52 protein-coding genes are annotated in these 54841 nt (G+C 63.7%); 22 read left to right on the forward strand and 30 right to left on the reverse strand.

Annotation, left to right across the window (positions count from 1 at the left end; genetic code table 11):
- Positions 1–162: 162 nt before the first annotated feature.
- From V6590_RS19110 to V6590_RS19130, 5 genes are read right to left on the reverse strand one after another with little or no spacing between them, the layout of a single operon-like run.
- Positions 163–2319: a hypothetical protein gene (locus V6590_RS19110; protein WP_335425301.1), complete on the reverse strand. Its 2157-nt coding sequence runs from the start codon at positions 2317–2319 to the stop codon at positions 163–165.
- Entirely contained in the window at positions 2319–3188 is an 870-nt protein-coding gene (motA, locus tag V6590_RS19115; RefSeq protein WP_335425302.1) for a flagellar motor stator protein MotA, read from the reverse strand. The genes V6590_RS19110 and motA overlap by 1 nt, the downstream gene beginning before the upstream one ends.
- A 56-nt stretch (positions 3189–3244) precedes the next feature.
- The gene (locus V6590_RS19120) at positions 3245–3820 is read right to left on the reverse strand and encodes a MotE family protein (protein WP_335425303.1); all 576 of its coding nucleotides are present in this window, start codon (positions 3818–3820) and stop codon (positions 3245–3247) included.
- Positions 3817–4200 (reverse strand): hypothetical protein, encoded by a 384-nt coding sequence (locus V6590_RS19125; RefSeq protein WP_335425304.1) that lies wholly within the window; start codon positions 4198–4200, stop codon positions 3817–3819. Before V6590_RS19125 ends, V6590_RS19120 begins: the two co-directional genes overlap by 4 nt.
- 11 nt (positions 4201–4211) lie before the next feature.
- Complete coding sequence (locus V6590_RS19130; protein ID WP_335425305.1) at positions 4212–4694, reverse strand: flagellar basal body-associated FliL family protein; 483 nt, start codon at positions 4692–4694, stop codon at positions 4212–4214.
- A 129-nt stretch (positions 4695–4823) separates the two neighbouring features.
- Between V6590_RS19130 and fliF the strand changes: the two genes are divergently transcribed.
- The 4 genes from fliF to fliP are packed head-to-tail and all read left to right on the forward strand — an operon-like array spanning position 4824 to position 8001.
- Positions 4824–6422: a flagellar basal-body MS-ring/collar protein FliF gene (gene fliF / locus V6590_RS19135; RefSeq protein ID WP_335425306.1), complete on the forward strand. Its 1599-nt coding sequence runs from the start codon at positions 4824–4826 to the stop codon at positions 6420–6422.
- Positions 6422–7012, forward strand: a complete 591-nt coding sequence (locus tag V6590_RS19140; RefSeq protein WP_335425307.1) for a FliH/SctL family protein — start codon at positions 6422–6424, stop codon at positions 7010–7012. Before fliF ends, V6590_RS19140 begins: the two co-directional genes overlap by 1 nt.
- 3 nt (positions 7013–7015) lie before the next feature.
- Positions 7016–7285, forward strand: a complete 270-nt coding sequence (locus V6590_RS19145) for a FliM/FliN family flagellar motor switch protein (protein WP_335425308.1) — start codon at positions 7016–7018, stop codon at positions 7283–7285.
- Complete coding sequence (gene fliP / locus V6590_RS19150) at positions 7285–8001, forward strand: flagellar type III secretion system pore protein FliP (RefSeq protein WP_335425309.1); 717 nt, start codon at positions 7285–7287, stop codon at positions 7999–8001. The genes V6590_RS19145 and fliP overlap by 1 nt, the downstream gene beginning before the upstream one ends.
- On the opposite strand, the gene V6590_RS19155 is transcribed toward fliP, so the two are convergent.
- Genes V6590_RS19155 through hutI form a run of 4 tightly spaced genes read right to left on the reverse strand, consistent with a single transcriptional unit; the run spans position 7992 to position 12999 of the window.
- On the reverse strand, positions 7992–8525 hold the full coding sequence (locus V6590_RS19155) for a HutD/Ves family protein (protein WP_335425310.1): 534 nt from the start codon (positions 8523–8525) through the stop codon (positions 7992–7994). The two genes, fliP and V6590_RS19155, sit on opposite strands and share 10 nt — an antisense overlap.
- A gap of 4 nt (positions 8526–8529) precedes the next feature.
- Complete coding sequence (hutU, locus tag V6590_RS19160; protein ID WP_335425311.1) at positions 8530–10227, reverse strand: urocanate hydratase; 1698 nt, start codon at positions 10225–10227, stop codon at positions 8530–8532.
- 32 nt (positions 10228–10259) lie between these two features.
- Positions 10260–11795, reverse strand: a complete 1536-nt coding sequence (hutH, locus tag V6590_RS19165; protein ID WP_335425312.1) for a histidine ammonia-lyase — start codon at positions 11793–11795, stop codon at positions 10260–10262.
- Between the two features lies 1 nt (position 11796).
- Positions 11797–12999 carry an imidazolonepropionase gene (hutI, locus tag V6590_RS19170; RefSeq protein WP_434063293.1) on the reverse strand — a complete coding sequence of 401 codons (1203 nt, stop codon included), beginning with the start codon at positions 12997–12999 and terminating at the stop codon, positions 11797–11799.
- A gap of 87 nt (positions 13000–13086) precedes the next feature.
- Between hutI and V6590_RS19175 the strand changes: the two genes are divergently transcribed.
- Positions 13087–14427: a formimidoylglutamate deiminase gene (locus tag V6590_RS19175; protein WP_335425315.1), complete on the forward strand. Its 1341-nt coding sequence runs from the start codon at positions 13087–13089 to the stop codon at positions 14425–14427.
- A 1-nt stretch (position 14428) separates the two neighbouring features.
- Here the strand turns inward: V6590_RS19175 and V6590_RS19180 are convergent, their stop codons facing one another.
- The 8 genes from V6590_RS19180 to V6590_RS19215 form a co-directional block, all read right to left on the reverse strand.
- Positions 14429–15565, reverse strand: a complete 1137-nt coding sequence (locus tag V6590_RS19180) for a DNA recombination protein RmuC (protein WP_335425316.1) — start codon at positions 15563–15565, stop codon at positions 14429–14431.
- Complete coding sequence (gene mutL, locus V6590_RS19185; protein ID WP_434063290.1) at positions 15562–17394, reverse strand: DNA mismatch repair endonuclease MutL; 1833 nt, start codon at positions 17392–17394, stop codon at positions 15562–15564. The genes V6590_RS19180 and mutL overlap by 4 nt, the downstream gene beginning before the upstream one ends.
- Before the next feature lie 40 nt (positions 17395–17434).
- Positions 17435–18739 carry a M16 family metallopeptidase gene (locus V6590_RS19190; protein WP_335425318.1) on the reverse strand — a complete coding sequence of 435 codons (1305 nt, stop codon included), beginning with the start codon at positions 18737–18739 and terminating at the stop codon, positions 17435–17437.
- Positions 18736–20070: a M16 family metallopeptidase gene (locus V6590_RS19195; protein WP_335425319.1), complete on the reverse strand. Its 1335-nt coding sequence runs from the start codon at positions 20068–20070 to the stop codon at positions 18736–18738. Before V6590_RS19195 ends, V6590_RS19190 begins: the two co-directional genes overlap by 4 nt.
- A gap of 71 nt (positions 20071–20141) precedes the next feature.
- Positions 20142–20669, reverse strand: coding sequence for a DUF3035 domain-containing protein (locus V6590_RS19200; RefSeq protein ID WP_335425320.1), 528 nt, complete (start codon positions 20667–20669; stop codon positions 20142–20144).
- Between the two features lie 54 nt (positions 20670–20723).
- A complete protein-coding gene (gene lspA / locus V6590_RS19205) occupies positions 20724–21218 on the reverse strand; it encodes a signal peptidase II (protein ID WP_335425321.1) in 495 nt (164 codons plus the stop codon).
- Between the two features lie 5 nt (positions 21219–21223).
- Positions 21224–22831, reverse strand: coding sequence for a bifunctional phosphoribosylaminoimidazolecarboxamide formyltransferase/IMP cyclohydrolase (gene purH / locus V6590_RS19210; RefSeq protein ID WP_335425322.1), 1608 nt, complete (start codon positions 22829–22831; stop codon positions 21224–21226).
- A gap of 14 nt (positions 22832–22845) precedes the next feature.
- A complete protein-coding gene (locus V6590_RS19215) occupies positions 22846–24582 on the reverse strand; it encodes a heparinase II/III family protein (RefSeq protein ID WP_335425323.1) in 1737 nt (578 codons plus the stop codon).
- A gap of 183 nt (positions 24583–24765) precedes the next feature.
- Here V6590_RS19215 and gph point away from each other — a divergent pair, with 183 nt between their 5' ends.
- A complete protein-coding gene (gene gph, locus V6590_RS19220; RefSeq protein WP_335425324.1) occupies positions 24766–25431 on the forward strand; it encodes a phosphoglycolate phosphatase in 666 nt (221 codons plus the stop codon).
- Here the strand turns inward: gph and V6590_RS19225 are convergent.
- The gene (locus tag V6590_RS19225; RefSeq protein WP_434063291.1) at positions 25400–26671 is read right to left on the reverse strand and encodes an RsmB/NOP family class I SAM-dependent RNA methyltransferase; all 1272 of its coding nucleotides are present in this window, start codon (positions 26669–26671) and stop codon (positions 25400–25402) included. The two genes, gph and V6590_RS19225, sit on opposite strands and share 32 nt — an antisense overlap.
- A 63-nt stretch (positions 26672–26734) precedes the next feature.
- On the opposite strand from V6590_RS19225, the gene V6590_RS19230 reads away from it, so the two are divergent.
- On the forward strand, positions 26735–26923 hold the full coding sequence (locus tag V6590_RS19230) for a DUF1674 domain-containing protein (RefSeq protein ID WP_335425326.1): 189 nt from the start codon (positions 26735–26737) through the stop codon (positions 26921–26923).
- 22 nt (positions 26924–26945) lie between these two features.
- On the opposite strand, the gene V6590_RS19235 is transcribed toward V6590_RS19230, so the two are convergent.
- The 5 genes from V6590_RS19235 to rbfA all read right to left on the reverse strand — a co-directional run bounded on the left by V6590_RS19235 (position 26946) and on the right by rbfA (position 30379).
- A complete protein-coding gene (locus V6590_RS19235; protein ID WP_335425327.1) occupies positions 26946–27299 on the reverse strand; it encodes a dihydrodipicolinate reductase in 354 nt (117 codons plus the stop codon).
- Between the two features lie 62 nt (positions 27300–27361).
- Positions 27362–28183, reverse strand: coding sequence for a PaaX family transcriptional regulator C-terminal domain-containing protein (locus V6590_RS19240; protein WP_335425328.1), 822 nt, complete (start codon positions 28181–28183; stop codon positions 27362–27364).
- Positions 28184–28227: 44 nt separating this feature from the next.
- Positions 28228–29133: a tRNA pseudouridine(55) synthase TruB gene (gene truB, locus V6590_RS19245; protein WP_335425329.1), complete on the reverse strand. Its 906-nt coding sequence runs from the start codon at positions 29131–29133 to the stop codon at positions 28228–28230.
- An 81-nt stretch (positions 29134–29214) separates the two neighbouring features.
- Complete coding sequence (locus V6590_RS19250; protein WP_335425330.1) at positions 29215–29961, reverse strand: phosphodiester glycosidase family protein; 747 nt, start codon at positions 29959–29961, stop codon at positions 29215–29217.
- Entirely contained in the window at positions 29951–30379 is a 429-nt protein-coding gene (rbfA, locus tag V6590_RS19255; RefSeq protein ID WP_434063292.1) for a 30S ribosome-binding factor RbfA, read from the reverse strand. The genes V6590_RS19250 and rbfA overlap by 11 nt, the downstream gene beginning before the upstream one ends.
- A gap of 96 nt (positions 30380–30475) precedes the next feature.
- On the opposite strand from rbfA, the gene dapB reads away from it, so the two are divergent.
- From dapB to V6590_RS19305, 10 genes are all read left to right on the forward strand, one after another.
- Entirely contained in the window at positions 30476–31285 is an 810-nt protein-coding gene (dapB, locus tag V6590_RS19260) for a 4-hydroxy-tetrahydrodipicolinate reductase (protein WP_335425332.1), read from the forward strand.
- Positions 31286–31479: 194 nt separating this feature from the next.
- Positions 31480–32685: a 3-oxoadipyl-CoA thiolase gene (gene pcaF, locus V6590_RS19265; RefSeq protein WP_335425333.1), complete on the forward strand. Its 1206-nt coding sequence runs from the start codon at positions 31480–31482 to the stop codon at positions 32683–32685.
- A gap of 17 nt (positions 32686–32702) precedes the next feature.
- Complete coding sequence (gene paaA, locus V6590_RS19270) at positions 32703–33704, forward strand: 1,2-phenylacetyl-CoA epoxidase subunit PaaA (protein WP_335425334.1); 1002 nt, start codon at positions 32703–32705, stop codon at positions 33702–33704.
- A gap of 55 nt (positions 33705–33759) precedes the next feature.
- Positions 33760–34044 carry a 1,2-phenylacetyl-CoA epoxidase subunit PaaB gene (paaB, locus tag V6590_RS19275; RefSeq protein ID WP_335425335.1) on the forward strand — a complete coding sequence of 95 codons (285 nt, stop codon included), beginning with the start codon at positions 33760–33762 and terminating at the stop codon, positions 34042–34044.
- On the forward strand, positions 34044–34811 hold the full coding sequence (gene paaC, locus V6590_RS19280) for a 1,2-phenylacetyl-CoA epoxidase subunit PaaC (protein ID WP_335425336.1): 768 nt from the start codon (positions 34044–34046) through the stop codon (positions 34809–34811). Before paaB ends, paaC begins: the two co-directional genes overlap by 1 nt.
- Before the next feature lie 4 nt (positions 34812–34815).
- The gene (gene paaD / locus V6590_RS19285; RefSeq protein ID WP_335425337.1) at positions 34816–35340 is read left to right on the forward strand and encodes a 1,2-phenylacetyl-CoA epoxidase subunit PaaD; all 525 of its coding nucleotides are present in this window, start codon (positions 34816–34818) and stop codon (positions 35338–35340) included.
- A 28-nt stretch (positions 35341–35368) separates the two neighbouring features.
- On the forward strand, positions 35369–36445 hold the full coding sequence (gene paaE / locus V6590_RS19290; RefSeq protein WP_335425338.1) for a 1,2-phenylacetyl-CoA epoxidase subunit PaaE: 1077 nt from the start codon (positions 35369–35371) through the stop codon (positions 36443–36445).
- A gap of 7 nt (positions 36446–36452) precedes the next feature.
- Positions 36453–37205, forward strand: coding sequence for a Phenylacetic acid catabolic protein (locus V6590_RS19295; RefSeq protein ID WP_335425339.1), 753 nt, complete (start codon positions 36453–36455; stop codon positions 37203–37205).
- 56 nt (positions 37206–37261) lie between these two features.
- Positions 37262–39328 (forward strand): phenylacetic acid degradation bifunctional protein PaaZ, encoded by a 2067-nt coding sequence (gene paaZ, locus V6590_RS19300; RefSeq protein ID WP_335425340.1) that lies wholly within the window; start codon positions 37262–37264, stop codon positions 39326–39328.
- 3 nt (positions 39329–39331) lie between these two features.
- Positions 39332–39946 carry an acyltransferase gene (locus V6590_RS19305; RefSeq protein WP_335425341.1) on the forward strand — a complete coding sequence of 205 codons (615 nt, stop codon included), beginning with the start codon at positions 39332–39334 and terminating at the stop codon, positions 39944–39946.
- A gap of 12 nt (positions 39947–39958) precedes the next feature.
- On the opposite strand, the gene V6590_RS19310 is transcribed toward V6590_RS19305, so the two are convergent.
- Positions 39959–40336, reverse strand: a complete 378-nt coding sequence (locus tag V6590_RS19310) for a winged helix-turn-helix transcriptional regulator (protein WP_335425342.1) — start codon at positions 40334–40336, stop codon at positions 39959–39961.
- Positions 40337–40433: 97 nt separating this feature from the next.
- Here V6590_RS19310 and V6590_RS19315 point away from each other — a divergent pair, with 97 nt between their 5' ends.
- From V6590_RS19315 to V6590_RS19325, 3 genes are all read left to right on the forward strand, one after another.
- Positions 40434–41537: an NADH:flavin oxidoreductase gene (locus tag V6590_RS19315; protein ID WP_335425343.1), complete on the forward strand. Its 1104-nt coding sequence runs from the start codon at positions 40434–40436 to the stop codon at positions 41535–41537.
- 120 nt (positions 41538–41657) lie between these two features.
- Positions 41658–42818, forward strand: a complete 1161-nt coding sequence (gene rnd, locus V6590_RS19320; RefSeq protein WP_335425344.1) for a ribonuclease D — start codon at positions 41658–41660, stop codon at positions 42816–42818.
- Between the two features lie 138 nt (positions 42819–42956).
- Positions 42957–43946 carry a YeiH family protein gene (locus V6590_RS19325; protein WP_335425345.1) on the forward strand — a complete coding sequence of 330 codons (990 nt, stop codon included), beginning with the start codon at positions 42957–42959 and terminating at the stop codon, positions 43944–43946.
- Here V6590_RS19325 and V6590_RS19330 read toward each other — a convergent pair whose 3' ends face one another.
- Positions 43947–44645 (reverse strand): response regulator, encoded by a 699-nt coding sequence (locus V6590_RS19330; protein ID WP_335425346.1) that lies wholly within the window; start codon positions 44643–44645, stop codon positions 43947–43949.
- Between the two features lie 36 nt (positions 44646–44681).
- A complete protein-coding gene (locus V6590_RS19335) occupies positions 44682–46946 on the reverse strand; it encodes a sensor histidine kinase (protein WP_335425347.1) in 2265 nt (754 codons plus the stop codon).
- Positions 46947–47116: 170 nt separating this feature from the next.
- On the opposite strand from V6590_RS19335, the gene V6590_RS19340 reads away from it, so the two are divergent.
- Complete coding sequence (locus V6590_RS19340) at positions 47117–50209, forward strand: M10 family metallopeptidase C-terminal domain-containing protein (RefSeq protein ID WP_335425348.1); 3093 nt, start codon at positions 47117–47119, stop codon at positions 50207–50209.
- Between the two features lie 129 nt (positions 50210–50338).
- Here the strand turns inward: V6590_RS19340 and V6590_RS19345 are convergent, their stop codons facing one another.
- The 4 genes from V6590_RS19345 to V6590_RS19360 are packed head-to-tail and all read right to left on the reverse strand — an operon-like array spanning position 50339 to position 53855.
- Positions 50339–51163: a metal ABC transporter permease gene (locus V6590_RS19345; RefSeq protein WP_335425349.1), complete on the reverse strand. Its 825-nt coding sequence runs from the start codon at positions 51161–51163 to the stop codon at positions 50339–50341.
- Complete coding sequence (locus tag V6590_RS19350) at positions 51160–52038, reverse strand: metal ABC transporter permease (RefSeq protein WP_335425350.1); 879 nt, start codon at positions 52036–52038, stop codon at positions 51160–51162. Before V6590_RS19350 ends, V6590_RS19345 begins: the two co-directional genes overlap by 4 nt.
- Complete coding sequence (locus tag V6590_RS19355) at positions 52035–52928, reverse strand: manganese/iron ABC transporter ATP-binding protein (RefSeq protein WP_434063294.1); 894 nt, start codon at positions 52926–52928, stop codon at positions 52035–52037. The genes V6590_RS19350 and V6590_RS19355 overlap by 4 nt, the downstream gene beginning before the upstream one ends.
- A 30-nt stretch (positions 52929–52958) precedes the next feature.
- A complete protein-coding gene (locus V6590_RS19360; protein WP_434063295.1) occupies positions 52959–53855 on the reverse strand; it encodes a metal ABC transporter substrate-binding protein in 897 nt (298 codons plus the stop codon).
- A 669-nt stretch (positions 53856–54524) separates the two neighbouring features.
- On the opposite strand from V6590_RS19360, the gene V6590_RS19365 reads away from it, so the two are divergent.
- A partial coding sequence (locus V6590_RS19365; RefSeq protein WP_335425352.1) for a major capsid protein occupies positions 54525–54841 on the forward strand: 317 nt, incomplete at its 3' end.

Raw genomic sequence — 54841 nt, forward strand, 5'->3', positions numbered from 1 at the left:
CTCATCGTCGAAAGAGGGAAATCCATCACCCCAGGCGGATGGGGTGGCTGGACACTGGCCGTGATGCCAAGCGCCCCGAGTAAGGCGCAACCTTCGATCGGAGACAGCAGCGAGAAAGGACATCAACCCAGTCAGTTCAAAGCCCGAATGGTGTAGAGATTGTCAGGGCGAAGGCAGTGGCAAAGCAACCTCGCCTAACAGGCTGTCCACCGCATTGCGGGCCGAAATACTATCCTTGAGGAGCGCCTCACTGAGCGCGAGAGCCTTATCCGGGGGCGCCGCATTGAGCGGAGGTCCCTCGCCAGCCATAATTGCTGCCTGTCCCCACACCCCCTGGGTTTGAGAAACAGAGGTCCAGTCCCGCGATATGCGGCGCATTTGCTGCACTGCGTCGTCATCGCCATTGTCATTGAACGCCAAAGCAGCCTGGGTAGTATCGCCCAGTTGGGAGAATGCGCGGGCTTCGATTTCACGCGCCTCATTTCCCTGGAGGCCCGCAACTTCACGAAGTGCTGCGCGCGCATCCCGCAGCGCAAGTAATGCCTTCGCTCTGACAAGTCGTTGTTCATCTGGCAAGTCGATGCCATCCGGCACCCAATGGGGAACCTGACCTGGCAGGCCGAGATCAATAAACCGCTCTGCAATCCTGATTGCAGTTTCTGCCGCGACCTTTGGTGCCGGATCGCCGGAACGCAGTGTTGCGTGTTCGAGAAGCGCAGAGTCAGGGCCTTGCTCGGCCAGCATTGTCCAAAGCTGGGCCTCAACTTCCGGCACAGCATCAAGATCAACGAAAGCGCCCTGGAAATCTGACAGCAGCGCCTTTGCCAAGAGAATCGCGCGACGCAGATCTTGGTAAATTGGCTGATCCGCGTTCTCATGCGCCAGAACTTCCAGAGCTTCCAATGTCAGGGCATCAATGCTGGCTTGATCCCGAACCGCGAGATCAACCAGTTTGACCAAGGCCTCCGCAGACTTGGGTCCACCTTCGTCAGCCACGTCCTGCAACAGAACAACAGCTTCATCAGGTGCCCCTGAGGCAAGCTTGCGCTGTCCGGACAAAAGCTTCAGGGATGCGTCCGGCTCCTGCACCGCCCGCCCAACAGCCGATTCCACAATGCGCGCGGCTTCAAGGTCGCCTTGCTGGATAAGCCTTTCCCCCAGGCCTTGCGCCAAGGCCTGGCGCAAGCTCAGTGGCAGGGCAGAAAAAGCACGGGTGATCGCACCACTGTTGATCTTTTCTGCCTTGCGCAAGGAGGGGCGCGCCAAAACGGACCAAAGCGCAGCCGGAGAATTGCAGTTTTCCATTCCGGCAAACACGCTTGGTTGAGTGGTGCCGCCATCTATGATCACGGCAAGGTCTTTCAGCATGTCCTGTGCGGGGACACCTTGTCCCATGGCATCCAGAAGCTGCAATGCCTCCTGCCCGAATCCGATGTGAATCAGGGACCGCGCTGCCGCTGCGACTGCGGCTGGATCCGGGCGGTCGGTTCCATCGAGGATGCTGGACCTTGTTGTCGCCAGTACTTCAAGTGGCGACAACCCACCGCCCCATTCATGCAAGGCGAGTTCCGCTTCTGGAATGCATGTTTCCGCAATACGCGGTTCTGCTTCATCCAACTGCCCACCCAGACGCGCCTGCACACCCGGCTCATCCAGAATGCGCAGATTCGGCAACGCTTCGTTAGGCACTACCGGTTCCGATTTTGGCGGCGGCGCGGGGACGGCAAGCTCGATCACCCCGGCAGATGCCGCTGCGCCAAGTTCTCTGGCAAGGTTGTCAGCAAGGATCGCAGTATCCAACCCGCTGGACAGTGATACCGCAGCAGGGGGTTGAGGCTTTGGCGATTCCGGACGCGTCCAATCATAGATTCCAATCGTGGTAGGCTGCATTGTTGTGTTTGGCTTTGGGGCTGGTTTGAGGGGTTCCAGCATCGCCTCGTAAACGGAACCCGCAGGAGGAGGGCCATCACGAAGATCAACCACCACAATGTTATCGCGGAATTCAAAGGGGCGCGCATGACATGCGCAGGTCAGGGCAAATCGCAGGGTCGCGCCATCCCTGTCCGCCGAAACGTCCCCCAACCGGCTTTTGGGAATCCGCGCGAAGGCCCGAGAAAGATCAAAGTCTATGGCGCCACCTTCAAACCTCAACTCGTAACCATCGGTCGTACGACCCAGAGTCCAGGCGCGCGGGGCATCAAGCGTGATCGCCAGACGCGAAAATCCGTCATGTTCACCGGATGTCACAAGTGCCTGACCGGCTGCACCAATTCCGGGAAAGAACAGCAGTACCAGCACCAGCAAGAGCCGCCAGCACATCAGGCCGCCTCCTGCTTCAGCGCGCGCAGAGCTGCTTCAAGATCCGAGAAGCTTGGGCGTACAGCATGGGGCGTATTCTGTCGGCCCACCTCGATACAGATATTGGCCGGATGGTTGTGAAGATTGGCGACCAGAACCTCACGGATCAGCTGATAGAAATGCGCATCCTCTTCGACCACGGCCTTCACCCGTGCGGCAAAGGGGCCGACGATGCCATAGGCCAGAAACACCCCGAGAAAGGTGCCGACAAGTGCGCCACCGATCATCTTGCCAAGCACTTCAGGCGGTTGATCGATCGAACCCATGGTCTTGATCACCCCAAGAACCGCCGCAACAATCCCCAGGGCGGGCAGGCCGTCAGCAATGTTCTGCAAGGCATGGCTGGAATGTAGCGCATGGTGCTGTGCCGTCTCCATGCGCTTGTCCAGAACCTCTTCAACCTGATGCGGATCGTCATAGTTCATGGATGCGGCGCGCAGGGTGTCGCAGATCAGCTCAACTGCGTCATGATCGTGCTGAATGCGGGGATAACGCCCGAAAATGGATGATTCTTCAGGTTTCTCGATATGCTCTTCCAGAGCAACAGGGTTGGACCGCGCGATCTTGATCAGTTCGAACAGCAGGCACAACAAATCCCTGTAATCATCCGGCTTCCAGCGCGGCCCCTTGAACACCTTGCCGACATCCTTGGCCGTGTGCTTGACCGATGCGAGATCATTCGAAAGCAAGAACGCCCCGAGGGCAGCGCCACCGATCATGATCATCTCGAAGGGCAGGGATTTGAGGATGATTCCCAGTTTTCCGCCCGCCAGCATATAGCCGCCGAACACCATCACGAAAATCACGACAATACCGATGATACCGAACATGCTGTCCTCTGCTCTGCGACTCGGGCCCAGACTCTCAGGCGCGCGTTAAGAAAAGCTCACTCTCGGGGAACATTGGCGTTACGCCCCGCAAGAATTGCGCTGACGGAATAGGCACGCTCGGATGACATGCCGCTCAGGACGGCAGCCGCTGCTTCGGGCCGCATGCGGCCCAGGAAGCCAGCGGCAAATTCGGGGTCCATGCCGTCGAAAAGGGCAGCTGCATCCTTGGGTTTCATGGCCTGATAGACTTCGGTCAACCTGGCCAGATCGCCCTCTGCCGCACCGTCGGCCAAAGCGATGGTGGCACGCAGTTTTTCCTCGGCCTCGACCAATGCGGCCAATCTGGTCTCGATCACCGATTCCGCAAGATCAAGGGCTGCAAGACGCTCTTCCAACGCGGTTTCCCGTATTGAAACCTGTTGCTCGCGTTCCTTCAGTGCTTCCGCCAAAGCCAAGGGCGGAGCAGGACAATTCAGCGCCGGGGTCGCCTCTGGCTCCGCGGTCGCCTGATCGCCTTGTGATGCCAGGGCCTGACCAACATTGGTGCCAATCCGAAGCGAGCCGCTGGCCATCAGAAGCAAGGCCAGAATGAACAGCGCGCCGCGCCCTGCCCTTTTGCGTGCGCGACTCATTCTGCTGCCTCCATGTCGTCACGGCTGTGGCGTCGGCGCACGAACCTAAGCCTCCGGTCTGCAGGGTTTTCGGTCGGCTGCGTGGCAGGGGCTTTGTCGGGTAGATCATGCATCGTCGCCAACAAGACCTCGATCCGGGCGGCCGCGACTTCGGCACGCCCTGTCAAGGCTTCCAGAGTTGCGGCCGATCCGTTGGCGGCCTGTCGCGCCTTTTCAAGCGCCTTGTTCATGTCATCGACCTGCACCGAGAGGACCGCAATCGCCCCTCCCATCCCCGATTCGAGCGTTGAGAGCTTTCGAAGCCGTGCTGCCAGCACATAGCAATAGACCGCCACACCGAAGGTACCCGCGATCATCAGGATGTCTGCCACAAGTTCCATCGTTGCCTCCGTCAGTTCAGCATGAATTCGGTGATCAACAGGTCGCGCACCCGCCCATCACCGGTCACGATCTGGATTCTGCGCAGCATCTGTGCCCGCAGCCGCACCAATGCCGCCGGGTCTTGCAGTTGCGTGACCTCAACTGCCCGTAGATAGGAATTCACCACATCCAGAATGCGCGGCATCAGCATCGAAACTTCGGGGGCATGTGCCTTGGAAACCTCCAGCTGGGCAACAAGACGAAGCTGTTGATTCGCCCCCGCCTGCCCCAAAGAAATCACCACCGGGTCCACCGGCACAAAGGCAATATCCGGCAAGGCCTCGGTCGTCGGCTCGGCGGCGTGTTCTTCTGTTTTTTCGCCCAGGATCAGGCCTGAATAGGTGGCAAAGAACCCACCACCGCCCAGAATCAGCGCCCCGAGTACCCCTAAGATAATCGGCAATTTCGATCGTTTCTTGGGTGCCGCGTCCTGCGGCTCTTCGGCCTCTGCCATTGCATCCTCCGGCTTGCGTCTGGCATCAGCTATAACCCCTAGGTCACTAACCGATTGTTAAGCCAGATGTTCCAAGGTTCCGACAGACGGGGAGAATCCCTGACGTGGAGAGAAGCCTTGCAGAACCTGATGTCGCTTTGGGCCCGGCTGGACATGCGCCGCAAAATGGTGGTGATCGTGGCAACGCTTGCCATGTTCGCCGCCGTCCTCGGAATGTCTCGCCTCGCGGGGGGGCGAGACATGGCGTTGCTGTATGCAGGCCTTGACGGGGCGGCGGCGGGTGAGGTCATTGCGGCGCTCGATCAGCGCGGGATCGCCTATGAAGTGCGCGGCGAATCCATCCATGTCGACGCTGCACAGCGTGACGCGATCAGGATGTCCCTCGCTGGCGAAGGTTTGCCGTCGATGGCGGCGGGCGGATACGAACTGCTCGATGGTCTGTCGGGCTTTGGCACGACGTCGCAGATGTTCGACGCAGCCTATTGGCGCGCGAAGGAAGGTGAGCTGGCGCGCACAATCCTTGCCACGCCCGGCGTAAAGGCCGCACGCGTTCACATCGCTCAGGCCCCTGCGCAACCGTTTCGGGCAGACAAGCCCGCCACTGCCTCTGTCACCGTGACCACCGCAGCCGGCTCCATGTCCGAGGCGCAGGCACGCGCCCTGAAACATCTGGTTGCAGCCGCTGTCAGCGGGATGCGCCCCGAAGACGTGTCAATCATTGATACGGTCGGTGGCCTCATCATGACCAAGGACAATGCCGAACTGGAAAACCCTTCGGGTGGCGACCGCGCTGCGGAATTGCGCCGCAATGTCGAACGGTTGCTTTTCGCGCGGGTCGGTCATGGCAAGGCTGTGGTCGAGGTCAGCCTGGATGTTGTAACGGACCGCGAACAGATCACCGAACGCAAGTTCGATCCGCAGGGCCGTGTCGCCATCTCTACCGACACAGAAGAACGGACCGACAGTTCGCGTGGCAGTGCGGGCGATGTGACCGTGGCATCGAACCTGCCGGAAGGCGATGCTGCAAATGCCGGTGGCGATCAAAGCCAGAGCAGTGAAACGCGCGAAAGGGTGAATTTCGAAGTATCCGAGACCCAGCGTGAACTTGTCCGCGCGCCAGGCGCGATCCGCCGGATCAGTGTCGCAGTCCTGGTGGATGGCATCCAGACCACCGCAGAAGATGGCACAGTTTCCTGGGCACCCCGTCCGGATGAAGAGCTTGCCGTGTTGCGGGAGCTTGTGGCCTCGGCAGTGGGGCTTGATGAGTCACGCGGCGACGTCCTGACCCTGAAATCCCTCGCCTTCGAACCCCTGCCGGGCGAGGGCACCTTGGCCGAGGCTGGTCTGCTTTCCGCCTTCGGCCCGATCGATCTGATGACGCTTATCCAGATTGCCGTTCTGGCCCTGGTTTCGCTGGTGCTGGGCCTGTTTGTCTTGCGCCCGATCCTCACGGCACCCGACCGCGCACCCGCATTGCCCGGGCCGACAGACGACATGCCATTGGCCCTTCCCGGGGGTGACATGATCGATTTCGGTGACGGCCCCCGTGTCGTGATGGGTGAGATCGACGATCTGGGCATGCCAAGCGGGATGAATTTCGTAACCGCAGACGCCACCGACGAACCAACAGATCCAGTGGACCGGCTGCGCCGCCTGATTGAGGAACGGCAGGCGGAATCGGTCGAGGTGCTGCGCAACTGGCTGGAACCGGAAGAGGAACGCAGCTGATGCCCGGGTTGAAACTGGAGGTTTTCGAAGATTTCCAACCCACTCCCGGCTCCGATTTTGGCGGGCTTCAGGGGCAGGGTTTCTCCGAAGAGGCGCGGCTGGCAGCCTATGAACAGGGTTATTCGGCAGGCTGGGAAGATGCGGCCAACGCCCAGTCCGAAGAACAGGGACGGCTCAGGGCCGATCTGGCCCACAACATTCAGGCCCTTGGCTTTACCTTTCAGGAAGCGCGCGGTCATGTCCTGCGCGCGCTGGCACCACTGCTGCAGGATATGGTCGGCCGACTTTTGCCCGAAATGGCGCGCGAGGCGCTGGCCCCCACGGTGCTGGAAATCCTGATGCCGCTGGCGGAACAGATGGCCGATGCCCCGGTGACCATCGTGCTGAATCCCGCATCGCGCGCCCCGGTCGAGGCTTTGCTGGAACAGGCCACCGGTCTGCCGGTGACCATCGTCGAAGAACCCAGCCTTGCCGAAGGTCAGGTCTTCCTGCGGCTGGGCGAAACCGAAACCCGGGTCGATCTGGACCGGGCCACAAACCAACTTGCCGCCGCCGTGCGCGGCTTTTTCGGGCTTTCCGAACAGGAGTGAGACATGGATGATCTGACCGAAGGCAATCCGTTCAGCCAAGTGCCGATCGAGGTGATCATCTCGGTCGGGAAGGCCCGTCCCCAGGTGCGTGAACTGCTGAAACTTCAGCGCGATGCCATCCTGCCACTGGATCGCAGGGTGGATGACCCGGTGGAGCTTTATGTTGGCGACCGGCTTATTGCGCGCGGGGAATTGCAGGAAATGGAAGGAGATCAGGCCGGAAAGCTTGCCGTCCGGCTGACCGAGGTGGCCAATCTGCGCGGGGGGCTTTGATGCGGCTATGGCAGGCCGCCCTGATCGGCGGTCTCTTCCTGGCGGGGCCAGTCCTTGCGCAGACCCTGCCGGCGAACCTGGGCGAAATCACCCTTGGCGGGCGATCGATCCAGCTAATCGCACTGATCACCGTGCTCAGCCTTGCGCCCGGCATTGCGGTGATGGTGACCTGCTTCCCCTTCATCGTGACCGTATTGTCCATCCTGCGGCAGGCCATCGGTCTTCAGCAGGCCCCGCCAAACATGATGATCGTCAGCATGGCGTTGTTTCTGACATGGTTTGTGATGGACCCGGTCCTGACCGAAGCCTGGAATCGTGGCGCGGGGCCCCTGTCGCGCAACGAAATCGAACTGGCCGAGGCCATCCCGCTCACGCTGGAACCTTTTCGTGGCTTCATGGCTGCGCGGCTGGACGGCGACACCTTCGCGGCCATGCAGGCATTGCGACCGGGGGAAAGCAGCGCCCCCATCGATGCACCGCTATCTCTGCTCATCCCATCGTTCATGCTGTCCGAAATTCAGCGGGCGTTTGAAATTGGCTTCCTGATCTTCCTGCCCTTTCTCATCATCGATCTGGTCGTTGCCGCTGTGCTGATGTCTATGGGGATGATGATGGTGCCGCCTGCGGTTGTAGCCCTTCCGTTCAAGCTGGCCTTTTTCGTGGTGGCAGACGGCTGGGCATTGCTGACAGGCGCTCTGGTCAGAAGCTATTTGTGACGCAATTCCATCCGCACCAGCGGCACCTGGCGGTCAAGGATCGGGGCCTTGGCACCCGGCAGGATCAGGTCACCACGCTCCACAGGGATACCGGGCAGCACTAGCTGCGCCGAAGCCAGCATCAGGAAGGCAGTAGCCCCGGGATCAAGCGCCTCACCGGCAACCGAAGTCTCCAGCTCCATCCTTGGCACGAAACGGTCACGCCGGACCATCAGGTTCAGATCATGGGCGACGCCTGATCCTGAAAGATGGCAGGAAACCTGCGCCTCGCCCGGAAAGGCGAAGGGGGTCGCAATATGGTGATCCTTGCCCGCAAGGGAAAGAACCATTGCAGGTCCATCCAGTTGCAGGATGATCCGGTCAATGCCCGGAAAGCTGGAAAAGGGCTGATTGCCGGTGATTTCGGCCACGGAAATGCGGGCCAGCATCCCGTCAGCATCTTCCAGCCGCCACAATTCGCGTGTTGACCCCGCGCCGTTTTTCCACGGCGCGGGCGGACAGTCGGCAAAGCGGATAATCCGCATTGGGTCAGTTCCCCAGGATCGAGGGCAGGCGCAGACCCATGGCGCGGGCGTGATCCACGGCAAGATCATAGCCCGCATCGGCATGACGATAAACGCCCGAAGCCGGATCGTTCCACAGCACCCGCTCCAGCCGTTTTGCCGCCTCGGGCGTGCCATCGGCGCAGATCACCACACCCGAATGCTGCGAAAAGCCCATGCCCACACCGCCACCATGATGCAGGCTGACCCAGGTCGCGCCGCTGGCCGTATTGACCAGCGCATTCAGCAGCGGCCAATCCGACACGGCATCCGATCCGTCCTTCATCGCTTCGGTTTCGCGGTTGGGTGACGCGACCGAACCGCTGTCCAGATGATCGCGCCCGATCACGACCGGCGCCTTCAACTCGCCACTGGCCACCATCTCGTTGAACATCAGCCCGGCGCGGTGCCGGTCGCCCAGCCCGATCCAGCAGATACGGGCGGGCAGGCCCTGAAAGGCGATCCGTTCGCGCGCCATGTCCAGCCAGTTGTGCAGATGGGTGTTCTCGGGGAACAGCTTCTTCATCGCCGCGTCGGTCTTGTAGATATCCTCGGGGTCTCCCGACAGCGCACACCAGCGGAACGGGCCGATCCCCTTGCAGAACAGCGGGCGGATATAGGCCGGAACGAAGCCGGGAAAGGCAAAGGCATTTTCCAGCCCTTCATCCTTGGCGACCTGCCGGATGTTGTTCCCGTAATCCAGCGTCGGCACACCGGCATTCCAGAAATCGACCATGGCCGCCACATGCTGCTTCATGCTGGCGCGCGCGGCGGCTTCTACCGCCTTGGGATCGCTTTCCTGTTTCGCGCGCCATTCGCCCACCGTCCAGCCAATCGGCAGATAGCCATGCACCGGATCATGCGCCGATGTCTGGTCGGTCACGATGTCGGGGCGCATTCCGCCCGCTTTCATCCGCGCATAGATTTCCGGGAAGATTTCGGCGGCATTGCCGATCAGCGCCACCGATTTCGCCTCGCCCGCACGGGTCCAGCGGTCGATCATGGCCAGCGCTTCGTCCAGCGAATGGGTCTTTTCATCGCAATAGCGGGTGCGGATACGGAAATCGGCGCGGGTTTCATCACATTCCACCGCCAGACAGCAGGCCCCCGCCATCACCGCAGCAAGCGGTTGCGCGCCGCCCATGCCGCCCAAGCCCCCGGTCAGGATCCATTTGCCCTTCAGGCTGCCGCCGTAATGCTGGCGGCCGGCCTCGGCAAAGGTTTCATAGGTGCCCTGAACAATGCCCTGCGTACCGATATAGATCCAGGACCCGGCGGTCATCTGGCCATACATCATCAGGCCCTTGCGATCCAATTCGTTGAAATGGTCCCAGTTCGCCCAATGCGGCACAAGGTTGGAATTGGCAATCAGCACACGCGGCGCGTCTGCATGCGTCTTCACCACCGCCACCGGACGGCCCGATTGCACCACGAGCGTTTCGTCCGCTTCAAGGTCTTTCAGCGTGGCGACGATACGGTCGAAATCTTCCCAGGTACGGGCTGCGCGGCCAATGCCGCCATAGACCACCAGCTCATGCGGGTTTTCCGCCACATCGGGGTGCAGGTTGTTCATCAGCATCCGCAAAGGCGCCTCGGTTAGCCAGCTCTTCGCGTTCAGCGTCGTGCCGGTCGGCGGATAGATGTCGCGGGCATTGTGGCGGGGATTTCTGGTCGGATCGGTCATCGGGCACCTCTTCGGGGCAAAAGGGTTCGGGGTCAGGCCACAAGGCCGGGCAGGATTTCGGCACCCGCCGCTGCGATCAGGGCACCACCGGCAACAATGTCTCCGCCCGCGGCCATGTCGTCGCCCATGAAGCGATCTTCGGCCAAGGGTGCGATACGGGCGCGAATGGCCGCCTTCACCGCCAGCAGCCGGGGCGAGGTTTCATGCGGCGCGCGCAGTTCCACGCCCTGTGCGCCCATCATCGCTTCGACCCCAAGAATCCAGAACAGGTTCTGGGTCATCGGCAGCAAGCGGCGGGCACCATGGCAGGCCATGGAGACATGGTCTTCCTGATTGGCACTCGTCGGCGTGGAGTCGATCGAGGCCGGATGCGCCATCTGCTTGTTTTCGCTCATCAGCGCCGCCGTCGTGACTTCGGCGATCATCAGACCGGAATTCAGGCCCGGCTTCGGCGTCAGGAAACCCGGCAAGCCGTAGCTGAGCGCCGGATCGACCAGCAGCGCAATGCGCCGCTGCGCAATTGCGCCAATCTCGGCGACGGCCAGCGCGATCATGTCCGCAGCAAGTGCTACCGGCTCGGCATGGAAGTTGCCGCCTGACACAACCTGCCCATCGCTCAGCACCAGCGGGTTGTCGGTTGCGGCATTGGCCTCGATTTCCAAGGTCCGGGCCGCCTGACGCAGCACATCCAGACAGGCACCATCGACCTGCGGCTGGCAGCGCAGGCAATAGGGGTCTTGCACCCGTTCGTCGTTTTCGGAATGCGACGCACGGATGCCCGATCCGTCCATCAACGCCCGCAACGCCGCAGCCACCTCGATCTGGCCCGCATGGCCGCGCAAGGTGTGGATTTCGGCAAGGAAGGGGGCCGTCGATCCCATGGCCGCATCAGTGGACAGCGCCCCGGTCACGATGGCAGTTTTCAACGCACGCACCGCGCGGAACAGCCCCACCAGCGCCAGCGCGGTCGAGACCTGCGTGCCGTTGATCAGCGCCAACCCCTCTTTGGCCTGCAAAGCCATGGGCTCCAATCCGACCGACCGCAGCGCCTCAGCCCCTGGCAGGCGCCGGCCATGCACCATCGCCTCGCCATGGCCCAGCATTACGGCCGTCATATGCGCCAGCGGCGCAAGATCGCCCGATGCCCCGACCGATCCCTTCTCCGGGATCACCGGCAACACGCCCTTCTGCAGCATCCCTTCGATCAGGTCCACCAGTGACCGCCGCACCCCCGAAGCCCCGCGCCCCAGCGACAACAGCTTCAGCGTCAGGATCAACCGCACCACCGCCTCGGGCAGCGGATCGCCCACACCGCAGCAATGCGACAGGATCAGGTTGCGCTGCAGGGTCGCCACATCAGCCCGGTCGATCCGGATCGAGGCCAGTTTGCCAAATCCGGTGTTCACACCATAAACCGGCGCATCCCCCGCCGCGACCTCGGCAATCCGTGCGGCAGAACGGTCAATCCCGGCATGGGCCGACGGGTCCAGCCGCACGGGCGTGCCGTCCCAATAGATCGCTTCCAGATCGGCCAGAGTTACCTGACCCGGGGTAAGAATACGCGTCATGTCAGACCTTCCGTCCTTTGAAATAGCGGGAATGCAGCGGTTTGAAGCCGATGGGGTTTACCAGTTCGGCCGGGCTGGCTGCGTTCCAGATGGCCAGATCGGCCGAAAGCCCGGGCCGCAGAACGCCGGTCTCCTGCTGTAATCCCAAGGCTTTGGCCGCAGCGCCGGTGGTGCCGTGCAGGGTTTCGGCGACAGTCAGCCCGAACAGCACTGCCGCCATGTTCATGGCCATCAGCAGCGATGTCATGGGCGACGTGCCCGGATTGGCATCGGTGGAAACCGCCATCGTGCATCCCGCCGCACGCAGGGCCGCCACCGGGGGGGCCTGCGTTTCGCGCAGCATGTAGAATGCCCCGGGCAACAGCACAGCCACCGTTCCCGCCGCCGCCATGGCACGGGCATCGGCATCGGTCAGATATTCCACATGATCCGCCGAAAGCCCGTGCCGCGCCGCCACCAGGGCCGCCCCGCCCTGATGCGACAACTGTTCCGCATGCAGCTTGACCGGCAGGCCAAGCGCCTGCGCCCGGTCAAACACAAGGGCAATCTCGGCAGGGGTGAAGGCCAGATGTTCGCAGAACCCGTCCACCGCATCGACAAGACCTTCGGCATGGGCGGCCTCCAGACCGGCCAGAACCACCTGATCCATATAGCCCGCGCGATCATCCCGATATTCGGGCGGCAGGGCATGGGCGGCCAGCCATGTCGTTTTCACCCGCACCGGGCGCAGGCTTTCCAACCGCCGCGCCGCGCGCAGCATGTTCATCTCGGCCTCGACCGACAGGCCATAGCCCGACTTGATTTCTACAGTACCGACGCCTTCGGCCAGCAGCGCATCCAGCCGGGGCAAGCTGGCGGCGACAAGATCATCAACCGATGCTTCGCGCGTGGCGCGCATGGTGGAAACGATCCCACCGCCCGCCGCCGCGATCTCGGCATAGCTGGCACCTTCCAGCCGCATTTCGAATTCGCGCGCCCGGTTCCCGGCATAGACCAGATGGGTGTGGCAATCGATCAGTGCCGGCGTCACCAGCCGCCCGCCGCAATCCACTAATTCCGCGCCGTCCTCATCCACCTGCCCGATCGCGACGATGCGCCCGGCCTCGGCCCGAATCGCACCCATCTGCAGCAAGGCCTGCGGGCTTTCGCCCGTGAAAATCAGCGCATTCTTCCATACGGTCGCAGGTTTTTCGGCCCCCGGCATCTGCATCGCCCCTTCCCTCTGGATGCAAATAAGTATATACATAAAACGACCAAAGGGAAGCCCTTTTCGGGCCAGAGGGAGGATGCGATGACAGCAATCTTTGCGCAGACGGCCTTGTTGCCCGATGGTTGGGGCAGCGATGTGCGGCTGGTGCTGGATGGCGACCGGATTGCCTCGGTCACACCGGACAGCCAGCCCGGAAATGAGGATTGCAAGGTCGCGGCACTGGTCCCGGGTCTGCCCAACCTGCATTCCCACGCCTTTCAACGCGGCATGTCGGCGCTGGCCGAATCCCGCGGCCCTTCAGCCGACAGTTTCTGGACATGGCGCGACATGATGTATCGTTTCGCGCTTGGGGTTTCGCCGGAGGGCATGCAGGCGATTGCCGAAATGGCCTATGTCGAAATGCTGGAGGCGGGTTTCACCCGAGTGGGTGAATTCCATTACCTGCATCACGACCGCGATGGCCGGGCCTATGCCGATCCCGCCGAAATGTCGCGCCGCATCCTGGCTGCGGCGACGGAAACCGGCATCAACCTGACGCATCTTCCGGTGTTTTACGCCCATTCCGATTTTGGCGGGACTGCCCCGAATGAAGGACAGCGCCGGTTCATCCATGATCTGGACACCTTTGCACGGCTGACCGAAACGCTGCACGGCGCGATCACCCGCCCGCTCGACCGGCTGGGCATCGCGCCCCATTCGCTGCGCGCCGCCACGGGGCCGGAACTGGATGCGCTGCTGCGAGCGCATCCCGAAGGGCCAGTCCACATTCACATCTCAGAACAGCAGCGCGAGGTGGCCGACAGTCTCCGCCATTCGGGCCAGCGCCCGGTGGAATGGCTGCTGGCGCATCAACCAGTCGATGCCCGCTGGTGCCTGATCCATGCCACCCACCTGACCGATGCCGAGCGCAAGGGCATCGCCACCTCGGGTGCCGTGGTGGGGCTCTGCCCTGTGACCGAGGCCAATCTGGGCGACGGTCTTTTCCCGGCAGTGGATTATCTGGCCGAAGGCGGGCGCATCGGCATTGGCACCGACAGCAATGTCGAAATCACCGCGTCGGGCGAATTGCGTCTGCTGGAATATGGCCAGCGCCTGTTTCACCGCCAGCGCAACCTGTTGGCGGGGGGCGAAGGGTCAACTGGCGGCGCCTTGCTTCGGGCCAGCCTTGCCGGTGGCGCGCAGGCACTTGGCGCACCTGCGCCGCAGATCGCACCGGGCGCACCGGCCGATCTGGTTGCGCTGCATGATCCCGTGGGCCTGCCCACTGCGGCCGACCGCTTGATCGACCGGTGGGTCTTTGGCCGCGATATTGCCGTGGCCGATGTCTGGGCTTCGGGCGCGCATCTGGTACAAGCCGGGCGCCACCGCAATCGCGACCGGATCGCCGCCGCCTTCGCGCGGGCCGTCGCAGCCCTGCTGTAACCTATTGCCCGATCAATGGCGTGGTTTCGGGGGCCAGTTCCTCGAAATCGAAATTGTCCAGGCGGCGGGCGCGCTTGCCCGCCTTTTCGGCGCTGATCTTGATTTCGTCGATGTCCTTCGCCGCCTGTCCGAAATGGCGATCCAGATTGGCTACCCGGTCGCCCAGGCGCGTCAGATCCTGATAAAGCATCGCCAGTTCCTTGCGGATTGCCCCGGCCTGTTCGCGCATCCGGGCATCTTTCAGGACCGCGCGCATGGTGTTCAGCACCGCCATGCAGGTCGTGGGCGACACGATCCAGACCTTTGCTGCAAAGCCTTCGCGCACCAGATCGGGGAAATTGGCGTGCAGTTCGGCATAGACCGCCTCGGATGGCAGAAACATCAGCGCCCCATCCGCCGTTTCCCCTTCGATCACATAGCGTTCGGCAATGGCGCGGATATGGGTCCGCACCGATTGCCGCAAGAACCGCGCCGCAGCGTCCAGTTCGGGCTGGCTCTGGGCCCGGCGCAGCGCCTCATAGGCCTCAAGCGGGAATTTGCTGTCTACCACAATTGGCCCCGGCGGATTGGGCAGATGGATCAGGCAATCCGCCCGCCGCCCGTTCGACAGGGTGGCCTGCATCGTATAGCTGTCCGACGGCAGCGCCTTCAGCACAATATCATGTAACTGAATCTCGCCAAAGGCACCCCGAGTCTGCTTGTTGGACAGGATGTCCTGCAAACTCAGCACATTGCCGGACAGTTTCTCGATATTGGCCTGCGCCTTGTCGATGGTTTCCAGCCTTTGCTGCAACTCGCCCAAGGATCGCGCCGTGCGCATGGCCGATCCTTGCAGGTTTTCGCCCATCTGGCGCTGCACCTCGGCCAGACGCTGTTCCATCATCTGCAGCATCGCGGTCTGGCTGACGGCCTGGGTTTCCGAAACATGGTGCAGCCCGCCCGCGAGCCGCTCCTGCCCTTCGGCCAGCGCCTGCACCCGCTGGCTCATCCAGCCCAGTTCCTGCACCACGGGCTGTGCAGACCGCCCAACCACGCGCAACACCAGCAGCAGCAAGATCACCAGAAGCGCGACAATGGCCCCAAGCCCCAGCACCACCGGGTCTGTCCAGGCAAGTTCGAGTGTGCCGATGCGGATCATCTGCGCCCGAACAGCTTTTCGATATCGGCCAGTTTCAGCTCCACATAGGTGGGGCGGCCATGGTTGCACTGGCCCGACATCGGTGTCGCCTCCATCTCGCGCAGCAGCGCGTTCATTTCCTCGGCCCGCATCTGGCGGCCGGATCGCACCGATCCATGGCAGGCCATCCGACTCAGCACCGCGTCAATCCGCCCCTTCAGCCGATCAGACGCCCCCAGATCGGCCAGATCATCGACAATGTCGCGGATCAGTGCCGCCGCATCCACCCGGCCCAGAAGGGCGGGTGTTTCGCGTACAGCAACGGCAGTGCCGCCAAAGGGCTCGATCACCAGACCAAGTTCGGCCAGTTCTTCGGCCCGGTCGAGCAACCGCGCCGCATCAGCCACCGAAAGTTCAACGATTTCCGGGATCAGCAAGGCCTGCGCGGCAATGCCCCGTTCCGCCGCCTGCGCCTTCAGCCGTTCATAGACCAGCCGTTCGTGGGCCGCGTGCTGATCCACAATCACCATGCCGCGCGCGGTTTGGGCGATGATGTAATTCTCATGCACCTGCGCCCGCGCCGCGCCCAGCGGGCGTTCGGTCAGATCGGGTTCGGCTCGCGCAGGTTCCACCCGGGCCGCCGGGGCCTCGGCAAAGCCAAAGTCGGGGGCCTGCGCGGCAAAGGCGCGTGACAGGCTGGTCTGGCTGGGCCGATCCATCTGATAGATGCGTGGCGGTGCCGATGGCACCATGGGTTCAGCGCGAAATGCCTGCAGGGTTTCGGTCGCCACGGTATCCGACGCCCGATGCCCCGCCCCTGTCAGCGCCAGACGCAGACCTGAAACGAACATCCCGCGGATCAGCGCCGGTTCGCGGAAGCGCACTTCAGCCTTGGCCGGATGCACGTTCACATCCACACGGTCGGGATCGCAGATCACGTTCAGCACCGCTGCCGGGTGCCGGTCACGGCTCAGCACATCCATATAGGCTGCGCGCAGGGCCCCGAACAGCATCTTGTCCAGCACCGGACGACCGTTGACGAACAGGAACTGCGCCACCGAAGACCCGCGCGAATAGGTCGGCAGGGCTGCATAACCCACCAGCCGCATCCCTTCGCGATCAAGGTCGATGCGCAACGCATTATCTGTGAAATCTGCGCCAATGACACGCGCCAAACGTCCATGTAATGCGTCGAAGAAATCACCATTCTCGGGATCGGCGCGAAACACCACGCGCCCCTCCCCCCCGCCGGACACATCGCGCAGGGTGAAACCCACATGCGGTTCGGCCAGTGCCAGACGTTTGACAACATCGGCAATCGCCCCCATCTCGGCCCGGTCCGACCGCATGAACTTCAGCCGCGCAGGCGTCGCAAAGAACAGGTCACGCAATTCGACCACCGTGCCCCGGCCAAGCGCGGCCGGGCGCAAGGCGCCCATCCGCCCGCCTTCGACTGTCAGGCTGACGCCATCGAACCCTTCGGCGCGCGAGGTGATGGTCAGTCGTCCCACTGCGCCAAGGCTGGGCAGGGCTTCGCCCCGAAATCCGAAACTGCGGATATTCAGCAGATCCGACCCGTCAATCTTGGACGTGGCGTGACGCGACAGGGCCAGCGGCAGATCATCCGCCGTCATGCCGCAGCCATCATCCGTCACCCGGATCAGGGTCTTGCCCCCATCGGCGTAATCAACAGTGATGCGCCGCGCACCTGCATCCAGCGCATTCTCCACCAACTCCTTCACCGCCGAGGCCGGACGTTCCACCACCTCGCCCGCGGCGATGCGGTTGATGGCACTTTCGTCCAGTTGCCGGATGACCGGCCGCGTCATGTTGGGGGTGTCAAGCATCATGCCCCCATAGCTAGCATGGGGGCATAGATTCGGCCATGGGCTACGGCGTGGATTGCAGCCCTTCGGGCTGCCCCACCACGACCACCCGCAGCGCATCTGGTCGGATCAGCCGCGCCGCCACACGGGCCACATCTTCCAGAGTCACGGCCTCGACCTTCGCATTGCGGGTCTTGGGATAATCCGCCGAAAAGCCCGACATCTGCATCCCGACAAGGATATTGGCGATGGTGCCATTGCCATCGAAGCGCAGCGGATAGGCCCCGGTCAGATAGGTTTTGGCGGCTTGCAATTCGGCTTCGGTCACGCCCTGCGCCGCTCTTGCCCATTCCGCCTGCAGGATGGCCACGGCCTCGACTGCCGTGCGATTGTCGGTCGCGAATTGCCCGATCAGCAGATCGGCCTGATCGTAATCGGCCAGATAGGTGCCGACGCCATAGGTCAGCCCGCGCTTTTCGCGCAATTCCTCCATCAGGCGCGACCCGAAGCGGCTCCCCCCCAGAACCTCATTCAACACGAATGCGGCAAAGTAATCCGGGTCATCGCGTTCAATACCAGTCTGGCCAAAGCGCACCACAGCCTGCGGCGTTGGGAAGTCCTGCACCGTAACGCCGCCGGTCAGCCCGACCTGAGCCATAGCTGGCAGCGGTGTGCCCGTGGCGGGCAGGTCGCGCAGCAGATGATCCAGCAGGCTGCCCAACTGCGCGGCGGTAATGTCACCCACCGCCGCCACATAAACCCGATCCCGCGCCAGCGCCCCCTTATGGGCCGCCAGAATGTCATCGCGAGTCAGTGCCGTCACGCTGTCCACAGTGCCATCGCCAGAACTGCCATAGGGATGATCGCCAAAGGCCTGGGCATCAAACAGCCGCGCGGCGATTTCGCCTGGGTCCTTTTCGGCACTTCGCAGGCCAGCCAGAACCTGACCGCGCACCCGTTCCAGCGCGTCGGCATCAAATCGGGGTGCCACAAGGGCAAGGCGCAGCAATTCGGCAGCACGGTCACGGTTTTCGGTCAACATCCGCGCCGAAACCGACAGCGCGTCCACCGAGGCGGAAAACCGGAACTCGGCGGCCAAGGCATCGCGCGCCGTGGCAAACCCCTGCGCGTCCATCTCGGCCGCGCCTTCTTCGATCAGTCCGGTCATCAGGTTGACCGCACCGCGCTTGCCCGGCGCATCCAGCGACGTGCCGCCCTGAAAGCGGATTTCCAGCGCGGTAAAGGGGATCGAATGATCCTCTACCAGCCAGGCCTTGATGCCGCCGGGCGATGTGACCTCGCGGATGTCAATTTCTGCCCGAAGCGGCAGAGCCATCAGGGTGAACAGGGCTACCAGACGCCAGATCATTGCGCAGTCTCCTCGGGCAGCAGCCAACCGGTCACGGCATTGCGGCGATCCAGCACCTTGCGGGCGGCGGCCATCACGTCATCGGGGGTGACCTCTTGCAGAACCTTTGGCCATTCCTGCACATCTGCCACCGTCAGGCCGGTTGTCAGCGCCTCGCCATACCGGCGGGCCAGACCGTCCACATCGTCCAGCGCATAGATTTCAGCGGCTCGCAACTGGGTCTTGATGCGCTCGAATGCGGCCGGATCCGGACCGGTGGCCAGAAAATCGGCAACCACCTTGTCCATAGCGGCCTCGGCTTCGGATGGGGTCACATTCGGCAGGGGCAGCAGACCCAGATGAAACAGCCCGCTGTCCAGTGCCGATCCGTCGAAATAGGCATAGGAATAGACCGCCTTCGGATCATCGAATTGCAGCGCACGCGCCATCAGGCTTGTGGTGCCCGATCCGCCCAGTAATTCGGCCAGATAGACCAGCGCCGCCGCTTCGCGCTGATCGCCCGACCGACGGTTTGGTGCCAGATAGCTGCGCATGAGAAATGGCTCTGATACACGCGCATCGCGCATTTCCAGCCGCCGTTCCGCCAGTTGCGGCGGTTCTACGGGGCGGCTGCGCGTGGGCAGATCGACGGTGGGGGCCAACGGGCCGTAATGGGTTTCGGCCATGGCGCGGACGGCATCAGGCGTCACGTCGCCCGCAACAATCAGCACTGCATTGTTGGGGGCATAGAAGGTGCGGTAGAAGGCTTCGGCATCTGCCCGGTCCAGCGCCTCGATCTCATGCCGCCAACCGATGATCGGAATCCCGTAAGGGTGATTGAGATACTGCGCCGCCCGAAGCTGTTCGGTGAACAGGCTGCCCGGATCGCTGTCCACGCGTTGATTGCGTTCTTCCAGAATCACGCTGCGTTCGGTGGCGACGACCTCATCCGTCAGCAGCAGGTCGCGCATCCGGTCGGCCTCAAGCTTCATCATCAGATCAAGCCGGTCAGCGGCAACACGCTGAAAATAGGCGGTATAATCCCAACTGGTGAAGGCGTTGTCCTCGCCCCCCTGCAGTTCGACGGTATCGGAAAACGCGCCCGCCGCCATGTCGTCAGTCGCCTTGAACATCAGATGTTCAAAGAAATGCGCGATGCCGGAATGGCCCGCAGGTTCATCCGCCGCGCCCACCCTGTACCAGATCATCTGAACCGCCACCGGCGCACGGTGATCCTCGATCACCACCACCTGCAACCCGTTGTCGAGCGTGAAATCCGTCACCTCGGCAGCCATGCCGGGCGTTGCCGCCAGCCCGGCAATCAGCGCCAGAGCCCGAACCTGTACTTGCATGTCAGTCTCCCCATGCCCTGCGTCAAGAGCTACGCAGTGACGCGCCGGGGTCAACCGGTCTGACGCGAAGTTTACCGATCTTTTTCAACGCCCTTGGGCGGAGCAGAAGGGTTGCCGGCCATGCGGCGGCGCCAGTATTCCAGCTCGGCATGCTGATCAAGCGACTGCGGCTTGTAGGCGCGGTAATAGACGTTCACGTTGAACAGCTTTTCCAGCAGCCGGCCGTCATTCTTGCGACGATATTCCAGATCGGCGGCGGCGAGTTCGCCACGGATCCCGGGATCGACGCCATGCCGGGTAGCATGGGCCACCAGCGCCGCATCGTTACCCCCCGCAGTCGGATTGCCACCCAAGGCGACAATCGCATCAGCTTCGGGCGTCGGATCTGTGCGGTTGCTGCCGCCCGGTGTAGGCGTCGGCAGCGCAGACAGATTTTCCGGCATTTCCAGCGGCTTGGGCGGCAGGATGGCGAATTCATCCGGCCCATTCGTATTGGCGCGCACATTCATCAGGTTGGGCTCCTTGCTGCCGCCGCAACCTGCAAGCAGCAGCACCAGTGCCAGCGCACCCGCCCCGATGGCCCCGCGATCAGCCTGCATGAACAACTCCCGACAACCCGTCCTGACCGTCTTTAGCGCAAAGTGCCAGCGCCGTCACGGGGTCTTTCGGCGTGACTTGCGCGCAGGCACATCCGGCCCCGTGAACAGCACAAGGCCGATGGCCCCGGCAAAGATCGCAATATCGGCCACGTTGAAAGCATAGGGATTTTCAATGCCGCAGCAGGACATGTTGAGAAAATCGGCCACCGCACCATAGGCCACGCGATCCACGACATTGCCAAGCGCGCCGCCAATCAGAACCCCCGCGCTTGCCCGCGCCAGCGGGCCGTGCCCGGCCTTGGCCGTCCAGCGCCAGACCCAGGCCACGATCACCAGCGACAAGACAATCAGCCCCCACCGCACCCATTCGGTGCCCGAGGCGAAAAGGCCGAAATTCACCCCCTGATTCCACGCCATGCGGAAATTCAGCAGGGGGGGCAGAACATCGATTTCCCCACGGGTTTTCAGGTCCAGCCCAAAGACCACCGCGATCTTGGTGATCTGGTCCAGCACGAAGATGGCAAGGGCGATCAGGGCAACGCGGCGCATGGGCATCAGTGCCGGAAATGGCGCATACCGGTGAAGACCATGGCAAGACCGCGCGCATCGGCGGCTGCAATGACCTCATCGTCGCGCATGGACCCGCCGGGCTGGATGATGGCGGTGGCGCCTGCCTCGGCGGCGGTGATCAGACCATCCGCGAAGGGGAAGAAGGCGTCAGAGGCCACAACCGAGCCATGGGTGAGCGGGCTGGTGGTGCCGATCGCCTCGGCCATGTCTTGCGATTTGCGGGCAGCGATGCGGGTGCTGTCCACCCGGCTCATTTGCCCGGCGCCCACGCCGACGGTCGCGCCGTCTTTCACATAGATGATGGCGTTGGATTTGACGTGTTTCGCCACGGTCCAGGCGAACATCAGGTCGCGCAGCTCGGCCTCGGTCGGCTGGCGCTTTGTCACGACCTTGAGGTCGGCGGGTAGGATGGTGCCATTGTCGCGGTCTTGCACGAGGAAGCCGCCCGCCACCTGTTTCCAGGCCAGCCCCTTGGCGCGGGGGTCGGGCAGGCGGTCGGTGGTCAGGAGGCGCAGGTTCTTCTTTGCGGCAAAGACCGCGCGGGCCTCTGGCGAGGCGCCGGGGGCGATGACGACTTCGGTGAAGATTTCGGTGATGGCGCGGGCGGTGGCCTCATCCAGCGGCTGGTTCAGCGCGATGATGCCGCCAAAGGCGGAGGTGCGGTCGCAATCAAAGGCGCGGGCGTAAGCCTCGGCCATGGTGGCCCCGCTCGCCACGCCGCAGGGGTTGGCATGTTTGATGATGGCGCAGGCCGGGCCTTGTGCCGGGTCGAATTCGGCCACCAGTTCAAAGGCGGCGTCGGTGTCGTTGATGTTGTTGTAGGACAGTTCCTTGCCCTGCCATTGCTGCGCCGTGGCCACACCGGGGCGTTGGGTGCCATCGGTGTAGAAGGCGGCCTTCTGATGCGGGTTTTCGCCATAGCGCAGGGTTTGCGCGATCTGGCCCGCAAAGGCGCGGCGGCGCGGGGCCTCTTCCTTGAGCGCACCCGCCATCCAGGCCGACACCGCGGCATCATAGGCGGCGGTGCGGCTATAGGCGGTCAGCGCAAGACGCTGGCGGAAGGCATAGCTGGTTGCCCCATTATTCGCCTTCATCTCGGCCAGCAGTGTGTCGTAATCCTGCGGATCGGTGATGACGTTGACGAATTTGTGGTTTTTCGATGCGGCACGGATCATGGCGGGGCCGCCGATATCGATATTCTCGATGCAATCGGCGTAGTTGGCCCCGCGCGCCACGGTCTGTTCGAAGGGATAAAGGTTCACCACCAGCAGGTCGATCGGCTCGATCCCATGGGCGGCCATGGCCACCAGATGTTCGTCATCATCGCGCAAGGCCAGCAACCCGCCATGCACCATCGGGTGCAGGGTCTTCACCCGGCCATCCATCATTTCGGGGAAGCCGGTCAGCTCGGCCACATCGCGCACCGGCAGGCCGCCCTCACGCAGGGCAGTGGCCGTGCCGCCAGTCGAAACCAGTTCCACCCCCATCGCCACAAGGGCGCGGGCCAGATCCAGCAGCCCGGTCTTGTCGGACACCGATAATAATGCACGCCCGACATGGACAAGATTCACGGATTGCGCAGGGTGGTGCATGGGGCTCTCCTGAGTCAGGGGCGGGACAACGGGTCTTCCCGGTCGAGGTCGCGGATGGCCAGCGGAGTATCCTGTGCCTTCGCCAAGGTCCAGCCGATCCGAGTCTCGAATCCCTGCAAAATGCCGCTCAGCACGATCTGTTTTGTCGCACGCGGCATCAACCGCCCCTTTTCCAGATAGACCGAAGGGTCCAGCGACAGTTTCGCCTGTCCGTCATGGCGGAACACCCAGATTTCCCCCGACCGCAAGGCGACCGAAACAGCGGTCCCGCCCATGTCGATCTCGGCATCCGCATCAGGGTGCAGATGGAAGCGGATCGCAAAGCCGACACTTTGTCGGCCACGCCTCAACACAGCTGCCAGCCGGTCGCGGTCGGCCGTCGTCTCGGCCAGCAGTGCATCGGTTCCGGCCAGATGGCGGCCGTCACGGCCCAGCGTCAGGTCGCGCAGATGCACCAGCCCATGGGTCTTGCGCCAGCCATCATGCCCGGCCAGCACATGGGCGCCCTCTTCGGTCTGCCCCGATTGCAGGGCCGTCAGGGTCGCGCGGTCTTCCAGCACCTCGCGCCCGTCATGTGCAAAACGAGACGAGGAAAAACCGTCGATGCACAGGGTGGAATGGCTTTGTGTGGCCCGGCTGGCGCGGTGCCAGTCGGCCCCGAAAGGCGCACCTGTGCCGCAACTGACCACCATGGGCCGCCGCCCGGAAGTCAGCTCGAATGCCAGTGTCGAGGCATGGGCCGAAGCCCCGGCGCGTCCGACCGGCGGATCGGCGGTATCGACCAGAATCGAGGTGCGCCCCGAAGAAAGCCGGGTAAAGCCCATGGCCAGCCCCGGATGCGCCACGGGCTTGACGCCGGAACTGGCCAAAGCGTGATCCAGCCGCCCTTCCAACCCACGCCCCCCCCCATGAAAGCGCGCCAGACCGCCATCGGCATGGCGCAGCGCCCGCAGCGTGGGGGCAATGCGTTCAATCGCCGCCAGATGCGCCGCAGGCACGATGCGGCCCGCATCCGAAAGCGCCTGTGCCGCCCATGTCAGCAGGGTGAACACCTCCAGCAGTTCTTCGGGGTTGCGGGTGGGGATGCCGCCCCCGGCATCCACCTCGCGGTCGCATTCGCGGGCCAGCGCCGCCGCTGCCGGATCGACGTGATCCTCCATCCCGATCAGCGCGAGCCCGGCATAGATCAGGCCGGTCAGCGCCTCGAACCGGGGCAGGCCCGGGATGGCGGTATGCCAGCGCGCCGCCAGAAAGGCCGTCTGCTGCGACAGCGAGTGGTAATAGGCCAGCGCCCGGTCCCGATCCTGCGCCGCCAGCAGCAGGATGGCATGGTTGATCCAGCGGATCAGACGCCGCCCGGTCAGTTCGGGGGACCATCCGCCGCCCTGCCCCCGGCCATGCCGGTCTATCCAGCCAAACGTCCAATCCTGCGCCCGCCGCCTTGCCGCCGGATCGCCTACAGCCGCCAGATCATCCAGCCATGCAAAACCCTGCAATTCGGCTTCAAAGGCCGGAGAAGGGCGCGGAATATCCCAGATATCCTGCCCCGGCGCTTCGATCAGATGGCCCGCGAACAGGAAATTGCCCGCCACCAACTGCTTGCCACGGGCAAACAGCCCGATGGTACGCGGTTCAGGCTGGCTGATAAACCCCGCTGCAGGCGGGGCCTTGGCGGCACGGCGCGCAGCCAGACGGTTCATCGCCTGCACCCATGCCTCGGCCCACCATGCGCTGCGCGCTACGCCTGTCATGCCCCACTCACCTGACCGCAATCGCCTGTCCGCCCCATAAGGGGTCTTTGGCGGGCACCATAGCGGCGCAAGGCCGGGCTGTCACCGCAAAAGCCCGTGTCAGCCCGCCACAGCCAGGGCGCTGGACGCCACCGGGCCTTTCCGCCACTGTGCCGCCGCAGGGCCGAACGGGGAGGGCAGATCATGGTTTCGGTGATTTTCGATCTGGATGGCACGCTGATCGACAGCGCCCCGGATATTCACGCCGCCGTAAACCGCTGCTTTGCAGGCCATGGCTGGCCGCCCTTCACGCTGGCGCAGGTGCATGGCTTTGTCGGGCGCGGCGCGCCCAATCTGATTGCCCGCGCGCTCGAATCACGCGGCTTGCCGCATGACGGCCCCCTGTTCCAATCGGTGCTGACGGAATTCCTGCAGGATTACGAAACCGCCCATGGCATGACGCAGGTTTACCCAGGGGTGATTGCGGCGCTTGATGCGTTGCAGGCGCGGGGCGCAAGGCTGGGCCTTTGCACCAACAAACCCTTGGCGCCAACCCGATCTGTTCTGGCCCGGACGGGGTTGGCGCGGTTCTTTCCGGTGGTGATCGGCGGCGATTCCCTTGCCGTGCGCAAGCCCGATCCGGCACCGCTGCTGAAGGCGCAGATCATGCTGGGGGGCGGCCCCGCGCTTTTTGTCGGCGATAGCGAAGTCGATGCCGAAACCGCCCGCCACGCCCGGCTGCCCTTCCTGCTCTATACCGAAGGCTATCGCAGATCGCCGGTCGATACGCTGGCGCCCATTGCCGCGTTTGACGATTACGCCCAACTGCCGGGGCTGATCAGGCAGCTTGACGACGCAACCGCGCCATGAAGAACCCGTCCATCCCGCCCCGCTCGGCCCAGTAATCGGGCCGCAGCCGCAGGCCACCACCCGCCGCGCGCCAGGCCTCGGGCACGCCTTGGGGCAGATGGTCCTCCACCCGCAAGTCGGCATGGCGGGCAAGGGCGGCGGCCAGTTGCGCCTCGCCCTCATCGGGCAGCAGCGAACAGGTGCAATAGACCAGTACCCCACCGGGTTTGAGCCAAGCCAAGGCCCGGTCGATCAGTGCTGCCTGCAGCGGCAGCAGCGTTTCCAGCTCGGCCCCATCCTTGACGAAAGGCAGGTCGGGATGGCGGCGGATGGTGCCGGTGGCCGAACAGGGGGCATCCAGCAGGATGGCATCAAAGGCAGCATCGGGTTGCCAAGTCAGCGCGTCCGCCGCCACAACCCGCGCAGAAAGACCGGTTCGCGCCAGATTTTCATGCAGCCGCGCCAACCGTGGCTCTGATATATCCAGCGCCGTGACATCGGCCCCAGCTGCGGCAAGCTGCAATGTCTTGCCCCCCGGGGCTGCGCACAGGTCCAGCACCCGGTCCCCCGGCCCTGCCCCCAGCAACGGCACAGCCAGCGCGGCGGCGGCATCCTGCACCCACCAATCCCCCGCCGCATAGCCCGGCAAGGCAGAGACCTGCCCGCTTTGCGCCAGACGCAAACTGCCGGTCGGCAGCAGTTCAGCCCCCGGCAAATCGACAACGCGGCCCGGGCGCGGGGTCAGATCCAGCGGCGGGGCCTTGGCCTGCACGGCCTCGATGGTGCTGACCACCTCGCGCCCCCACAGATCGACCAGCGGCTTGCGCAGCCAGAACGGCAGGCGCTGCGGCGGAAACTTGGCAAAGGGTGCCTCTGTCGCTGCAACCTTGCGCAGCACCGCATTCACAAGCCCGGCCAGCGGCCCCTGCCGACGGTCGGCGCGGACAAGCGATACGGCTTCATTCACTACGCCATGCGCGGCGGTGCCGGCCGCAAGTTCCACCACGGCCAGCCGCAGCACATTCAGCACCCAAAGCGGCGGCGCCTTGCGCAGATGGGGCTTCAGCACCCGGTCGGCGGGTTCGACATGACGCAGCACTTCGGCGGCCAGACGTTGGGCCCGCGCCCGCTCGCCCGGCTCCAGCCCGGCCAGCACCGGGTCAGTCTGACCCAACAGCGCCCCTTCGCCCAGCACCAGACACAGGATTTCAACCGCTGCCGCCCGTGCCGAATGTGCCGCCGATTTCGCCATTGCCATCATCCCTTGAGCCTTGCGCGTTCCGCGCCCTATATCAGGATGGACCGCCCCGCAAGGAAAGCTGCCATGACCCAAGATTCCGACGCCCCGCGCCCCGACCTGCCGCCCGAGGCATTGCGCGCCCTGGCCGAGGCCGAAGAACGCCGCAAGGCCGCAAAGCCCATGACCCTGCCGCCCGAACTGGGTGGGCGCGACGGACCCGAAGCCGTGCGCTTCGGGGATTGGGAAAAGAAAGGGATCGCGGTCGATTTCTGACCGCGCGCCCTGCAACCAGCGTTCAACGCAAACGGAAGGCCGCAGACTGGCCCGCGCCGCGATCAACGGTAAAGCGCAGTTGATCGCCGCGCACTTCGACCAACTGGCAGTCGAAGGGGATGGCCTTGCCCGACCAGTCCATCTCGCGGCAGAAATAGCCATCCTGCCATTTCCAGGTGCCGGTAATGGACCAGCCCATCGCCTCGCCTTCGATCCGGCCATTGGGCAAGACATTCAAGCCCAGCCCATAAAGCGCGATGCGCAACTGGCGGCCTTCGACCAGCCGCATGAATTCGGTGCGGTCGCGCACCGGCACATAGCCATCGGCCCAAGCGGGCGCGGCAGCCAACAGCAATAAGGTCAGATAGCGGAACATGCAGGGGTCTCCTTTCCTGACGCAGTGATTACGCAGGAAAGCCGGTTTCGGTTCACCGCTGCTTAATGCGCGCCGATCAATCCCGCGTGACGGGCCGCACAGGCCGGGGTCGTCGCAGGCAAAGCACCGTCTTCGCCTTCGAACCGCGCAGCAATATGGCGCTCGGCAGCCGGGGTCAGGTGCAGGTAAAGCCGCCCGAACAATGCGCGGGCCGCATGCCCCTGCCACCCGGCAGGGAGTGCCGCTTGCGGCAGGCGCGGGTCACGCAGCAGCACCTGCCGCCAGACATGCACCAGAACCACCCGCGCCGCGAGGGCATCGGCATCGCTCAGCGCCAAAGGGGCATCGGCCAAAAGCCGGATCAGCGGGGCAAAGCGCGCCAGCATCGCGGCATAGCGTTCTTGCAGCGCCGACAAATCCCAGAACCCGGCCAGTGCCGAGGGATCGGGCGGATCGCCCGCCCGCAGCATCATGGCCCCTTCAGGCACCGGCTGGCCACGATCCGGGCGGATGAACACCGGCCCACCCATATGGCCCATGCGCAATTTGCGGCCCTGATCTTCCGTCAGGCCCGGCGCATGAAGAATTTGCCATCCCTGCACCGGAAGATCTGGGCCATAAAGCAGCCCTGCCGCCTGATCGAATTCGGCCCGCGCCGAGGCATCCAGCCGGTAATAGCTGCGCCGCCCCTGCCGTTCGCCAGTCAATTGCCGTGCCGCCACCAGCCGGGACACAGCGGTTCGCACCAGCGATTCATTGATCCCCAGCCGGGCGCAGAATTCGATCAGCGTCCCGGTCCACAAGACCCCGCCGCGCGGTACCACCACATCGCCATACAGCGTGACGATAAAGGCCGCCGCCCGCAGGTCGAGCCCGTCAAGCAAGGTCAGAAGGGGTGCGGCGGGCTGGGGCAAGGCGTGGCCTGCGGTCAAAGGTTGAAGACGCGGCTGGGATGCAGTTCGCCGGATTTATAGATGCCAACAGCGACCGGGCGGCCCTGATAGCTGGCCCATGCTTCATCGCCATAGGCGGCGGTAGAGGCGATCACCATGCCTGGATTGCCATTTTTCAGCCGTGCGGCCCCTTCCGGCGTGGCGGGCAATTCGGGCAGATCGGCGAGACCCAGCTCGAGCGGCAGAAGCAGCGCGTCGATGTCCTCGCTGCGGGCCAGGTCCTCGATCCGGTCCATCGACACGCCCTTGTCGGCTTCGAACGGGCCAGACCAGACCCGGCGCAACCAGGCAACATGTCCCAGGCAGCCCAGACCCTGCCCCAGATCGCGGGCGATGGACCGGACATAGCCACCCTTGCCGCAGACCATTTCCAGTTCGACATGATCGGGATCGGGGCGCGCGACCAGCGAAAGACGTTCCACCCACAGCGGGCGGGCGGCCAATTCCATCTCTACCCCGTCGCGGGCCAGATCATAGGCGCGTTCGCCTTCCACCTTGACGGCAGAAAACTGCGGCGGGATCTGCATGATTTCGCCGCGAAAGCCTGAAAGGGCGGCCTCGATCCCGGCATCATCGGGGCGGCTGTCGCGGGTTTCCAGCACTTCGCCCTCGGCGTCATCCGTGGTGGTGGCAACCCCCAGACGCACCATGAAACGGTAGCATTTCAGCGCATCGGTAATATAGGGCACGGTCTTGGTCGCCTCGCCCAGGGCCACAGCCAGAACTCCGGTTGCGGCAGGATCAAGCGTGCCGGCATGACCTGCCTTCTGCGCCTGAAACGCCCATTTCACCTTGTTCACCACCGCCGTCGATGTGATGCCCGCCGGTTTGTCGATCACGACCCAGCCCGAAACTGCCCGACCCTTTTTCGTGCGTGCCATGATACTCTCCCAGCTCAGAAGCCCTGCCTGCTAGCGGGGCGGGGGGCCTGCGTCAAGTTCGCCCCACAGGAAGGTCTGGCCTCAGGGACGCTCGGCAACTAGCCCGACAATCGGTCCCATCGGCAAGCCCAGATCAGACCGGCCCAGCGCCGGGGCGTATAACCGCGACACCTTGCCGTCGAAATAAAGCGCATCGGGCAGCGCCAACGCATCGCGGAACAACCGCCCGAATGTATCGAAATTCACCGCATCCTCGGAAATGACAAAGACCGCGCGGCGCCCGTCGGCACTGACCCCCACACCATTGCGAATGTAGCGGCTGTCGCCCCCGGGGATGAACCGCGGATGCAGCGCGCCTTTCCTGACCAGCATCGGCCCGGATTGGGTGGCAAAGCGGCAGGCGCGGGGTCTGGCTGCGAAATCACGCGAATCGGTGATCGAAAACCCGTCCGTGCCAATGCAAAAAACAGCATTGGGCAACATGCCGAAATTGCCATCGGACGCGCCGGTCACGATCGGGGCCCGTTCCCCTGCCTGATCGACATAAAGCCCGACCGGGCTGCGGTCCGGGTGATACATCCCCGCATTCATCGCAAAGACCAGTTGGCGGTTCTCGGCCGCCAAGAAATCCTCGACTGCGCCAAAACTGCCCAGCAGATCGCCCGCAGCATCGGAATGGAACAGCCGCAGATCCTGACCTGCCGCCACCTCGCACAGGGTGAAGGCTGCATCTTCGAACCGGGTCTGGGTGCAGGGCGCGGCGAGCGCAGCCCCCGCAAAGGCAGAACCAGCCAGAAAGGCCAGTGCTGCCAGCAGGTTACGCCTCATCATCTTCCGCATCAGCGTCGCGCTGCGCCAGATCGCGCTGCACCTTTTCATCAGAAAACAGCCGCCGGGTTTCATCCAGCTGGTCATAGGTGCTGTCCCGCCGGAACCGAAGATCGGGCGCGTATTTCAGCGTCAGTTGCCCGCTGACATGGTGGCGCAGTTCGGCCTTGTTGCGGGCCAATGCGGCAATCGCATCCTCGACCGGGACCGAGCCCATCAGCGGCATCACATAGACCGTGGCCACCTTCAGATCGGGCGAGCAGCGCACCTCGCCCACGGTGATCGACATGCGGTTCAGGTCGGGATCATGGATCTCGGCCCGGTTCAGGACATCAGACAGGGTGCGCCGGATCAGTTCACCGACGCGCAGCTGACGCTGCGAAGGGCCATCGCCCGAAGAAAAACGGTTCTTTGCCATGTCCTCCATCTATGCGTTTTGGCCAGCGCCCGCAACGGCGGGCTTTTCGGGACGGCCCTTGCGCGGTAAAGGGCATTCAGGACAAAGGAGATGGGCATGGCCAACCTGCCGGGGATCGTGATCACGGGTGCCTCCGGGCGCATGGGGCAAATGTTGCTGCGCACGGTGTTGGCGTCCGACAAATGCCGGCTGGTGGGCGCGATCGAACGCAAGGGCAGCCCGGCCGTCGGCCAGGATGTTGGGGTGCTGCTGGGGGGCCAGCCTGTCGGCATTAGCGTCACCGATGACGCGCTGGAGGTCTTTGCCCGGGCGCAGGCGGTGATCGATTTCACCAGCCCCGGGGCGACCGTGGAATTTGCCGCTCTGGCCGCACAGGCCCGCGCCGTGCATGTGATCGGCACCACCGGGCTGGAGCCCGAACATCTGGAAAAGATCGCCGCCGCATCGCGTCATGCCGTGATCGTGCGCGCCGGGAACATGAGCCTTGGGGTCAATCTGCTGGTGCGGCTGGCGCAGAAGGTCGCTCAGGCGCTGGATGCCGACTGGGATGTGGAGATCATCGAGGCTCATCACAACCGCAAGGTCGATGCGCCTTCGGGCACTGCGCTGATGCTGGGCGAAGCCGTGGCCGAAGGGCGCGGCGTATCGCTGGCGCAGATGCGGGATTCGGGCCGTGATGGCATTACCGGGCCGCGCAGCCACGGCGCCATCGGCTTTTCCGCCATCCGGGGCGGCGATATCGTGGGCGAACATGATGTGATGTTCGCCACGGCAGGTGAACGGATCGTGCTGCGCCATGTGGCGACCGACCGCAGCATCTTTGCCCGTGGCGCGCTGAAAGCCGCGCTTTGGGGCCAAACCAAGGACCCGGGCGAATATGACATGATGGATGTGCTCGGGCTCTGATCCCGACCAGATCAATGGTTTTGGCACAGGATTGAAACGGCACCGGTTTTTCGGTGCCGTTTTGTTTTCGCACAAACATCACGGATCACATCAATATTTCACTTTCCATGTGATGTTTTGCATGGCATAAACCGACCAATCGGTCGATGAATTGGGAGAATCATCGGCTGTCACCGAACAGAAGGGAACGAAGGATGCGCGACGCCTTCATTTGCGATGCGGTCAGAACGCCGGTCGGGCGCTATGGCGGGGCCTTGGCGCAGGTGCGTGCCGATGATCTGGCGGCAGAACCCTTGCGGGCGCTGATGGCACGCAATCCGGGTGTGGATTGGGCGGCGGTGGATGACCTGATCTATGGCTGCGCCAATCAGGCGGGCGAAGACAACCGCAATGTGGGCCGCATGGCAGTGCTGCTGGCCGGGATGCCGGTCGGTGTTCCGGGCACCACGGTGAACCGGCTCTGCGGATCGGGGATGGATGCCGTGGGCATGGCCGCCCGTGCGATCAAGGCGGGCGATTGCGATTTCGTCATTGCCGGTGGCGTGGAAAGCATGTCGCGCGCGCCCTTTGTGATGCCAAAGGCCGAAACCGCCTTTTCCCGCAGCACTGCAGTGCATGACACCACCATCGGCTGGCGCTTCGTGAACCCGAAGATGAAGGCGCAATTCGGCGTCGATTCCATGCCGCAGACGGCCGATAACGTGGCCGCCGATTTCGGCATTTCGCGCGCGGATCAGGATGCGTTCGCCGCCCGGTCGCAGGCCCGCTGGGCTGCTGCGCAAGAGGCAGGCCTGTTCCGCGATGAAATCGCAGCGGTGACCATTCCGCAGAAGAAGGGCGAGGCTCTGGTTGTTGACACCGACGAACATCCCCGCCCCGGCACCACCATCGAACAATTGGCCAGGCTGAAGGGCGTGAACGGGCCTGACCTTTCGGTCACCGCCGGCAATGCCTCAGGGGTGAATGACGGGGCCGCCGCGCTTGCGATCCTGTCGGGCGAGGCCGCCGTCGCCCAGGGCCTGACACCGCGCGCGCGCATCATCGCCATGGCCGCCGCCGGGGTTGAACCACGCATCATGGGCATTGGCCCGGCACCGGCCGCAAAGAAGGTTCTGGCCCGCGCCGGGCTGACCATCGGCCAGATGGATGTGATCGAGTTGAACGAGGCCTTTGCCAGCCAGGCGCTGGCCACGCTGCGCGATCTTGGCCTGCCCGATGATGCCCCGCATGTGAACCCCAATGGCGGTGCCATCGCCCTTGGCCATCCGCTTGGCATGTCGGGGGCGCGGCTCGTCACCACGGCCATGTATCAATTGCACCGCAGCGGCGGGCGCTATGCGTTGTGCACCATGTGCATCGGCGTGGGCCAGGGCATCGCCATCATCATCGAACGCGTCTGAGGACAGGGAAGCCAGCCATGTATGCACAGCTTGTGAAATCCGAAGGGGCCAAACCCCGCGAGGAGATGACCGCCGAAGAGATCGCCTTTCAGGAACGCATTGACCGGGGCGAGAAGATCGAGCCGAAGGAATGGATGCCCGAAGGCTATCGCAAGACACTGATCCGTCAGATCGGCCAGCACGCCCATTCCGAAATCGTGGGTCAGTTGCCCGAAGGCAACTGGATCACCCGCGCCCCCACATTGGAGCGCAAGGCAATCCTGCTGGCCAAGGTGCAGGACGAGGCGGGCCATGGGCTTTACCTCTACAGCGCCGCCGAAACACTGGGCGTCAGCCGCGACGAGTTGCTGGAGAAGCTGCACAGCGGCAACATGAAATATTCGTCGATCTTCAACTATCCCACGCTGAACTGGGCCGATATCGGCGCTGTCGGCTGGCTGGTGGATGGCGCGGCGATCATGAACCAGGTGCCGCTGCAACGCACCAGCTATGGCCCCTACAGCCGCGCCATGATCCGCATCTGCAAGGAGGAAAGCTTTCACCAGCGGCAGGGCTACGACATCTTGCTGAAGATGTGCCTGCAAGGAACGCAGGCACAGAAGGACATGGCGCAGGATGCGCTGAACCGCTTCTGGTATCCGGCGCTGATGATGTTCGGCCCGTCAGACAGGGACAGCGTGCATTCGGCACAATCAATGGCGTGGAAGATCAAGATCAACACGAATGACGAATTGCGCCAGAAATTCGTCGATCAGACGGTGCCGCAGGCCGAATATCTGGGGCTGACAATCCCCGACCCGAACCTGAAATGGAACGCCGAGAAGGGCGGGTATGATTTCAGCGAACCGGACTGGAGCGAATTCTTCGCCGTGATCGCCGGAAATGGCCCCTGCAACGAGGAACGGCTGGGCGCGCGCGTCAAGGCCTGGGAAGATGGCGCATGGTTCCGCGACGGGCTGATGGCCCATGCCAGAAAACAGGCCGACCGCCGCGCCGCCGCGCGCCTGGCCGCCGAATGATCCGGGGCCGGGTTGCCCCGGCCCTTTTCAGCCAGACATTTACCGGGAGGACACCATGTCCAGCGAATGGCCCCTGTGGGAAATCTTCATCCGCGGCCAGCACGGCCTGAACCATCGCCATGTCGGCAGCCTGCATGCGCCAGATGCCGAAATGGCCATCCGCAATGCGCGCGACGTCTATACCCGCCGCAATGAAGGCGTGTCGATCTGGGTCGTGCCGTCGAATGCCATCACCGCCTCCAGCCCGTCGGACAAGGGCCCGCTGTTCGAGCCGTCGAACAGCAAGGTCTATCGCCATCCGACCTTTTTCGACATTCCGCCGGAAGTGGGGCATATGTGATGGCAGGCAGCGTCAATCAGGCCGCGTTCTGCGAATGGCTGCAGCGGGTCGGCGACAATGCCCTGATCCTGGGCCATCGCGTTTCGGAGTGGTGCGGCCATTCCCCCGTGCTGGAAGAAGACATTGCGCTCGCCAATCAGGCGCTGGACCTGATCGGCCAGTGTCAGCTTTGGTTGGGCCTTGCCGCCGAGGTTGAAGCCAAGGGCGGCAGTGCCGATACGCTGGCCTATCTGCGTGACGCGGCGGCCTTCCGCAATGTGCTGCTGGTCGAACGCCCGAACGGGGATTTCGGCCAGACCATCATGCGGCAATTCCTGTTCGATGCCTACCACATGGAATTGCTGCGCGCGCTGGCGACTTCCTCTGATCCGCGTGTCGCGGACATCGCTGCCAAGGCCGCGAAAGAGGTGGCCTATCATCTGGAGCGTTCGGCCGATCTGGTGGTGGCTTTGGGTGACGGCACCGAAGCAAGCCATGCCCGCATGGCCAAGGCGCTGAAATCGCTCTGGCCTTACACGGGCGAGATGTTCATGGATGATGCAACCGATCAGGCCATGGCAGATGCGGGCATCGCCCCCCTGCCCTCCAGCCTCAAACCCGCATGGGATGACACGGTGGCGCATGTACTGACCGAGGCGACGCTGGCCCATCCGGGCGAAGGCTTCCACCACAAGGGCGGCAAGCGCGGCGTGCATACGGAACATCTGGGCTATATCCTGGCCGAGATGCAGTTCCTGCAGCGCGCCTATCCCGGCGCCGTCTGGTAACCCGATGCAGCCCGCGCCGCATCCTGACCCGGCCGAGATCTGGCACTGGCTGTCGCAGGTGCCGGACCCCGAAATCCCGGTGATCAGCCTGACCGATCTCGGCATCATCCGCGGAGTGGAATGGCAGGGCGACACGCTGGTCGTCACCGTGACACCCACCTATTCCGGCTGCCCGGCCACCACGGTCATCAATCTGGACATCGAAACGGCGCTGCGCGCCCGGGGCATCGACAAGCTGCGTCTGCAACGTCGGCTTTCCCCGCCCTGGACCACCGATTGGTTGACTGCCGAGGGCCGCGAAAAGCTGCGCCAATACGGCATTGCCCCCCCCATCGACGGCACCGCCGCCGACGGACGGATCGCAGGCCGCATCGCGCGGCTGGCGGGCAGCTCCAATCTGGTCGTGGCCTGCCCGCGCTGCGGATCGACCGCCACCGAACGGATCAGCCAGTTCGGATCGACGCCCTGCAAGGCCAGCTGGCGCTGCACCGCCTGTCTGGAACCCTTCGACTATTTCAAATGCATCTGAGCATGCGCCCGCATAGGACCAAGACCCCATGGCACGCTTTCATCCGCTGCAAGTGACCGATGTGCGCCGCGAAACCCGCGACGCCGTGGTCGTCACCCTGGCCCCGCGCGCCGAAGACCGCGCGCTGTTCGATTTCACCCAGGGCCAATACCTGACCTTCCGCCGCGACTTCGATGGCGAGGAATTGCGCCGCAGCTATTCCATCTGCGCCGGCAAGGATGAAGGCGTGCTGCGCGTCGGCATAAAGCGGGTGGACGGGGGCGCCTTCAGCACCTGGGCCAATGAAAACCTGGCCCCCGGCGATACGATCGAGGCGATGCCGCCAATGGGCAAGTTCTTTACCCCGATCGATCCGGCGGCGGACAGGCACTATCTGGGCTTTGCGGGTGGATCGGGCATCACGCCGTTGTTGTCGATCATCAAGACCGTGCTGGCGCAGGAACCCCTCAGCCGTTTCACGCTGGTCTATGCCAATCGCCAGATCAGCACGATCATGTTCCGCGAGGAACTGGAGGATCTGAAGAACCTTCATCTGGGCCGGTTCTCGGTCATTCATGTGCTGGAACAGGAAGGGCAGGAAATCGACCTGTTCACCGGGCGCGTTGATGCCACCAAGATGCAGGCGCTGTTCCAGCACTGGATCGATCCGAAATCGGTGGATACCGCCTTCATCTGCGGGCCCGAACCGATGATGCTGGCCATTGCCGCCGCCTTGCGCGACCACGGGCTGTCTGACGCGCAGATCAAGTTCGAGCTGTTCGCCAGTGGCCAGCCGGGCCGCGCACGGGCGCGGGCAGTTTCGGTTCAGGCGGTGCCGCCGGGTGCGGGCACGCAGGCCACAGTCACGCTGGATGGCGCGACTCGCAGCTTTGAAATGCCGCGTCAGGGCCAGACCATCCTTGAAGCCGCGCTCGCCGCCCGTCTGGATGCACCCTATTCCTGCAAGGCCGGGGTCTGCTCCACCTGCCGCTGCAAGGTGCTGGAGGGCGAGGTGGAAATGGCCGTGAACCATGCGCTGGAAGATTACGAAGTGCGGGCGGGCTATGTCCTGTCCTGTCAGGCCCAACCGCTGAGCGACCGCGTGGTCGTCACCTATGATGAATGAGGGCGCCATGACCGAGACCATGAACATCGAAGACTATCTGGCGCAGGGCGGCGTGCTGACGGCACCGGGCAATGTGCCGGCCCGCTACCGGGGCGAATTGATGCGGCTGATGGGGTCTTTCGTGGATAGCGAACTGGCAGCCTCGGCCGGGTTTGCCGGGGCGATCAACCACGCCCCCGGCATCAAGGAACGCATCGCCGCCAGCCGCATCACGCTGGAAAAGGCCGATCATGCCGAACGGGTGCTGGCGGTGATGGAAAGCTTTGGCACCGATGCCGCCCGCTATCAGGCGCATCACGACTGGGCCGCGCGGGTGGCACGGGATGCCGATCTGGGCACGGCACGGCAGTCGGGCGACATGCGGCTTTCGGTTTTTCATTACCCGATCATCGGCTGGGCCGATGCCGTGGTGATGAACGTGTTGCAGGGCCTTGCGACCGGGGTGCAGATGACCGAACTCACCCGCATATCCTATGGCCCGCTGGCCGAAGTGTTCCGCGAAATCGCCCCGCGCGAGGCCCGCCATGCCGAACTGGGGCTGGAAGGGCTGGAACGTCTGGCTGCAACGCCCGAAGGCAGGGCCGAGGCACTCGAGGCGCTGGCCTATTGGCAGCCGCGCGTTGCGGCCGGGTTCGGTGTGGCCGGTTCGGCCCGGTTCGACACGTTGAAGAAATTCGGCTTGCGCCGCCTGCCCAATGAACAGCTGCTGGCTCGCTGGCAGGCACTGGTCAGCGAACACCGGGCCGCGCTCGGGCTTTGACGACTGGCGGGGGCCGCTGCACCGGCCCCGCCTTCAAGGATCAGGAAGGACACCCCATGACCGCCGCACCGCGTCGTCTTGAAAGCTATGTCTGCGGAAGCTGGACCCCCGGTTCCGGCGCAGGCCAGACCCTGCAGGATGCCGCCACCGGCGCACCTGTTGCCCGGATCGATTCCACCGGGATCGATTTTGCCGCCGTTCTGGATCATGGCCGCCGTTTGGCCGGCCCCCGGCTGCGCGCCATGTCATTCCACGACCGCGCCGGGATGCTCAAGGCGCTTGGTCTGAAACTGATGGAGCAGAAAGAGGCCTTCTATGCCGAAAGCCTGCATACCGGCGCCACCCGTGCCGATGGCTGGATCGATATCGAAGGCGGTATCGGCACCCTGCTGACCTTTGCGTCAAAGGCCCGGCGCGAATTGCCCAATACCCGCGTGCTGACCGATGGCGAGGTGGAGGTCTTGGCCAAGGATGGCAGTTTTGCAGCCCAGCATATCCTGTCGCCGCTGCAGGGTGTGGCGGTGCATATCAATGCCTTCAACTTCCCCATCTGGGGGATGCTGGAAAAGATCGCCCCAACCCTGCTGGCTGGTGTGCCCTGTGTGGTGAAACCGGCCAGCCAGACCGCCTATCTGACCGAGCTTTGCGTGCGTCGCATCATCGAAACCGGCCTTCTGCCGGAAGGGGCGCTGCAACTGATCTGCGGATCGGTGGGCGACATGCTGGACCATGTCACCGGGCAGGATGCCGTCACGTTCACCGGATCGGCGGCCACCGGGCGCAAGCTGAAATCGCATCCCGCCGTGGTGGCCCATTCCGTGCGCTTCACCATGGAGGCCGACAGCCTGAACGCCACGATCCTTGGCCCCGATGCCGCGCCGGGCACACCGGAATTCGATCTGTTCGTCAAGGAAATCACCCGTGAGATGACGGCAAAGGCCGGGCAGAAATGCACCGCCATCCGCCGGGTGATTGCGCCGCGCGCCCATGTGCAGGCGCTGGTGGCTGCCTTGGGCGACCGGCTGGGCAAGACGGCACTGGGTCTGCCGGGCGATGAAGGCACGCGCATGGGCCCGCTGGCCAGCCATGATCAGCGCAACGAAGTGCGCGCCCGCATCCGCGACCTGCAGGCCGATGCCGAAATCGTCGCGGGCAACCCCGATGATATCCGGCTGACGTCGGGCGATGCCGAACGCGGGGCCTTCCTGAACCCCGTGTTGCTGTATTGCGACCGCCCCTTTGCCGCACAGGCCGTGCATGATGTGGAAGCCTTCGGCCCTGTTTCGACCGTCATGCCCTATGATGATCTGGACGAGGCGATTACCCTGGCCCAGATGGGCAAGGGATCGCTGGTATCTTCGGTCTTTACCGATGATCCGGGCGTGGCCGAACGCGTCGTTCTGGGGGCGGCACCTTTCCATGGCCGGGTGCTGATCGGCAACCGCGCCTCGGCCAAAAGCTCCACCGGACATGGCTCGCCTTTGGCGGCGCTGGTTCATGGCGGACCCGGGCGCGCGGGCGGCGGCGAGGAAATGGGCGGCATGCGCGGCGTGAAGCATTACATGCAGCGCACGGCAGTTCAGGGCAGCCCGCGCCTGCTGTCAGCCGTCACCGGGCGCTGGATCGACGGGGCGCCGGTATCGCAGGATATTCACCCGTTCCGCAAATCGCTGGCCGAACTGCAGATCGGCGATCAGCTTGTCAGCGCCACCCGGCAGGTGACACAGGCAGATGTGGAACATTTCGCGCAATTCACCGGCGATACCTTCTATGCCCATATGGATACCGAAGCCGCCCGAGCGAACCCGTTCTTCACCGACCGCGTCGCGCATGGCTATCTGATCGCCAGCTTTGCCGCGGGCCTGTTCGTCGATCCCGATCCGGGCCCGGTTCTGGCCAATTACGGGGTGGACAATCTGCGCTTCCTGACCCCGGTCTATTTCGGCGATACGCTGCAGGTGCGGCTGACCTGCAAAGAGATCAACCCGCGCGCCAGTGCCGATCATGGCGAAGTGCGGTGGGACAGCCAGGTCACCAACCAGAGGGGTGAGGTGGTCGCGCAATATGACGTGCTGACCATGGTGGCCAAGGTCTGGCCGCCCTCCGATCAGACCCCGGTCTGATCCATGGCCCGCGTCTACGCCTGGGATGGCATCATCCCCGTGATCGACCCCGCCGCCTTTGTCCACCCCGAGGCGGTGGTGATCGGGGACGTGATCATCGGCGCGCTGTGCTATGTCGGCCCCGGCGCGGTGCTGCGCGGGGATTTCGGGCGCATCACGCTGCATCCGGGCTGCAATGTGCAGGAAACCTGCGTGATCCATGCCTTTCCCGGCAAGGATGTGGTGATCGAACCCGAAGGTCATATCGGCCATGGCGCGGTGCTGCATGGCTGCCATATCGGGCGCAATGTGCTGGTGGGCATGAATGCCGTGGTGATGGACGAGGCGGTGGTCGGCGAAAACGCCATCATCACGGCCATGGCCTTTGTGAAGGCGGGGGCGCAGATCCCGCCGGGCAGCCTTGCGGTGGGGGCGCCCGCCAAGGTGATCCGCGCCCTGTCAGCCGATGAAATCGCCTGGAAGCGGCAGGGCACGCGGGTCTATCAGCAACTGGCGCATGAAGCGGCAGGCAAACTTGCCCCAGCAACGGCGCTTGCCGCCCCCGAACCCGACCGCCGCCGCGCCACGGCCCCGGCCTATGACCCGCTGGTGCTGGCGCGCGCAGGATTTGCAGACTAGGGCCATTCACCCCTAGGCGCGCCCGTCAAACACCGCCCTTGCCACCTCGACCTCGGCCATGTTCGCCTTGGTCCATCGATAAAGGGCCATCAGGGGCGGCAACAGCGTCTCGCCCAGACTGCTCAGCCCGTATTCCACCGCCACAGGCGATGTGGCCAGAACCCGGCGGGTGATCAGCCCGTTGCGCTCCAGCCGCCGCAGGGTCTGGGTCAGCGATTTCTGCGACACGCCTTCCAGTTGCCGCTTCAGCGTGTTGAACCGCTGCGGCCCCGGCGCCAGAACCGCCAGCACCATCATCGACCATTTGTCGGCGATCTGATCGAACAGTTCGCGCGATGGGCAGCTTTGCGCAAATTGCGCGGGCGAACAGGAATAGGCGGGCGCGTCCATGCGGTTACCTCGGGGTGACCTGGTGAGTTTCAGGTGCCTGATTGACACCAGGTTTCCAGATTATACCTATAAGACCGAAATGAAAATGGAGTCCGCAATGTCTGCGACCGATGCCCTGTTCCGCCCTTTCACATATAAGGGCCTGACCCTGAAGAACCGCGTCGTCATGGCGCCAATGACCCGCGATATGGCCCCGGCTGGCATCCCCGGGCCGGCCAATGCCGAATACTACCGCCGCCGTGCCGAAGGCGGCGTGGGCCTGATCCTGTCGGAAGGCACGGTGGTCGACCGCCCGGCCTCGCGCAATCTGCCCAATATCCCGTTCTTTCACGGCGATGCCGCGCTGGCGGGCTGGAAATCTGTCGTCGATGCGGTTCATGGTGCAGGGGCCAAGATGGGCCCGCAGATCTGGCATACCGGATCGACCAAGGCTGGCGACTGGAAGCCCGAAGCCCCGGTGGAAAGCCCCTCGGGCCTGCTGGCCCCCGGCAAGCCGCGCGGCGTGACCATGACCGAAGACGATATTGCCGCGACCATCGCCGCCTTTGCCCGCGCCGCCGCTGATGCGCAACGGCTGGGGTTTGATGTGGCCGAAATCCATGGCGCGCATGGCTATCTGATTGATCAGTTCTTCTGGGCCGGAACCAATCTGCGCAGCGATGCCTGGGGTGGCCCGACCATCGCCGACCGGTCTCGCTTTGCGGTCGAGGTGGTCAAGGCGGTGCGTGCCGCTGTCGGCCCGGATTTCCCTGTGATCCTGCGGCTTAGCCAATGGAAGCAGCAGGATTACGCCGCCCGCCTTGCCGAAACCCCGGCAGAGATGGAGGCCTGGCTTGGCCCCTTGTCGGATGCAGGCGTTGATATCTTCCATTGTTCACAGCGCCGCTTCTGGGATGCGGAATTCCCCGAAATCGACGGCACGGAAGGTTTGAACTTCGCTGGCTGGGCCCGCAAGATCACCGGCAAGCCCACGATCTCGGTCGGTTCTGTCGGCCTGTCGGGAGAGTTTCTTGCTGCCTTCGCCGGACAGGGGGCCGAAGCCAGCCCGCTTGACCGGCTGACCGCCCGGATGGAGCGCGACGAATTCGATCTGATCGCCGTGGGCCGGGCCCTGATCTCGCATCCCGATTGGGTTCAGGCAGTGCGCGCCGGCCGTGCGGTTGGCGGGTTCAACGCCGCCGATCTGGCCGAACTGGCCTGATTGCGGCCATTCGCGCGCCTATTGGGGCCAAAACCGGCCAAAAAGGGTTTGCATCCCGCCCTGCCGCGCCTATAGCGGAAAGGGCGGGATACCCCCGTATGCCCAAGCGAAAGACGCCGGATGCGCACCATCACCACGACCGACGACCTGGCCGCCTTCTGTGCAGCCGCCAAGTCGGAACCCTATGTCACCATCGACACCGAATTCCTGCGCGAGCGCACCTACTGGTCAAAGCTGTGCCTGATCCAGATGGCACTGCCCGGCAAGGCGGGTGATGCGGTTCTGGTGGACCCGATCGAAGGCGATGGCATGAGCCTGGAACCGCTTTACGATCTGTTCCGCCACGAAGGCACGGTAAAGGTGTTCCACGCCGCGCGGCAGGATCTGGAAATCTTCTTTGTCGAAGGCGGGGTTTTCCCTGCGCCATTGTTTGACACGCAGGTCGCCGCAATGGTCTGCGGCTATGGTGAACAGGTCGGCTATGAAACGCTGGTAAAGAAAATCGCCAAGGCCAGTCTGGACAAGACCAGCCGCTTTACCGACTGGTCGCGCCGCCCTCTGTCGGACGCGCAAAAGGAATATGCGCTGGCCGATGTGACCCATCTGCGCGCCGTCTATGAAAGCCTGTCGAAACAGATCGCCAAATCCGGGCGCGAGGCCTGGGTGGCCGAAGAGCTGACAATCCTGACCGACCCGGAAACCTATACGATCCGCCCGGCCGAAGCCTGGATGCGCGTGAAAACCCGCACCACATCGGGGCGGTTTCTGGCGCTGGTGAAAACTCTGGCCCAGTTCCGCGAGGAATATGCACAGAAGAACAATGTGCCCCGGTCGCGTGTCATGAAGGATGATGCGCTGCTGGAGGTGGCCTCGACCCGGCCTACCAATCACGAAGAGTTGGGCAAATCGCGCCTGCTGCTGCGCGAAGGCCGCAAGGGTGACATCGCCGATGGCATCATCGCCGCCGTGAAGGCGGGGCTGGAGATGAAGCCCGAAGACATGCCCAAACCCGATCTGGCGCGGGAACAGCTGCAGGTGAACCCGGCGCTGGCCGATCTGCTGCGGGTGCTGCTGAAGGCCAAATCCGAAAGTCTGGGCGTGGCGGCCAAACTGATCGCCTCGGCGGCGGAACTGGACCAGATCGCGGCGGGCGAACGCGATGTGCCCGCCTTGCAGGGCTGGCGGCTGGAGGCCTTTGGCGTCGATGCCCTGCGCCTGTGCGATGGTGAAATCGCGCTGACGGCCAAGGGCAATGATGTGCGGATCGTGCGGCTGACCTGATCGGCCTGTGCGGGGCGCATCTGTCGCGGGCAGGCCAGCCCGCGGTGCAGACAGGCGCGCAGGGGTCGGCAATCCGGGCGATAGGCAGGGCAAAGGGCGGCATCGCTGCCCCCCGCCCCAGAACGGATATGTGCCCGGATGATCAGTTTGCAGACCGCCTTTCGCCAGTATTTCCCCGGCATCGCAATCGCGGCTGTGGTGGCATTGTCGGCGCAGTTTCTGGCCGATCACTATGGCGCACCGGCGATGCTGATGGCGATCCTGATCGGGCTTGCGCTGAACTTTCTGGGCGAAGAGCCGCGGTCGGCGCCCGGCATTGCACTGACGGCGCGGCATGTGCTGCGGCTGGGCGTGGCTCTGCTGGGCATCCGCGTCAGCACCGATACGCTGATCGGCCTTGGCCCGGGGCCGCTGGCCATCGTGGCGCTGGCGGTGCCGCTGACCATCGGCTTCGGTCTTGTGCTGGCGCGGCTGCTGGACCAGCCGGGTCGCTTCGGGTTTCTGACCGGCGGTTCCGTGGCGATTTGCGGGGCTTCGGCGGCCATGGCGATCGGCGCCCTGCTGCCACAGGATGCGCGGCGCGAGCGGGACATTGCCTTCACCGTCATTGCGGTCACTGTCATGTCCACTCTGGCGATGATCCTCTATCCGATCCTGGCCGCCCGTCTGGCCCTGCCCGAGGCGGCAACAGGCCTGCTGTTGGGCGCCACGATCCATGACGTTGCGCAGGTGGTGGGGGCCGGATTTTCCGTCTCGCCCGAAGTGGGGGATCTGTCCACCCTGTTCAAGCTGTTCCGGGTCATGCTGCTGGCCCCGGTGGTGGTGATCGGCGCGGTGATCCTGCGGCGCAGCAGCCCGCAGGACGGGCCGCGCCCGCCACTGATGCCGGGCTTCGTGCTGGCCTTCCTGCTGCTGGCAGGGGCCAATTCGTTGGGTCTGGTGCCGGAAATGCTGCGCGCCGCGCTGGACCCGATGATCCGGGCCAGCCTGCTGATGGCGGTGGCGGCCGTTGGCCTGCGAACCCATCTGCCTGCACTGCTGACCGTCGGTCCGGCGGCGGCCGTGATGATCGTCACCGAAACACTGTTCCTGCTGGCCATCGTGCTGGCGGCGCTGCTGCTGATCTGATCACACCAGCCCGCGCCGTTCGGCCGCAAGTGCCGCCTGCGCCCGGCTGGAAATATCGAGCTTGCGATAAATGGCCTTGGTATGGGTGGCGCAGGTGTTTTGCGAAATGCCAAGGGCGGCGGCAATTTCCACCATGGTCAGACCACGCGCGATCAGGCGCAGCACCTCTTGCTCGCGCGCCGTCAAGGCCACCATCTGCCCCTCCTTATGCGCGATGACCGGTGGCATGTTGCGGAAATGGGCCATCAACCGCTGGGCAATGCGTGGCGAGATCGCAGGTTCGCCCTGTTCGATGCGGCGGAACTGATCGGCCAGCGCTTCGCTGCGCACCCCTTTCAGGATATAGCCATCCGCCCCGGCGGCCAGCGCATCGAAAACCGACTGATCGTCTTCGAAGATGGTGATCACGATGGCCAGCGTCTCTGGCCGGGCTTGCCGGATTTCGCGGATCAGATCGATGCCACGACCATCCGGCAGATCGAGATCGACCAGCACCAGCCCGGGTGGCTGCGCTGCGGGGCCAAACAAGGTTTCGCGCGCCTCGGCGCAGGTCGCCGCCTGTGCGATAACCCGGCCCGGCAATGTGGCCAGCAGGGTTTCTGCAATCCACTGCCGGGTTTCACGATTGTCTTCGATCACCAGAATCCGCTGGCTTTGCGCGCTGGTGCTGCTAGGTCTGGGGATCGGGGGCGTCAACATGCCTTCATTTCCATCTCTGAACTCTGCTTGCCCATATCAAGATGCCGAAGCCAGCCGGTTGGCCGTTGCGCCCGCGCCGCCCATATCAGGCAGGGGCAAGGGCAGATCTGCCATCACGATAAAACGCCCGGCATCGGGGCCCGAGGTAAGGCTGCCGCCCATGGCCGCCACCCGTGCCGCCATATTGGCAAGCCCCTGCCCCCGGTTTGTGGCGGGCCGGGGCGAAGCTGTGCCCTGCGGGTTCGTCAGCCGATGGGTCAGCCGTGCCCCATCCCAATCTGTCGCCACTTCGATCGGGCCGTCGCCTCCATGGTGCAGGGCATTGCTGAGCGCCTCGCGGTGAAGCGCGGTGAAGTTGCGCAAGAGGTCATAGGGCAGCACCAGATGCTCGGCATCATCGGCGCGGCCGGCGGGCCAGACCAGCCGACGCCCCAGCGCCTCGGCCCGGGTTCGGCTTTCGGCACGCATCTCCCCCAGAAGGGCAGAGAGCGTGACCTCGCGCCCCGCAAGACCGGTGGCAATCTGGCGCAGATCGGCCAGCGCCTCGATCAGGAAATCCTTGCGCTGATCCTCGTCCCGGCTGTGCAGTGACGACAGCAGCCGCGATCCCACATCATCATGCAGATCGCGGGCGATGCGGCGGCGTTCGCTGGCCAGCGCGGTTTCCAGCGCCGCCCGGTCCTGTGCGGTGGTGGCCGCCAGATCGGCCAATTGTCGCACCAGCCGCAGATCGCCCTGATCGAACAGCCGCCGCCCGGTTTCAGCCCATGTCAGACGCAGCGGAGCGGCCCCGGCAGGGCCCGGCACCAGCAGGGCAAGGCCTTCTTCCTCCAGCGCAGGGCCTACGGGCGTATCAACGGACAGGGTTGAGATTTCCAACGGACGGAACAGCCGCTGCATCAGCGCCCGCCATGCGGCCGTGCGGGCCGGGGAATCCAGTTGCAGCGCGACGCTAACCGCACCGGCATGCAAGGTCGCCAGATCGGGCTGCCGCCGCGCCAGCCACCGGTCGATCACCCGATCGCGCAGCGGCAGGTAGATCAACCCGACCAGCGCCATGCTGGACACCAGCGAAACCGGCGTCGACAGGCTGACCAGCAGCAAGAGCAGCGCATCCACCGCCGCGATCAGCGCGACGACCCCCAGATACAGGAACAGCCGCAGCGCCCAGCGATCCAGATCGAACAAACGCCAGCGCGCCAATGCCAGCGCCGTGCCGATATAGATGGCGGCCAATGGGATGAAGGCCATGCCCTGCGACATCAGGGCGGGGCGATCCAACGCGGCAGGCAGCGCAACCAGCAGCACGAAAATGCCCGAACCCAGAATGACCGACAGGCCAAGCCAGAGCAGAGCCGCCCGGTCTGCTGGCCTGCCCCGGGTGGCGCGGTGCTGCGCGGCCACCAGCGCAAGGATCAACAGGAACATCACCCCGACAAGGGTCTGCACCCGCACCAGTTCGTAATCCACCAGCCCGCTGCGCCCCGCCATTTCGTACAACACGCTGAAACCCGCCAGCGCGAAAACCGGCCAGAGTGGCATCAGGCGGCGCGGATATTGCGAGAAAAGCCAGATCATCCCGACACCGAACCCGAAGGTTCCAAGCTGGTTCACCAATGTCAGCCATTCCAGCAAATCCGGCGGGATGAACAGGCTGCGCGTGGAATAGATCGCTGCAGAAAAGGCCGACCCTGCAACCCCCAGCCCTGCAAGGCCGAACCCCGCCAAACCCTGCCGACCCGCGCCCTGATCGGCTCCGCCCGGACGCAGCAGCAGCAGGACGGCAGCCACGATCAGTGTTGAGGATCCGGCCAGCAACTGCACCCAGAACACCCCCGGCAAGGCGGAGAGTGGCGTCTGAGGCAGGACGGCAACCTTGTGGCTCTCCCCGCCTGGCCCCGTCAACAGCAATTCTTCATTTCCCGCCTGCGCCAGCATCGCCGCAATCCGGGTCTGTGCCGTGATGAAAGCTGTCCGGGCCGCCGTGCTTTCCAGCATGTCGGGGTCTTCGATGAACAAATCGGGCTGCAGGACAATGGCTTCGCCCTTTGGCGCTGTCGGGGCGGCAAGGCTCCAGCCCAGACCGGAAGGCCCGTCTTGCAGGGCCAATACGCCATCCTGCCGCAAAACCGGCAACGGCGTGAGTTGCGGCAGAGACAGCCGCAGCAGGACGACCACGCCTGCCGTCAGCACGATGGCGCCCAGCGCCATCACCAGCAGCAGCAGCGGCGCAGGTCTCGCCCTGCGGCCGGTTGATCGGGCGGGTTCGGAACGAACGGATTTTGGCGCATTATCAGGCATGGCTGGTGCAAGGATAGGCAAAGCCCGCAACGGATCAAGCTTCCGCAAGGTCACCGCAGCTCCAAAACGCCTGCGTTGCAAAAATGGCAGCCTCACCCAAACAGGTGATGGGTCTATGCAAAAGGTTTAGTCTATGATGCGCCCATTCAATTTTGACAACGGTGGGCGAAATGGCATTTTTCACGGGTGACGACAGGAACGAAACCTTCAACGGCACAGCCGACTCAGATCAGGCGGTGATGGCTGGCGGGAATGATCGCGCCAATGGGGGCTTTGCCTTCGACAATCTGAACGGCGGTGAAGGGAATGACACCCTGCGCGGCGATCAACAGGGCGACGTTCTGAACGGAGATGCCGGAAATGATCTGATCGAAGGCGGGTCTGGCAGCGATTTCCTGTATGGCGGCCCCGGTGCCGATACGATGAACGGCGGGTCGGGCAACGATTTTTTCACTGTGGTCAGCACCAGTTTCACCGATTTCGCGGGTGATGTGCTGGATGGCGGATCGGGTCTGGACAATTTGACCCTGAACTACAGCCTGCGCAGCTCTGCCGTCACTCTGGCGATTGGCGACTGGATCACCCAGCAGACCCTGACCGGCAATATCCGCATCCGCTGGATCGACCAGTTCGACATCACCGGCACCACCGCCAATGACCGCATGACCGGCGGCATGTTCAACGACTGGCTGCGCGGCAATGAGGGCAATGACCGGCTGGATGGCGGCGGTGGCAACGATTCCGTTGGCGGCGGGGATGGCAATGACACGCTTCGCGGCGGCAAGGGCAATGACCTGCTGAACGGTGAAGGTGGCGACGACGTTCTGGATGGCGATGAAGGGTATTCGCAACTCTATGGCGGCGCGGGCAATGACACGCTGAATGGCAGTTTCACCGCCCTTTATGACGGTGGCGAAGGCAATGACCTGCTCAATGGTGGCCAGTTCACCGACAACATGACCGGCGGCGCGGGCAATGATGTGCTGCGCGGCCGTGATGGCGATGATTTCCTGCAGGATTACGTCGGCAATGATCTTCTGGATGCAGGCAATGGCAATGACCGCGTCCGTATCACCTATAACGAAGGCCGCGATACACTGCGCGGCGGCACTGGATCGGACACGCTGATCCTGGACAGTCTGACCGCAAGCTTCACGGCCAAGGCACCTGGCAGCGTGATCAGGCTGGCAGGCGGCACCACCGTTACAGGGTTCGAACATTATGAACTGAACGGCAGCGGCACGGCGAACTTTGTGTACAAGACGCTTGGCGGCAATGACCGGCTGACCACCGGATCGGGCAATGACAAGATCACCGCAGGCGCGGGCAATGACACGCTGAACGGCGGGGCGGGTCGCGATACGCTGTATGGCGGCGCAGGCGATGACTTCCTCAACGTCAACGGCACGGGTGGCGGCAATGTGCTGGATGGTGGCGCAGGGCGGGATCAGCTTCAGCTGTCTTTCTTTGGCGAAACCATCAATCAGACGCTGTCGGTCACCGGCCTGTCAGGCAAGGTGACCGGCGGCACGGTGCTGCGCGGGATCGAGACGGTCAGCATCTCTTTCGGGTCTGGCAATGACCGCATCGCATCGGTGGGTCAGTTGCAGCAGCTCAGCGCAAATGGCGGGGCAGGCAATGACACCCTGATCGGGACTGCCAACAACTATGACAATCTGTCGGGTGATGATGGCAATGACCGGCTGGATGGCAAGGCGGGGGACGATTACCTGAATGGCGGGCGCGGCGACGACACGCTGATCGGTGGCGATGGCAACGACAACCTGAACGACCAGGGCGGCACCAACGAATTGTTCGGCGGCGCGGGCGACGACATGGCCTATGTCAGTGACAGCTTTAGCAATGAAGCGGGCAATTACATCATCGACATGGGCGCGGGGAATGACAGCGTGACCCGCAGCTGGGGCACGACGGGCACGTTTGATGCGAAGGGCGGAACGGGTGAAGATCACCTTAGTCTGGATCTGTCGCGCGAAACCGACGATCTGGTTTTCCGCCTGGCCACGACCCGTAGCCTGCTGGCAGGCAATATCAAGGTCAGCGGCTTTGAACGCCTGACACTATCCGGCGGCAGCGGTGATGACATCTTTGCGGGTGGAAACCTGATCGACAACCTGAATGGCGGCGAAGGCGATGATAGCATTGAGGGCCTTGGCGGAAATGACTTACTGACAGCCGGAGCCGGGACCGATACCCTGCGTGGCGGGGCCGGGAACGACACGCTGACCGGTGGCGCGAGCTTCTTCGGAACCGATGTCGGTGACATTCTGGATGCCGGTTCGGGGAATGACGTGGTCAATGCGGGGCTGGGGGCCACGGCAACAGGTGGTTCGGGCAGCGACTACCTGTTCCTGAACGTCACGCAGGCGACCAACAACATCACGCTGAACATCGCGGCAAAAACCGTGCAGCGCATTGATGCCGATACCTCGGTTTCCGGTTTTGAACAGCTCAGCTTCAACGGCGGCAGCGGCAATGACAAGGTCACTGGCGGCAAGCTGGCGGATCAGCTGAACGGATTTGGCGGCAATGACACGCTGACCGGTGGCGCAGGCAATGACATTCTCAGCGATGGCGCGGGCAATGACCGGCTGTTTGGCGGCGCGGGGGATGACAGTATGTCACGCACCGACGCAACCGGCACCGATGTGATGGATGGCGGTTCTGGCCGCGATACGGTCACCATCAGCGCAGGGATCGCCTCTGTCGTGCTTGATCTGGCCAATCAGAACCGAAATGACGGATCGGCCAAGGGTCTGCGTCTGGAGAATTTCGAAGTCTATGTCGGCGGCTTCCAGGACGATGAAATGCTGGGCTCCGCCAAGGGTGAAGAACTGCAAGGCAGCTTTGGCGATGATATCCTGAATGGGCGGGCCGGCAATGATACGCTGGTGGGCGGGGCCGGTGATGACTGGCTGACCGGTGGTGCAGGGGCCGATCACTTCCTGTTCGACTTCGGCTCGCGCGGAAACGCCGGTGACATCATCACCGATTTCACCCGCGGCAGCGACAAGCTGGTTTTGGCCTCGTTCCAGTGGACTTTCCTTCCGGGAGCCGAGGTGCGTCTGGTGACCGGGGCCAACCCGGTGGCCCGCAGTGCCGAAGCGACCTTCCTGTTTGAAACCGACAATGGCCGGCTCTGGTTCGATGCAGATGGCAATGGCGATTTTGCCGAGGCCGAATTCATCGCCCAACTGCAGGGCGTCACGGCGCTGTCGGTCAACGATTTCGTCGTCCTGTAACCCCGGTTTCAGACGCCGAAAGGCGGGGCCACCTGGCCCTGCTGTGCGATCCGGTCGGTCGGTGTGTCCCCTCGCGCTGAACCGGCCGGGCCACGATCCAAGGCATGCCTGCGGGCTTTCATCCGAATGTCAGGCTGCGCGACGCTGCTGCAGGCTTCTGCGCAGAAAGGCCAGTACAAAAATGGCCGTCAGGATCAGCACGATGGTCGGTGCAGGCGCGCTGTCCAGAAAGAAGCTGGCATAACACCCTGCCAGCATCGCCCCCATGCAGACCAGCACCGATACCACCAGCATCCAGCCGAAACTGCGGACCAGTAGAAACGCGATGGCACCCGGCGCAATCAGCAGGCCTACGGCCAGGATCAGGCCTGTCGCGGTCAGCGTGGCGACGATGGTCAGCGACAGGATGGTCAGCAGCCCGTAATGCATCAGCCCGACAGGCAGGCCCGCCACCCGCGCCTGAGCCGGGTCGAAGGCATGAAGCATCAGGTCTTTCCAGCGCAACACCAGCAGGGCCGAAACCGGCAAGGCGATCCAGAAGGCCGTCTGCAGATCCTGCGCGCCCACGCCCAGCATGTTGCCAAACAGGATGTGATCCAGATGCAGATCGGTCGGAATGGCGGTGAACAGCACGATGCCAAGGCCGAACATGCCGGAAAATACGACACCCATGACCGTATCGCGCTTTACCCGGCTGTTATCGGCCAGAAAGCCGGTCACCAAAGCCGTGACCATTCCTGCCAGAAAGGCCCCAAGGATCAGGGGCGCCCCAAGGATATGGGCAATCACCACGCCCGGCAGCACCGCATGGCTGACCGCATCGCCCATCAGCGCCCAGCCCTTCAGCACCAGAAAGCAGGACAGCAACGCCGTCGGAACCGAGACGATCACGGCAATCAGCAATGCATTCTGCATGAAGCCGAATTGCAGCGGCAGCAGCAATTGTTCGATCATGCCGCCCCCCCGTCCTGTGCCGGGGCATCCTTCAGTCCTGCCCGGGCACGGGCGCGCGCCGCCAGCAACCCATGCTGCGGAGCCCAGACAAAGGCTGCCAGAAACACCAGCGTCTGCAGCAGCACGATGATACCGCCCGTCGCCCCGTTCAGGAAAAAGCTGAGATAGGCACCCGACAGACTGGTCACTGTGCCGATCCCCACCGACAATGCGATCAACCTGGGGAAACGGTCAGTCAACAGATAGGCCGTGGCACCCGGCGTGACCACCATGGCAATCACCAGAAAGGCCCCCACCGTCTGCATCGCAGCCACGACCGAGGCCGAAAGCAACGTGAAGAACACCGCTTTCAACAGGCCGGGCCGCAACCCGATGGACCTTGCATGGGCCTCGTCGAAAAAGACCACCATCAGGTCTTTCCATTTCGCCAGCAGTACCAGGAGCGTGACCCCGCCAATGATCGCCAATTGCAGCGTATCGCCGGGGGTAATGGCCAGAATATTGCCCATGGTGATCGTCTGCACCGAAACCGCCATCGGATTGACCGACACCATGAACAGCCCCAGACCGAAGAACGAGGTGAAGATCAGCCCGATCACCACATCGGGCTTCAGCCCCGATCGGTCAGACAGGAACAGCATCGCCGCCGCCGCCAGCCCGCCCGACAGAAAGGCGCCAAGCGCGAAAGGCAGGCCCAGAAGATAGGCCCCCGCCACCCCCGGCACCACGGAATGTGACAGCGCATCCCCGATCAGTGACCAGCCCTTCAGCATCAGATAGCTGGACAGAAAGGCGCAGACCCCGCCAACCAGCGCCGAGACCCACATGGCATTGATCATGTAGCCATAGGCGAAGGGTTCCAGAAGCAGGGTCATGTCGCGCCATCCCGGGTGCGGGTGCGATCACCGTAATGCACCAGCGGGCGTTCATCATCGCTCAGGATCGTCACGGCCCGGCCATCGGCATCATCATGCAGGTCCGCCCCGGCAAGAGTGAACTGACGCAAGACCCCGCCAAAGGCCGCGGCCAGATTGTCGCGGGTAAAGATGGCCTCGGTCGGACCATGGGCCAGCACTGTGCCCTTGACCAGCACCACCCGGTCGCAGAATTCGGGCACCGACCCAAGGTTGTGGGTTGAAACAAGCATCACCCGGCCTTCATCGCGCAAGCCCCGCAGCAGCGCGATGATCTGATCTTCGGTCTTTACATCAACGCCCGTAAAGGGTTCGTCCAGCAGGATCACCCGGCTTTCCTGCGCCAGCGCCCGCGCCAGAAAAACCCGTTTCTTCTGCCCGCCAGACAACTCGCCAATCTGGCGGTGCCGGAAATCCAGCATGTTCACCCGCGCCAGCGCCGCATCCACCGCTTGACGATCACTTGCGCGGGGCCGGCGGAAAAAGCCCATATGGCCATAGCGGCCCATCATCACCACATCTTCGACCAGCACGGGGAAAGACCAGTCCACCTCTTCGCTTTGCGGCACATAGGCCACCAGATTGCGACGCAAGGCCTGTTGCACTGTCAGGCCCAGAAGCCGGATCTCGCCCCGGGCCAGCGGGACAAACCCCATGATTGCCTTGAACAGCGTCGATTTCCCGGCACCATTGACCCCGACCAAAGCAGTGATTGTGCCGGTGGGCAGGGCAAAGCTGGCACCCTGCAGCGCGGTATGGCCATTGCGATAGGTCACCGTGACGTCGCGGGCGGTGATCCCTGCACCCTCTGCCCGGTCTGGCATGGGGGAAGAGGGGCTGGCGTCATGCATCATCATTTGCCTTCTGGCCGCAGCGGCCGCTCAGTTGGGGGCCGAAGTCAGGCCACTGACAACGGTTTCCGTCGTGACGCGCAACAGATCAAGATAGGTCGGCACCGGGCCATCGGGTTCAGACAGGCTGTCCACATACAGCACCCCACCAAAAGCCGCACCGGTTTCCCGCGCGATCTGTTCAGCCGGGGCGCTGTTCACCGTGCTTTCGCAGAACACCGCGGGAATGTCATGCGCGCGTACCCCGTCAATCACGCTGCGCACCTGTTGCGGGGTTCCCATCTGATCGGAATTCATGGGCCACAGGTACAGTTCACGCAATCCCAGGTCACGGGCCAGATAGGGGAAGGCACCTTCGCAGGTCACCAGCCAGCGCCGGGCTTCTGGAATTGCGGCAATCTCAGCTTTCAGGGGCTCAAGCACGGCCCGCAACTGCGCCTTGTAGGTTTCGGCATTGCCTGCATAGATTGCGGCATTGGCCGGATCATGGGCCGCGAAGGCCGCCGCGATGTTGTCGATATAGATCAAGGCACTGTCGAGGCCCATCCAGGCATGGGGATTGGGCTTGCCTTCATAGGCCCCGGCGGTGATCGGCATCGGCGCGATCCCGTCGCTCAATGTGACCGAAGGAATGTCGCCCAGATTCCCCAGAAACTGTTCGAACCACAGTTCCAGATTCATCCCGTTCCACAGGATCAGATCGGCATCATGGGCACGCACAATGTCTTGCGGGGTTGGCTCGTAGCCATGCACCTCGGCCCCCGGCTTGGTGATCGACACCACATCCGCCGCATCGCCCGCCACATGCGCAGCCATGTCGGCCAGCACGGTGAAGGTGGTCACCACCTTCATCCTTTCCGCCTCGGCCATGGCCATGCCTGTCATCAGCGCCATGGCCGCCACCGCAGCGCCAAGCCCCGCCACCATTCTCTGCATCTGCCGCGTTCCCCATGTTGCCGGTCATGCCCGGCCACAATTGCGAATGAATCGCATATAGAGATAGCGGTCTTCTGGCAGGTTACAAGTGCAAATCATTCGCAACTAGGGCCGGAACCCACTATCCATCCGCTCCCAGCATGATACAGGCTCCGCAGAGAGACCGATCAATGAGCATACTCTTCTGGCTGACAGGCGCAGATGGCGCGGCACATCGTCGGCCTGGACGCCGTCTACGCCGGCCACCCGCCACCGCCACTGCTCACGCCCGTCAGCCTACTACGCCCGTGGCCTACTACCGTGAGCTGGGGTCTACGTCGAGACGGACTTCTGATCCGGCTTCATGGAAAATCAGCCGTGTGAAGTCCGGACCGGGCGACGTCAGAACGTGAAGCGCCGAACGCGTCTACCGTGCCCGGCAAGCCCCTGAGTGATCTGCAACCCTTCTGGCAGCGCGTCCGTGCCCGCGCCAGGGTATAGGACGTCCGCATCCACGACCTGCGCCACACCTTCGCGTCCACGGCTGTGGCTTCGAGTCTCGCCTACGACGCTACCGTCAATGACGGGGCCAAGATCACCACCAAGATCGGCCAACTGGCCGCCGCAGGCATCATCGCCCGCGACGGCGTCTGATCTCCCTCATTCCCCCGGAGCCCCACCATGACCCTCGTCCGCAATCCCTTCGACGCTGGCGGCTATTCGCTGGCCAAGATGACGCAGGCCATCAACATCCTGCCCAACCTCTACACCCGCCTCGCCCAGATCGGCCTCTTCCGCTTGGAAGGCGTCAGCCAGCCGTCCGTCATCATCGAGCAGTACGAAGGCGTCCTGAGCCTTCTGCCCTCCGTCCCCCTTGGCGACCCGGCCACAGTCGGCACCCGCGAAGGCCGGTCCATGTGGTTTGAACTGATGCGGTGGATGCCCCCACCCGACGGCATCGAGTGTGCCAAAGTGGTTTTGTTGGAACCGAGAAGAGG

The sequence above is a fragment of the Gemmobacter denitrificans genome (assembly GCF_036964905.1).
GTDB lineage: Bacteria > Pseudomonadota > Alphaproteobacteria > Rhodobacterales > Rhodobacteraceae > Gemmobacter > Gemmobacter denitrificans.

What these genes read in the sequence shown, in the direction of transcription:
- V6590_RS19335 (WP_335425347.1), bottom strand. Translation starts at nt 46,946, where the DNA reads ATGCCTGATAATGCGCCAAAATCCGTTCGTTCCGAACCCGCCCGATCA.
- V6590_RS19145 (WP_335425308.1), top strand. Translation starts at nt 7,016, where the DNA reads ATGGATGATCTGACCGAAGGCAATCCGTTCAGCCAAGTGCCGATCGAG.
- V6590_RS19215 (WP_335425323.1), bottom strand. Translation starts at nt 24,582, where the DNA reads ATGACAGGCGTAGCGCGCAGCGCATGGTGGGCCGAGGCATGGGTGCAG.
- V6590_RS19175 (WP_335425315.1), top strand. Translation starts at nt 13,087, where the DNA reads ATGACAGCAATCTTTGCGCAGACGGCCTTGTTGCCCGATGGTTGGGGC.
- paaC (WP_335425336.1), top strand. Translation starts at nt 34,044, where the DNA reads ATGGCAGGCAGCGTCAATCAGGCCGCGTTCTGCGAATGGCTGCAGCGG.
- fliP (WP_335425309.1), top strand. Translation starts at nt 7,285, where the DNA reads ATGCGGCTATGGCAGGCCGCCCTGATCGGCGGTCTCTTCCTGGCGGGG.
- V6590_RS19190 (WP_335425318.1), bottom strand. Translation starts at nt 18,739, where the DNA reads ATGATCTGGCGTCTGGTAGCCCTGTTCACCCTGATGGCTCTGCCGCTT.
- paaB (WP_335425335.1), top strand. Translation starts at nt 33,760, where the DNA reads ATGTCCAGCGAATGGCCCCTGTGGGAAATCTTCATCCGCGGCCAGCAC.
- purH (WP_335425322.1), bottom strand. Translation starts at nt 22,831, where the DNA reads ATGCACCACCCTGCGCAATCCGTGAATCTTGTCCATGTCGGGCGTGCA.
- V6590_RS19140 (WP_335425307.1), top strand. Translation starts at nt 6,422, where the DNA reads ATGCCCGGGTTGAAACTGGAGGTTTTCGAAGATTTCCAACCCACTCCC.
- V6590_RS19155 (WP_335425310.1), bottom strand. Translation starts at nt 8,525, where the DNA reads ATGCGGATTATCCGCTTTGCCGACTGTCCGCCCGCGCCGTGGAAAAAC.
- V6590_RS19330 (WP_335425346.1), bottom strand. Translation starts at nt 44,645, where the DNA reads ATGTTGACGCCCCCGATCCCCAGACCTAGCAGCACCAGCGCGCAAAGC.
- V6590_RS19235 (WP_335425327.1), bottom strand. Translation starts at nt 27,299, where the DNA reads ATGTTCCGCTATCTGACCTTATTGCTGTTGGCTGCCGCGCCCGCTTGG.
- hutU (WP_335425311.1), bottom strand. Translation starts at nt 10,227, where the DNA reads ATGACCGATCCGACCAGAAATCCCCGCCACAATGCCCGCGACATCTAT.
- pcaF (WP_335425333.1), top strand. Translation starts at nt 31,480, where the DNA reads ATGCGCGACGCCTTCATTTGCGATGCGGTCAGAACGCCGGTCGGGCGC.
- V6590_RS19295 (WP_335425339.1), top strand. Translation starts at nt 36,453, where the DNA reads ATGACCGAGACCATGAACATCGAAGACTATCTGGCGCAGGGCGGCGTG.
- rbfA (WP_434063292.1), bottom strand. Translation starts at nt 30,379, where the DNA reads ATGGCAAAGAACCGTTTTTCTTCGGGCGATGGCCCTTCGCAGCGTCAG.
- fliF (WP_335425306.1), top strand. Translation starts at nt 4,824, where the DNA reads ATGTCGCTTTGGGCCCGGCTGGACATGCGCCGCAAAATGGTGGTGATC.
- dapB (WP_335425332.1), top strand. Translation starts at nt 30,476, where the DNA reads ATGGCCAACCTGCCGGGGATCGTGATCACGGGTGCCTCCGGGCGCATG.
- V6590_RS19340 (WP_335425348.1), top strand. Translation starts at nt 47,117, where the DNA reads ATGGCATTTTTCACGGGTGACGACAGGAACGAAACCTTCAACGGCACA.
- V6590_RS19315 (WP_335425343.1), top strand. Translation starts at nt 40,434, where the DNA reads ATGTCTGCGACCGATGCCCTGTTCCGCCCTTTCACATATAAGGGCCTG.
- V6590_RS19120 (WP_335425303.1), bottom strand. Translation starts at nt 3,820, where the DNA reads ATGAGTCGCGCACGCAAAAGGGCAGGGCGCGGCGCGCTGTTCATTCTG.
- truB (WP_335425329.1), bottom strand. Translation starts at nt 29,133, where the DNA reads ATGGCACGCACGAAAAAGGGTCGGGCAGTTTCGGGCTGGGTCGTGATC.
- V6590_RS19130 (WP_335425305.1), bottom strand. Translation starts at nt 4,694, where the DNA reads ATGGCAGAGGCCGAAGAGCCGCAGGACGCGGCACCCAAGAAACGATCG.
- V6590_RS19125 (WP_335425304.1), bottom strand. Translation starts at nt 4,200, where the DNA reads ATGGAACTTGTGGCAGACATCCTGATGATCGCGGGTACCTTCGGTGTG.
- V6590_RS19180 (WP_335425316.1), bottom strand. Translation starts at nt 15,565, where the DNA reads ATGATCCGCATCGGCACACTCGAACTTGCCTGGACAGACCCGGTGGTG.
- V6590_RS19250 (WP_335425330.1), bottom strand. Translation starts at nt 29,961, where the DNA reads ATGAGGCGTAACCTGCTGGCAGCACTGGCCTTTCTGGCTGGTTCTGCC.
- hutI (WP_434063293.1), bottom strand. Translation starts at nt 12,999, where the DNA reads ATGCCGGGGGCCGAAAAACCTGCGACCGTATGGAAGAATGCGCTGATT.
- V6590_RS19230 (WP_335425326.1), top strand. Translation starts at nt 26,735, where the DNA reads ATGACCCAAGATTCCGACGCCCCGCGCCCCGACCTGCCGCCCGAGGCA.
- V6590_RS19200 (WP_335425320.1), bottom strand. Translation starts at nt 20,669, where the DNA reads ATGCAGGCTGATCGCGGGGCCATCGGGGCGGGTGCGCTGGCACTGGTG.
- V6590_RS19345 (WP_335425349.1), bottom strand. Translation starts at nt 51,163, where the DNA reads ATGATCGAACAATTGCTGCTGCCGCTGCAATTCGGCTTCATGCAGAAT.
- V6590_RS19360 (WP_434063295.1), bottom strand. Translation starts at nt 53,855, where the DNA reads ATGGTGGCGGGGCTTGGCGCTGCGGTGGCGGCCATGGCGCTGATGACA.
- V6590_RS19310 (WP_335425342.1), bottom strand. Translation starts at nt 40,336, where the DNA reads ATGGACGCGCCCGCCTATTCCTGTTCGCCCGCGCAATTTGCGCAAAGC.
- rnd (WP_335425344.1), top strand. Translation starts at nt 41,658, where the DNA reads ATGCGCACCATCACCACGACCGACGACCTGGCCGCCTTCTGTGCAGCC.
- V6590_RS19325 (WP_335425345.1), top strand. Translation starts at nt 42,957, where the DNA reads ATGATCAGTTTGCAGACCGCCTTTCGCCAGTATTTCCCCGGCATCGCA.
- V6590_RS19195 (WP_335425319.1), bottom strand. Translation starts at nt 20,070, where the DNA reads ATGCAAGTACAGGTTCGGGCTCTGGCGCTGATTGCCGGGCTGGCGGCA.
- paaD (WP_335425337.1), top strand. Translation starts at nt 34,816, where the DNA reads ATGCAGCCCGCGCCGCATCCTGACCCGGCCGAGATCTGGCACTGGCTG.
- V6590_RS19355 (WP_434063294.1), bottom strand. Translation starts at nt 52,928, where the DNA reads ATGCATGACGCCAGCCCCTCTTCCCCCATGCCAGACCGGGCAGAGGGT.
- lspA (WP_335425321.1), bottom strand. Translation starts at nt 21,218, where the DNA reads ATGCGCCGCGTTGCCCTGATCGCCCTTGCCATCTTCGTGCTGGACCAG.
- hutH (WP_335425312.1), bottom strand. Translation starts at nt 11,795, where the DNA reads ATGACGCGTATTCTTACCCCGGGTCAGGTAACTCTGGCCGATCTGGAA.
- V6590_RS19225 (WP_434063291.1), bottom strand. Translation starts at nt 26,671, where the DNA reads ATGATGGCAATGGCGAAATCGGCGGCACATTCGGCACGGGCGGCAGCG.
- V6590_RS19110 (WP_335425301.1), bottom strand. Translation starts at nt 2,319, where the DNA reads ATGTGCTGGCGGCTCTTGCTGGTGCTGGTACTGCTGTTCTTTCCCGGA.
- motA (WP_335425302.1), bottom strand. Translation starts at nt 3,188, where the DNA reads ATGTTCGGTATCATCGGTATTGTCGTGATTTTCGTGATGGTGTTCGGC.
- V6590_RS19350 (WP_335425350.1), bottom strand. Translation starts at nt 52,038, where the DNA reads ATGACCCTGCTTCTGGAACCCTTCGCCTATGGCTACATGATCAATGCC.
- paaA (WP_335425334.1), top strand. Translation starts at nt 32,703, where the DNA reads ATGTATGCACAGCTTGTGAAATCCGAAGGGGCCAAACCCCGCGAGGAG.
- mutL (WP_434063290.1), bottom strand. Translation starts at nt 17,394, where the DNA reads ATGATGCTTGACACCCCCAACATGACGCGGCCGGTCATCCGGCAACTG.
- gph (WP_335425324.1), top strand. Translation starts at nt 24,766, where the DNA reads ATGGTTTCGGTGATTTTCGATCTGGATGGCACGCTGATCGACAGCGCC.
- V6590_RS19305 (WP_335425341.1), top strand. Translation starts at nt 39,332, where the DNA reads ATGGCCCGCGTCTACGCCTGGGATGGCATCATCCCCGTGATCGACCCC.
- paaZ (WP_335425340.1), top strand. Translation starts at nt 37,262, where the DNA reads ATGACCGCCGCACCGCGTCGTCTTGAAAGCTATGTCTGCGGAAGCTGG.
- paaE (WP_335425338.1), top strand. Translation starts at nt 35,369, where the DNA reads ATGGCACGCTTTCATCCGCTGCAAGTGACCGATGTGCGCCGCGAAACC.